The sequence below is a fragment of the Gottschalkia purinilytica genome (genome assembly GCF_001190785.1).
GTDB lineage: Bacteria > Bacillota > Clostridia > Tissierellales > Gottschalkiaceae > Gottschalkia_A > Gottschalkia_A purinilytica.
In genome coordinates this window covers 1-57,671 of the sequence record NZ_LGSS01000006.1, presented here as the reverse complement: position 1 = coordinate 57,671, position 57,671 = coordinate 1, and the positions used below count along the sequence as shown (strand labels likewise).

Here is a 57,671-nt window from a genome sequence, read left to right as displayed (position 1 = left end):
TTTGCCTAAATAAACGTCATTGTTTTCTTTCTTCCCTATAACTCTTTCAGAATTAGACTTAACACCTATCCAAAAATCTCTTAATGGAAATTGATCCGAAATATATTTTTCAAAGTTAGAAGTAAATTTCCCATTAAAAAGTTGTTCAAAGGAAAACCGATGTAACTGCTCAAGTACCCTATTCTCTGATTCTGAAAATTTCTTACTTGGAATAAATATATTTAACATAATCATAGTTCCTATAAATGCAATTAGCAGTATTCCTATATTGTATTTATATATTTTGCTGTATTTATTCAAACTTGACACCCCATTTCTTATTTAGTATAAATCCATTATTAAAATCTAAAGTACAGAAATGGATTATAACTTTCATTTACTAAATAAGCTGTAGAAAGAAAAGCTAAAAAAGTATAAGCTGATGGTATTGCTATAGTTCCTATTCTATTTAATTTATTCTTTAAATACATTATTAATCTATTAGGTATTGGTGTTGAGCAAATAGCTAATATTATAAATAGTACAATATTTGTATATAGGTAATAAATAGCTGTATTGTCGTATAGTCCTTTAGTACCTATTCCAAACATAGTTTTTATATAATTAGCTCCTTGAAATATACTTTCAAATTCAAATATTACCCATCCAACAACTACAACTAATAAGGTATATATATGCCCTATAAATTTAGGTGTATTTTTTAACCATTTTATTAAAAATACTTTTTCTATAGTTACAAAAAAGCCAAAATAAAGCCCCCATAAAATAAAGTTCCAATTTGCTCCATGCCAAAAACCTGTCAAAAACCAAACTACAAATAAGTTTCTGTATTGTTTGAGTTTACCAACTCTATTACCACCTAAAGGTATGTATACATACTCTCTAAACCAAGATCCTAGTGAAATATGCCATCTACGCCAAAACTCTGTAACAGTTTTTGATACATATGGATAATTAAAGTTTTTCATTAGATCAAATCCAAACATTTTTCCTAATCCTATGGCCATATCTGAATATCCACTAAAATCAAAATATATTTGAAATGTGAATGCTATTATACCTAACCACGAAGCTAATACTGTAAGTTCGTTTGTAGGAGTAGCTTTTATGGTTGTCCATAAAAGTCCTATATTATTTGCTAATAATACTTTTTTTGAAAGACCAGTAATAAACTTCTCTGCACCTTCTCCAAACATGTCAAAACTTTCTTTTCTATTATCCAATTGTTTAGATATATCTCCGTATTGAACAATTGGTCCAGCAACCAATTGCGGGAACATAGTCACATAAGTGCCAAAAGATATTATGTTCTTTTGAACTGGAACCTTTTTCAGATAAACATCTATAACATACGACATTGTTTGAAAAGTATAAAAAGATATACCTACAGGCAATGGTAGTCTTTTTACAGTTAAATGCAAATCAAATAAACTATTAATATTATCAATTACAAATCCATAATATTTAAAAAAGCAAAGTATGGCTAAATTTATAACAATAGAATTTATAAAAACTGATTTACATATGTTCTTTCTATCTCTATATTTTTCTATTAATAGTCCATTTATATAGTCAAATACTGTAGAAAATAGCATTATAGTTATATATAATGGTTCTCCCCAAGCATAAAATATTAAGCTGACTATAAACAAAACCAAATTTCTAGCAGGTTTAGGTGAAATATAGTACATAAAAAGCGTTATTGGTAAAAACATAAAAATAAAAATTAAACTACTAAAAACCAACTATCATCCCTCCTAAGTCAATTCCTAACGCTTTTTCATATACTATTTAATAGACTCATCAAAGGCATTTTCTGCTTTTTCTGCATCCTTAGAGATAGCAAGGAATATATAGTTTCCATTTGTTTTTAAAACGTGTTTTTCTATTAAAAAATATTCATCTGGTAAGTAATCTTTAAAGCTAGATTCTTGTTTCTTAATTCTTTCTTCAATTTTTTCTTTTATTTTATCTACATCATTTGAATCTTTAGCTTTAATTATAGCTATTTCATCTGCTTTAAGATTGGATTTAGGAGAATAAACTGTAAATTCTTCTACATCTTCTGGCTTGATTCCATAAAGTTTTTCTAATTTATTTCCATCTTCTTTTTTCATGTTAGAAGTATCTATGCTTTCAACTACCTTTTTACTTATTTCTTTAACAGAAACATTTTTAGTCTCTTTGCTCTTTGTTGAACATCCTGACAATGCCCCCGCTATTAAAATAGTAGCTAATGTTCCTGCCATAAATTTTTTAATTCTGCTTTTTTTAAGTCTTATCATTTGTTATCCTTCCTTTCTTCTTTATACTAATTTATATTATTTTTAACATAATCCAACCATATTTTATAAAACTTACTTTTAGGATGTATTCCATCAGGTTCATAAAAGTCATTTATATTGTTTTCTATTACAGGTAACAAATTTATATAATTTAAATTTTCTTCTTGTGCTAATTCTTTAATAACATTATTAAATTGATCCATTCTATTTCTAGAGTAATTAGAATTCTTTTTTAGCACCTTATTATCTACTGGAAGCATGGATTGTAAATATATATTACTATTTGGCAATCTCTCTTTTATTAAAGTTACTAGTTCTCTATAGCCCTTTTTAAATTGTTCTGTACTGATACCTGACTCTATATCATTCATTCCAAAAAGCATATATATGTTTCTAGGTTTCTTACTTATTAAGCTATCAATGTGTGATTTTGCTTTCACAGCTGTTAATCCTTTTATACCTAAAACATTTTTATCATTAAGTACCTCATAAAACGATATACTCTCTGTTATAGAATCTCCCATGAAAACATCATTTTTGAAAAATTCTTTATTAGGTATGTTAATATCTTGAATATTTTGACCATTCTTATTATCATCATTTTCTGATACTTCACTATTTTTATCATCTTGTTCATGTAATTCTGTATCCTCTTCTTTGAAAGAATCTGTTTCATTATCAGACACTTCCCATTTTAATTGTGGTTCTTCCTCTAAATCTTCGCTCACGAGATTATTATCTTTAGAATTGGACTCTGTAGGGGTTTCTACTTTATCATTTTTATTTCCTGTGGAATGGCTCATTACTGACGATATTCCATATGATAACATTAAAGCCAATACTATCATTGATGTTATAAATCTTTTAGGATTTATTTTTATTTTTTTCTTTGATTTCTTTTTCCTCATTCTATGATACATCCCTTATTTTATTTTTTTACTGTAAAATGTCTTCTTCTTTTAAAAAACGACAATATTTTCTGACCAAGTAAAATTATAATACATATGTTATAAAAAATAGTTAAAAAATGGTGTCTAATTTATTTCATTTTTATGTATGAATACGCTCGTTTACTTACTTATTTACAGAATTCGTATATGAAGTCTTGTAATCATTTAATATATTTATCAATTTTTTAAATGACTTTATTCAACTTACAACATATTTTGATTTTACATTATATTTTTATACAATTTAATGTTGTGAATAATACATAATTGACAATATATTCACTAGATACTACAATATTTAAAAATAATAACATGTTTCTAGAATAATAGTGGGGGTTAGTATGTACGAAGAAAAGAAAAATAAGATTTCTCCTTTATCAGTGAATGTTTGGAAAGTAACATCGATCATAGGATTTAATATAGCATTAGTTGTACTATCTTTAGTTATAGTTTTATTTCCATCAAAAGGTGTCTTTGATACTATAAAAACTTTATTAATTGTATTTTTATTTATTCTATTAGTCTACTACATTATTAGACTAACTTTATTATCTAAAATGTGGTATAGGAATTGGAACTTTTACTTAAATGACAATGTAGTAATATTAGAATATGGGATTATATATAAAAATAAAGTAACTATACCTATAAACAGAATACAATATGTTGATATACACCAAGGACCTATACTAAAGTTTTATAAAGTTAGAACTATGTCTATACATACAGCAGGTGGTAAAAATGAAATTCCATATCTTCCTGATAGTGAATGTATCGACTTTCAATCTACTCTAATAAAAGAAGTAGAAAGGAGCCGTGAAGAATTTGGAATATAAGAAACAACATATATACTTTTTATTTTCAAAGTTAATAAGTTCCTTAGAAAGTGCTTTTTGTTTGTTTGCCATATGTATTGCTATAACTAAAAATTCTTATTTAAAAGAATATATTATATCTTTTTATTTTATATTAGGTACATTTTTAATTACATTAACATATTCAATCTTACAATGGCATAGAAACATCTATGCTATTTCAGATAATTATATATATACTAAGAGTGGCATATTGAATATTAATGAAAGAAGAATACCTTTTGCAAAAATTCAAACTATAGATATATCTTCTTCTTATTTTCAAAGACTGTATAATATTTGTAGTATTCAAATAGAAACTCCTGGTTCTTCAGATGAATGCGAGGTTCAAATGATTTTAGATTATAATACTGCAAATAATATTAGAGAAATCATACTAAAAAATAATGATAATAAAATTACTTCTACTAAAAATATTACTACTAAAGATAATAAAGATATAGATTCTGATATGAATGTAGTTGAGTCAGAAAGTATTTGTGATAAAAATATAAAAAGTATATATACTTTTAAGCCTAGCTACATGATTATAAAATCTTTAACAAGTTTTAAATGGTTGGTAGTTTTACCTTTTGGGTTAACTTTTTATTCTTTTTTTGATGATTATATGCCTAAAAAGTCCATAAGTAAATTAATTAGCGATACTGGTTTAGTTTTAAATAAGATATTCAATAGAAATAACTTAGATGACATGCGTGATTTATTTCTCATTTTCTTTATAATGTCGGTTATTTTTTCTATCATTAATACTATAGTAAAATATCATAATTTTAGTTTATCTAGAAAAAATAATAATATAAAAATCAGTTATGGATTATCTAATAAAAAGGAAATATCAATTCCTGTAAATAGAATATCAAGCATAAAAATAACAGAAAGTATATTTAAAAAGCTATTTGGATTTGCTGAAATATCTATTGAAAGCATAGGCTATGGAAATGAAGATGGTGAAGAAAGTATACTATGTCCATTTATAAAAGCTAATGAGATTAATTCATTAATTTCTGATTTATTACCAGAAGTTAGTTTGAATTACAATTTTAAAAAAGTATCTAATAGGTCGTTATATTATTATGTATTAGAGAGCATAACCTTACCTACTTTCTTTTTTATAGCTATGTTCTTCTATAAAAAATATTATGGGTATATTTTTATGATACTACCAATATTTATGCTAATATTAGGCTTTTATAGATATAAAAATGCAGGTATATCTTATTATGATAATATTCTTATAATCAGTTTAAGAAAATTTTCTTTATGTACTATAATAATTCCAAAGTCAAAAATTCAGTCTATAGAAAGTAGACAGAATCCTATTCAAAAAATAAACGATATATATACTCTAAATATTAACATTCAAGGAGAATTTGTTCATGATAACTATAAGGTAAAAGGCTTTAGTAGTGATATAATCTCTAATTTCGCTAATTGGTTTACAAATAAAAAGTTGAATACTAATTAATTAGTATTCAACTTTTGCTTTATAATAAACTTCTATTAAATGCTCTTTTAAAAATATTATCTACACTTTTCTTCTATCAGTTTTGCTATATTGTTAGCAATCTCTGTTATTTGTTCTATGTTCTCTCCCTCTAGCATAACGCGAATAAGTGGTTCTGTTCCTGAAGCTCTTATTAATACTCTTCCTTTTCCATTCAGTATTTCCTCTGCTTTATTTATCTCAGATATTATTTCGTTATCTTCTTGATATATATCCTTTTTGTCGTTTGTAACTTTAGCGTTTACTAATACTTGAGGTAATTCTTTCATTATATTTTTCAACTCTGATAATTTTTTACCTTCATCTTTTAAAGTAGATACAAGTGATAAAGCTGTTATAAGACCATCACCTGTTGTATTATAATCAAGTAGTATTATATGACCTGATTGTTCTCCACCTAGTTTATATCCGCCTTCTAACATACTTTCAAGAACGTATCTATCGCCAACTTTTGTTTTTATAGTTGATATTTTTTCGTTATTACATGCAATATCAAGTCCCATATTACTCATTACAGTTACAACTAATGTGTCTTTATCTAATTTGCCTTTTTCTTTTAGATGCTTTGCAAGTATTGTCATTATAAAATCTCCGTTTATTTCTTCTCCATTTTCATCTACTGCAAGACATCTATCTGCATCTCCATCAAATCCAAGACCAATATCACACTTATTATCTACTGTAAATTTTTTAAGTTCTTCAAGATGAGTTGAGCCACAATTTTTATTTATATTTTTTCCATTAGGATTATTATGAATCACATATACTTCTGCTCCAAGTCTTTTAAATATTTCTGGGGCACAGTAATATGATGCTCCTTCTGCACAATCCATAGCCACTTTGAGACCTTTAAAATTAATATCTACTATACTATTTAAGTATTCTATATAATCCTCTGCTGCGTCATCTTTTAATTCTCTAATTCCTATATCGTCTCCTGTTGGTGATGGTATATTTTCTACTCCATCATCTAGTATATATTTCTCTATTTCTTCCTCAATTTCATCAGCTAATTTGTATCCGTCTTTATTAAAAAATTTTATTCCATTATATTCAACTGGATTATGTGAAGCAGAAATAACAATTCCTGCATCAGCATTATATTTTCTTGTTAAATATGATACTGCTGGTGTTGGTACAACTCCTATTGATACAACATTTGCTCCTACAGAACATATTCCAGCAACTAATGCAGCTTCTAACATATCTCCTGATATTCTAGTGTCTTTTCCTACTATTATTTTTGCTTCCTTTTTATCTCTTGTTAATACATAAGCTCCCGCTTTTCCTATTTTATAAGCTAACTCGCAAGTTAGTTCTTTATTCGCAATTCCTCTTACTCCATCTGTTCCGAATAGTCTTCCCACTAATTAACGCCTCCTCTTAAAGTTTGTAAAAAACAATATCTCTCATATAATATCATAGTAAAGTATATTTTTACAACGAATTTTACATTATATTCCAACAGTTTTAAAACCATTTCCATTCACTTCTTGTACTGTATTTATAGTCATAAAAGCCTTAGGATCTACTCTACTTACTATAGTTTTTAATTTAACTATTTCTGTAGGTGAAACTATACAATAAATCATTCTTTTCGTTGATTTAGTATATCCTCCTTGTCCTTCTAAAAGAGTTACACCTCTATTCATCTTTATCATTATTTCATCTGCAAGCTCTCTTGACTTATCTGATACTATAAATACATTTTTCTTGATATTAAATTTAGCTTGTATTTTATCTACTATTTGATAGGATATAAACATTGAAATTATAGTGTACATGGCAGGCTTTAATCCAAATAAAATAGATGAAATAGTTATTATAGTAGTATTGAATCCCATAAGCCCTACTCCAATGTTTATATTATAGTATCTTTTAATTATAGCACATACTACGTCTACTCCACTTTGTAGTACTTTATTTCTATATAATATAACCATACCTACTCCATTGAAGACTCCTCCAAATATACACCCAAGTAATACATCATTAAGTCCTATAAGACTTCCTATATTTTTAGTTAAGTGTAACAATAATGAATTAGTTATTATAGATATAGATGTATATAATAATACTTTTTTATCTAATTTTTTCATTCCAAGAATAAGAAGAGGAACATTAAGAATAAGGGCTGTAAGTGAGGTAGGCATTGTAAACATATAATAAAATAGAATTGATATACCACTTACTCCACCACTTAACATTTTATTGGGTATAAAGAATCCATTAATAGCGATAGAGCATAGTAAATTTCCAATTATAACGAAAGGTATTTTTTTAAATACTTCAATTAGTAACTCTTTGATCTTATTATGATCACCTGTAGTTTCCACCTTTAAAACCTCTCTTTTAAATATTTTTTATTAGAAAATCAAGTTTTTACACACTGATTATATAGTTATCTAATATATATTTCAATTCCCATAATTAAATGTTTATAGCTTTATAAAAGTATGGTTACTTGTTAATATATTTTATGAGTTAATAGGTTTCTTTTGTACTACTTTCATCTATATTCCTTTAATTTTTAAAACTCTTAATAAATCCTATTTATCACTTTAAATATAAATATTTTTTTAAAGTGAAGCTAAAATATATAAAAATTTCAATAATCATTTATTTACATAAGTAAAATTAAAGAAAAAATATAGTAAAATGAAACTTATGAATAGGGAAAATTCATTTAAGCAGAAAAGCTAGCCTACATAGGCTAGCTTTTTCATAAAAAATATTATTCATTTTTTCTTAAAGTTATAGGTAAACTATTAGGATTTATTTGAAGTATTTCTAATCCTTCAATTTGAGATGGAGTTATTTTAATTATATGATCTCCTTCTGAAAGCCCATTTAGATCTACACTCAACTTCAAATCTGATGTAGAAATTTTATTTACCAATTTTTCTTTTCCTCTTATACTAACTATAACTTTAGGTGGTAAATTATCTTTGACAATGTTTAATCCTTCTGCTAAATTTAGAAAGCTAATCTGGCTCATATCATAATCTATATCTCTAGTTATAGTTCTTTCTAATTCAATTTTTACAGCTACTTTATTTCCTCCTACAGTGTTTACTCCGTTAGGTAAAATTACTCTTGAAGAAAATTCTTTATTAGCACTTAGATTAGTTATATCTATTGGCTCAATTTGTAAAGCATTTACATTTTTAATATCCTCGTTAAGCCCTTTTATTCCTATAACAGATGGAACTACCTGCATCTTAGATATAGTATATCCATTAGGCAAAGTCCCCCTTGTCTTAGGAACTACAGGTACTTTTTTAGTCCTAAGTACAGGTAAAGATACCTCTGTAAATCTAGGTTCTATATCTACTTTTTTTACTTGTTTTCCCTTCGAATCAACTGCTATTAAAGGTACTCTTAAGTTCTTACTAGACCTTATATCATTTATATTAACATTTGCAATAACTTTTGAAACTGAATTAACATAACTTCTTGCACCTTTAACAGTTACTGTTTCAGGACTCAATTGACCATCTTCTATACTATATCCTTCTGATGAAGTTCCTGTGGTTTTAATGCTCACTCTTTTTTCTTTAGATACTATACTATCAATTTTAAATGAAACTTGTCTAGGTCTTACGTCCTCTATATCTAATTTCAAAGGAACTTTAACATCTATATAAACTTTGCTTACTCCTTCTGAATATCCTAGTAAGTCTGCTTTTGCTATTATATCGTTAGGATCTAAGTTATTTATATCATTTCTTCTTCCTTTAACTTTAACACTAACCCTCACATCTCTAGGCTCTATTAGAACTAGCCCTGAATTTTTTAATGTGTGTTCGTTTATTATATCAACTTTTATATTATTTAACTCTTTAGTAACTCTAGGATTTACTTCACTAATAACATAAGACCAAAGTACAATGGCAATAAATATTGATAGCACTTTTATAGTTAAATTACTATCTTTAGCTTTGCTCATTTTTATTCCTCCATTTAAACAATAATCCTTGTTTCTGGGAATTAGGTTTATATATGTTAACTAATATATCCTTAAGTGTATTCATGTCTATATACCTAGTTAGATTTCCATTTTCCGCTACAGATATAACTCCTGTTTCTTCTGATACAATTATTGCTATACAGTCAGATCTCTCAGTTATTCCTAAAGCGGCTCTATGTCTTGTTCCTAATTCTTTACTTAGATACATATTTTCAGTAAGTGGTAGAAAACATCCTGCTGCTTTTATATTATCTTCTTTTATAAGTACAGCGCCATCATGTAGTGGAGTATTTGGTATAAATATGTTTATGAGTAGTCCACTTGACACTTTACCATTTATTCTCGTCCCTGTTTCTGCTACTTCACTCAATCCTGTATCTTTTTCTATTATCATTAATGCTCCTATTTTTTGTCTTGCTAATGAAGCAGTAGCTTCTACAATTTCATCTGATATAGAATTTATATCCTCATCTTTAATTTCTGCAATAGACTTAGTAAAGAATCTAGTTCTACCTATATATTCTAATGCTCTTCTTAATTCAGGTTGAAATACTATTAGAAGAGCTATAACTCCTACAGTCATTGTTTTTTCAAGTATCCAATAAACAGTATATAATTGTAATATATCACTTATTTTAGTAGCTACTAATAACACTAAAATGCCTTTTAGTAGCTGTTCTGCTCTAGTTTCTCTTATAAGCATAAATAACTTATAAAAGACTAAAGCAACTATAATAATATCTATAATATCTCTTAATCTTATGTTTATAAAAAGTTCTTTTAAAAAGTCCAAATTATACACCCCTATGTAAAATTTACATTTTACTCATATTCTTATATATGTTTATTGCTTATAATTTGATTATATAATAAATACAAGATATTTAAAATATCTATTCAGTTTTATATTAATTAGTTTTGATCCTTTTAATTAAAATTAAACCAGAGAAAGTACTTAATATATCTCTGGTTTAACTTATTTATATCTTAGTATCTTTATCGTCAATATAATCATTAATAGATTCTGGTATTATTGTATCTTCATGTAAAATTTGTGATTCTTTCATGTATTTATCCAATTTATTCTGATTTGTTTTCCATAAATATATTAAATAAGGAATAAATAAGAGTCCATATATAGGTATTTTTGACATAAGAATAAAGTCAAATATTCCATGAAGAATAGCTGGCATATAAAGTGACTTTCTTAAATATTTTTCCTTTAATCTATCATCATTACAAAATTTTGATAAAGAAATATAGTAACCCATAGTAACTGCAAATATTGTATGTGCTGGAACAGATAATATTCCTCTATATAGCCCTACATAAGGATTGTAACTAAATCTAAATACTACGTATACAATATTTTCTATAGTTGCAAATCCAAGAGCTGAAAAAACACAATATATTATTCCATCTAATCTTTCATTAAAGTTTCTATTTTTATAGATATATTTCATTATTACAAGCCTTTTAAAGTATTCTTCAGTTAGTCCTGCTACAATAAATGATACATATAATACTCCCAATAATCCTGGAAATATATTGAGCAATGAAAGTGATCTTTCTACAAATAAAGTTGGTATAACTGAAAGTGCTCCAAAAATAAAAGTATTAAAAAGAACTGATATAGGTTCTTTCTCATATTTATCACTTAAATATGTTGCTAAAGCTATAGAAATAGCAGGCACAATAGCTATTATAAATAGTCTTAAAATCAATACCTTCAGTCCTTTCATAGTTTTACTTATATTATTTGAATTTATCCAATTAATAATACTAATATATAAAACAAAAAAACTGTACCATTTACTAGTACAGTCTTTTTATACTAATTTTTCATATTATCACTTAAAATACAAGAAATTTCATTTGATATTTTTGAAGTTTCTTGTATTTTTTCTTTTAACATAGAAAGTTTTTCAGATAATCCTTTGTCTTTTACCCTACCATTTTCACTAGAGTTTAAAAGCAATACTATGCTATTTATGTGGTCAAAGTTATTTTCGTTATTTTTATCTATTTCACTTAAATCCCTCAACATATTTTTCATAGCAGATAAATCTTCCATATACATTATCCTTTCAATCTTTTTTATCCTATGTATATATTCTTCTACTTTATAAAAAAAGTATTCATCTAATTTTACTTGAATTGTCTTCTATTATACATTTTTTTGTAAAAAACTTGAAAGTTCATATATAGCATCTTCTTCATCTTCACCACTAGCTACAAGAGTTATTTGATCACCTTGAATAGCACCTAAGCTCATAATTCCTAATATACTTTTTGCTTCATACTCGTTATTTTCCTTTACTATTTTTATATCGGATAAATATCTTGATGCTTTCTTTACAAACAAACTAGCCGCTCTAGCATGTAACCCCTCATCTCTATTCAATGTAATTCTAACTTTTTTCATGATTTCCCTCCTTCCCGTTGGAAAACGTTTTCTTTAAGATCACAAGAATCACTTCATCCATCCTCTAAACTATATTTACCTTAATACTTTTTATCCTCGAATTTATACGAACCGCAATGAAAAAACAACATCATTTTAAGTTTTAGTTAAAATATTAACTAAATTGCTTACAGAAAATATGTTTTTATAAGATAATCGTTGTTACATTAAAATAAAATTTATTTAGTTCTTTATCTTTAGTTATAACAAGCTTTTTTAAAGAAATCTCTTAAGATGAAATTTAAGTTAATATTGTTCTTTATAACACACCAAAATTGTTAAAGTAATAATAACAGTCTATATATAGATTATAGTTATACATGATTATAATTTCAACATTTTAATTCAAAATAAATGTAAAAAATTCGTTAACTAACTTCTGCTTTCTATACTTATCACTATATCATTCACATTATCAACTATTTCCTAAGTTTTACATATATATCCATTTACGATTTGAAATATCATTATTTAAATAATCTCTTTTACTATCTTTATAGTAAAAATAAGTTATATGTACATAAAAAATTCAACTAATAAATAATCCTCTCTGAATTATTATTCTAGAGAGGATTATTTATTAGTTGAAATATAATTTATATTTAGATATGTTTAATTAAAAAACTCTAAATTTATCGTTTTTAACTCCACAGATTGGACATTTTTCTACCATGTCGCCATATGATGTATATCCACAAATTTCACAAACATGAATATTTGTAAAATCAGCATCTTTTCCATTATCAACATGTTCCTTAGCTTCTAAGTACAATTTCTCATGTGTTTTTTCTGCTTCTATTGCATGTTTCATTGATGCTAAAGCTTGTTTTTCTCCTTGTAATTCTGCTACTGCTATGAATGCAGGATACATTTGATCAACTTCATATCTTTCTCCTTCTGCAGCTGCTAGTAAATTTTCTGATGTGCTTCCTACACCAAATCCTGCTCCTGAAGCTACTAAGAAGTCACCTTTAACATCTCTTAATGCGCTAAAATGACTTTTAGCATGAATTTCTTCTGCATATGAAATTGCATTAAATAAAGTTGAAACTGTTTCAAATCCTTCTTTTTTAGCTTTATCTCCCCAAGCTTTATATCTCATATGAGCTTGGCTCTCTCCTCCAAAAGCTGATCTTAAATTTTGTGCTGTCATATCGTTCATTTTAAGTCCCCCTAACCATTATTTTTTACATTTTCTTATTCTTTACATATTTAATTATATATTTATATATAAAAAAATCAACTATTACACTAAAAGTTATCCTCTTTTAGCCTCTTTTGATTATATACCCAATACATATATCTTAAATCAAGTATTTTTTAATAATTAAAATTTTCTTATTAGACTAAATAATTTTTCATTTAAATATATTTTCTATTTATTAGTATATCTTATCACCTTTAATGTTTAAATGCGTAATATAAATATTGTGGTATCAAATTAATTAATTTTAAGGAGGTTATTTTATGTATAGAGATAGGTCTGATTGTCCAATACCTAAAGAACCTAAATGTTTAAAGCCTGTAGCTTGTAAATATAAACTAGCTCATGCATATGTTCCTTATCAATCTCTAGACAAAATCTTTTGTCCTGAAGAAGCTCTTAAAAAAGGAACTCTATTTCCTGAATTATACATGCCTTATAAGCGAAAAAAAGGATGTAGGCGATAGTAAAGTCAAAAATATCTTAGGAGGTGTATATTATGAATCGTGAAAGAAAAGCAATGTTAAAACAACTCATGGAGTTAGACTTTGTTCTAGTAGAGACCGCTTTATATCTAAATACTCATCCCCATGATGAAGAAGCTTTGAGACTTCATAATACTTTTTCAAAAAAATCTAAAGATCTAACGTGTATATATGAATCTAAATACGGTCCTTTAACATTCAAAGGCATGAGTAGATATCCTTGGCAATATATAGATGATCCTTGGCCATGGGAAATTAATTTTTAGTAGTTATTATTAAATTTATGGTAAATTTAATCTTATTTTATAGTAAGGAGGTTTATGTATGTGGATTTATGAGAAAAAATTAGAATATCCAGTTAGAGTTGATACCTGTAATCCAAAGTTAGCTCAACTAATATTAGAACAGTTTGGTGGAGCAGATGGTGAATTATCTGCCGGTATAAGATATCTTTCTCAAAGATGGGCTATGCCTACACCCCAGGTAGTGGTAACTAGTTTCTAATATTTATATACATAAATAGTTTTAATCATTAATATTTTATCAATACCTTTAATATATTGTAATATGGATCTATATGATATTCTCTATAATATAATCGTAAGAATAATAAAAAAAGAAAGATCAGAAAAGAAAAAAGAAGAGAAACAACAAGAAAAGGACCAGTAGGTCCTTAATTTTATTTATAATATATTTATATAAATTTCTAATAATTCTTTTTATTTTTCACTTATCTTTATAAGTCTCATTATAGCATCTTTTTTGTTTAATATACCTAACATATTAAGAGTTAAAAATAAGGCCTTTAAAACTCAAAATAAAAGGTCGTTTTTCTTAAGTTTTCAAAAAATAAAAAAATGATAATTTCTTTTAATAGCAATATCCTTAAAAGTTTATATGTAATTTTTTATATTATAATTATGATTAAAAATTATTAAATATTTCAACTATTTTATCTTTCTGACTATGTTCTTCTACTCTAAACATTGCTATACCTTTTTCATTCCAAACGCAAGGTAGGTTAAATCCTGACATATTTACAGTACCTTTTTTAGCCTGCTCTACTGATTTTTTGGCTTCATCTGACAGATTATTTAGATCATACTCATATATTTCTATAAGTTCTCCATCAACTTTAAATTTGTAACCATTTTTCGCATTAACCATATCGAATGCTACTACTTCATTACTTCCTATTTCAAATCCAGCTTTCTTAAACTCATCTTTTAGTTGATCTAGTAGATTGCCTTTATCTTCTTGTACTTGATTTACCTCTTGTTTTTCTTCTTTAATATCCTTAGTAGTATTTGTGTTTTTACTACATCCAGATACTCCTATTATTAAGATTACTGAAAACATAACTATTATTAATTTTTTCATATTATACCTCCTAAAATTTACATTTTTTATATTATATCACATTCTATATAGCTATCTCCTTATCAAAAATAAAAAAAGACTAGAGAGTTAACTCTAGCCTAGCTAATAACTATATTTAGCTTTATAATTCATTATTATAATTAGTTATAATTAATTCATCAAATTTTTTAGGTTTAGAAGTATTATTATTTATAGTATATAGTACCTTATGTTCTATAAAATTAAATCCTTTAAATAATTCTCTTATATACTCATCATCATTTATGGTTAGTAAAAATTTACCCTTGCATTTTTTACAACATTCAGAAAGTAATTTATATTTATCATCAGTAAATTTCCCTACAGGATAACCAGAAGTGTTTCTATAAGGTGGATCTAAAAAGAAAAATGTAGTATTTTTATCGTATATTTTAAATATTTCTTCAAAACTTTTATTTTCTATAGTTACTTTTTGTAATCTTTTATGAGCTCCCATAAAAACTTCATCCACCTTATCCAATCTTAAACTATTAGGTCTAGTTTTACGCGTTCCAAAGCTTTGAGTGACCATCTCTCCTCCAAATCCAGCCTTTACTAAATAGTAAAATATATGTGCTTTTTCTATATCATCGTTATAATTATTTTGTTTATATTTCTTTTTATATTCTTCAAAAGTTTCTCTACTTATTAAAGTATAATCAAAGCTTTTTATAAGCTTTTCTGGCTTATACTTAATTGAATTCCATAAGTTCATTAAATTACTATCAAGATCGTTTAATATCTCAACTTTGGATGGTTTCTTTCCAAATAAAAGCCAACCTGCTCCTCCGAATACTTCCGTATAACAAATATGCTCTGGAATCAATTCTATTAATTTTTTTACCATTCTTGATTTTCCTCCTAACCAAGTAATAGGACTTTTCATTTATGTCATCTCCTTTTAACGAACGTATGTTCGTTGAAATAGTAAAAAATAAAAGGATAGACTTATATCTATCCTTCTTAAATCTAAAAATTATTAAAATAGTTTTCTTTTAAACAATAGCATATTACTATTTTTTCTTCTCTAAATTTAAAGCTGATGCTACCCCATCCGCATAAGCTCTTGCGACATCTTCTATAAAAGATGGGTTCTTTAATAAATTAGAATCACTCACATTATCTATAAATAACGTTTCTGCTAGTATGGCACTTGCTTTTGTTTCTCTTAGAACTGCCAAGTTCTTTGTTTTCATACCTCTATTTCTTATATTATATTTATTTAGAACCTCTGTAACTTTATTATGAAATGTCTCTCTTATACTTTTAGTCGCTTGACCAACCGTGAGATAAGTATAATCCTCGTAACCATAAGCATTTCCGTCAAAAGCGTTACAATGTACAGAAAAAAATAAATCTGCATTTTTATTATTTGATATTTTACTTCTATCTTGTAAACTCAAGTCTTTATCCGTATATCTCGTAACTAATGTATTTACCTTATAATAGTTATTTAAATACCAATCTGTTTTTAAAGCTATAGATAAAGCCACATCTTTTTCCTGTAACCCGTTTCCTACTGCCCCCGGGTCTTTTCCTCCATGTCCCGGATCTATAACTACTAGTTTCATAAATTATCCTCCTTATATAAGTTTACTTTTCTAATGAAAAATCTTTTTCTTTATTTCTCTAACATCTTCTTTTACATCTTCAACTATGTTGAACTTCTCTGATAGTTCCTTTATTATCTCTTGATAATTATTTTCTCTATTGCTATTTTCTCTTAGTACATAAAATAACATAAATACGAATAATACTGCCCATATACCTTGGCTTAAGGCTATTTTTATAATTTCTTGTTCCATATTACACCTCACTATTTTTTGAAATAAAAAAAGACCTTCAATGGTCCCATTCTATCTTTTAAATATTATTTTATTAGTTTTCTTCAATTTGTTCTGCCATATGTTCAGCAACAGGTACTTGATAAACTTCTGGTACATCTTCAATAGTTCTTCTTTCTGCTCTAATAAGTAAAGCATAAACAGGTATCATATATTCTTTAACTTTCATTTTATTTGGCACCTCCTTCTAAGGCTTTAACTCTAACTTTTACATTTTCTAATTCCTCATATAAATTCGCAACTATTTCATATATATCTGCTTGTAAGTCTATTTTTTTTTCTTCTTCTTCTTCCTTAATCTGTCCTATTGATTTTTCATTATAAATAGTTACGCTCATTACTCGAAAGCACCTCCATATCCATAAATTATACTTCTCTCAGTTGATGTCCCTTTTTCAACTATCATTCTTATACCTATCCCCCATTTTTCAGCTGTTTTTACTGTGTTGGTAAAATTATGATGTCTACTTATAAGAACTTGATTAGTTATATCCTCCCAAGCAGGATTATTATCAAACATATTATTACAAGCATAAACTTTAGGTATTGCTCCTTGAGCTATACTCCATTTAGGAGTTATTATAATTTTACTCACTTTAGCGTCTGTTGGTATTATTGTTTTATGTTCTATTTTATTTATGACTCTAGTAAAAGTGTAATTTCTTACAGATGTTGCCCCCTGTTCATCTGTAGCTTCTATTCTTATAGTATGTTTAGCTGTATCTAGTTTAAGCCAGTCTATTTTATTAATTTTATATGTGTATGACTCTCCATCATTTGCTATTATTTGTTGTTTTAACTTACCATCTAAAAATACTTTAGCTGTAACTTTATTTTTTTCTACGTCAGTAATATTAAAAATTATACTAAAAGATTCTAGTTTTTCTCCTAGATCTCTATCTGTACCATTTATTTTAGGAGGTGAATTCACTCTTTTAAATGTATACCTTCTATATGCAACTCCACCTTTACCATCGTTTACTTCTATTTCTATAGTGTTTGTAGAATTCAAAGGTAAACTAAATAACTGTTCTGTAGTTATATCTATAGTTAAAGTTTGATTTTTAGGAGCGTTATTTATTATTTTTAAGGTAGTATTATTTAATCTTTCTATAATTTTAACTTCATCATTGTCAATATCATTTATATTATATGAGATGGAAAATCCTAAATTTTTATCTCCTAAATTACTGTCTTTACCAGAGATAGTTGGTAAGTTATTAGCTAATCCCTTTTTTACATACCAGTAACCATCCGTATGAACCCCATTAGCTGGATATGCTCCATCTTCGGCTACTACGTTAGATTGTATTAATCTGTTTTTTTGTGGAATTTCCCTGGTACTTTCCTCGCAGGTAGCTATTGTTTTTTCAGAAAATTCATATCCATTATAATTCCTGTTATTATAGCTTAACCTTTTAAGTTGTATAACCGATCCACTTCTAGAAATATTATAATAAATAGACCCTTGTTTTGTAGGTTCGTAGTATAAATGTCCTACACCGTTCTCTTCTGCCGCTATCCATATGCTTTTTTTATCTAGCATTACAAATCCTTCTTTTTCAGTAAATCGCCAATCAGTTGATATACTAGCTGCACTATACCTAGAAAACTCTGACTCAGAATCCTTTATCTCCTTATAATTAACATATATTTTTTCTGTAATCTTAACTACATCATACTTATCATAATAATACTTAGCCACTAAATCACCAACCTTTTATTTACTTCATCATAATATCCATCTAATAGTTCATCCTCTTTTATTTCCTCAAAATTAACTACAAATATATTATGAGTGAAGTTATTCAGTGTAGCATTTTTAAGTATTGCAAGTTCTATTGCTAGCATTAATATATCATCAGCATTTTTCTTTACTGTTTCAGTTGTTCGTCCTGCTCCAGCTAGGTCGTTCAGTTCTTCCCTTGTAACAAATACTAAGCTATCATTAATTACTGCTGTTACATTTTCAGCATTTCCAACTATAGTTATTAACTCAATTATGAATTCTACAGGACTTATTTCATGACTTGGAAGAAAGTCAGCATACTCTCCAGCATTTGCTACACAATAAAGTATTTCTCCTTTGTCAGGATCTTCTGCAAATAGTCCTATCTCTCTTACATAAAAACCTTCTTCTATATCCTTATTTGATATAATGGTCGTTACTTTTGAAGTTCCATCACCTATAACCTTTAATTTGTTTATATCATAAATTTTTTTACGGTTTATTAATTCTTTTAAATCATCAAGCCGTTTCCCATCTGTTAAAAGGCCATCACCTATACCTACTTTTGTAAATTTAAGTGGTAATCCTATTTGAACTTTAGATTGTAAATCTATTCCTTCTTTAGTTAAAACTAATCTATTAAACTTGGCCATCATCTCACCTCCGACACGGAAATCTTATTTAATTGTCTATTAGCTATACCTATATTTAAATTAGTTGAAATACTTATATCATCAATAACGTCTGGTTTCAAAACAATCTTTTTTCTTTTTCTCATCATAATACCTATATTCAGATTCATTTTGTTTTCTCTTTTAACAACTATACTTTCAAGCCAAGATCTTTTATTCTTTACGGAATCTACTGCTTCTATAATTTTCTTAAATGTAAGTCCACTTTCTATGACATCAGTTGTAAATATCTTAAACATATATGAATCTCCATTGTATTGAAACCATTCTTCCACCCAAGATTCATTAAATACTACAGATACTAATTCTTCTACTGCTGCTGGAGTCCCTTTATACATATGCCATTTTAAAGAATTTTTTACAAGTGCTCTTTTTTTATCTAAAGATAATGTATTATCATAAAAATCAACATGCATCTGCCAAGCTAGTTCATCTATTATAGGCTCATCTAATTCATCTATTCGTGCATAAATAAAAACTAGCTTAGTTTCTTCAGCTAGTTTTTTAAAGTGTGGATTTAAAGCTCTACATAATGCTATTGTAAACGGATCTTTTTGCATATATGAAGTTTGAAGGGATAAAAGGTCTACATCATTTAAGTTCATTATTCTACCCCTCCATATGTTACATTTATAACTAAAGGTTTTGCCACTTGTTCTTCAGTTAAAGTTGTATATACTGGTGATGTTATTATAACCCTTGTTACTGCTGTAAGTGTCTTATCTTGTTTCATATATGTTGCTGCATCCTGTATTTTATATCTTAATACATCTGGATTTAGCTCTCTTCCTAATCGTTCTTGTTGCCAATTTATATAATCTCTTATAGCTCCATCTTGGTAATTAAGTTCTTGACCTTCTATGGCTTTTCTATATTTTGTTTCATCAGCTATATGGTCCTTATCAAGATAATATTTAACCTGAATATCATATTTTGCTTCAGTAGCTCCAACTACTTCTACAAAATCTGTTAATGGCCTTTTATTTCTTGCATTTACTGCATTATCTATCTTTTGTAAAACTTCTTCACCTGGTATCTCCCCATCTTTTTGTAAGGCTATTATTCTAACTACCCCTGGTCTAGGAGAAACAACTGAAATATCAGATATAGTACTATCAGCAGAACGTGCAAAATATTCATACGCTCCACCTGGTCCAGCTGTACTAAATGATTCAGCAGCAAGCCTTATTCGTTCACGATAACTTTCATCATCTTCAATATCTGCTCCACCAGTTGTAATGCTCATGTTATACCCTTCTTTAATATATGGTATAGGATCTACTATATTTTTTATTTGCCCAGGAGTAAATCCATTATGTTTTTTTCCTGGTTCTGTTGCTTCTACTATAGTATCAACCGTTTCAATTCCTGGTTGTACGTATATATCTTCTTTTACTTCAAAATATAACGTACCATCTGGAGTAACCCTAGTTCCTTTTTTAATTGTAATAATATTATTTTGAGGTGCTGAAAGTACAAATTTATAACTAGCAAAAGCCTTCTGTGACTGTAGTCTTTTTGTATTTGTTAATTCTCCTAGTGCATCCTGAATATCTCCTCTTGCATACCTTAAAAGATTTTGTCTAGCACTATCATTTATATCATTTCTTAGTCCTATTATAAATTGTGCCAACTGATATAAAAAGATTCTTCTTTCATCACTAGGATAAAGAGTTTCCCCTAGTTCCTCCTCAACATCAGCTATCATCTGGGTTAATATTTCTTTTGCATTAATTTCAATAAAGTTTATATCAGTCAATGTCTACCACCACCTTTATTATAGGGTCCTCATTATCAGTTAATACACTAACGCGTTGTACTGTAACCCTAGGTTCATATTCTTCTATAAGCTCATAAGTTTCAGAAATAACTAAAGGTATTTGCTCCGACATAGGTTTATCTATATAATCAGTATTTCTTCCCATTATCCTGTCATACGCAACTTCATACATAAACGTGTTTAGTAAGTTTGATACATTTTGTAATATTCTTTCTGTTCCTTTAGCTTTCCAGTTTATACTTTGATTGCTATAAAGAGTATACATTATAATCACCCAAATATTTCTTTTTCTAGTTCATCTAGTTTAGAACTGTTTTTACCACTAGATTTACTACTAGTTTTTTTAGATTTACTATCTGATTTTTTAGATTTTCCTTTTTTATTGCTAGTCTTTTTACTTTTCTTAGTCTTTGAATCTGTTTTAGCTTTTTTAGCATTTTTATTCTCTCTTTTTTTCTCTTTCTTACTATCAACTCCAGTTCCTGTTGTCTCTTCCTTCTTAGCTCCATATCGTACAAACTCTTTAAATTGTAATTCTACCTTAGCTCTAACATAATTTCCCTTACTATCTAAAACAACATCTGACACACTAACATTTACAAGTAAGTACTTGTTGTTAGAAATGGGACTATTGCCTAATATAAACATATGTGGTCTGGCCATATTTCTAATATTCATCCAGTCCTCGATTTCTTTTCCTATACTAAGCCCTGATTGTCTTACAAATGGTATTGTAAAACTAAATTCGTCTAATCCAGGTCCCTTTATATAAGTAGATGGTTTCTGTCCGTCTACTTCCTGCTCTTCTATATTTAAAGCTCCTGTTCTGCTTATTTCATCTAAAGTGTATATTCTTTTTTGACTTACAGAAAAAACTTTTGTTGCAAATGAAGCTATCAATTAATCACCTCAATTCTGCTATAATAGCACCATCTGTTATATTACCTGACCAAAACGTAACTAAAACAATATTACCAACATGCAATTCTCCAACATGTTCAGCTATTTTTATTTCATAGGTTACTTCTCTATCAAGTTCAGGAAACTCTACTCTGGCTATTCTATTTATATTATCTATAGTGGATACACGCCCTTGCCTTGTCATTAATATTCCTCCAAAATCTTTCTAACATTAAGTAGTGATTTTCCCTGTGTTAAATAGTAAGTAATACTATCTATAATGTAGTTGCCATTGAAACTACCCATGTCTTTTATCTCAACTATACTACCTGCTGATACTGATGTATCAAGCTTTATATAGAACCTACCTTGAAATTCTTTTTTATTTGCATTTCTTAATAAATTTTTGGAATATCTTTCAGCTTCACCTAAATTTGATACTCTAATGTTAGGTTTCAAAGTAGGTCCATATATGTTTAAATCATCATATCTATATTCAATTACTTCATGTTCTTTTAAGTGCCTAATTAAACATGACGAGTAAGTTTTATTATTTACTGTTTTAAAGTTATAAGGTCCTATTAAGATATTTTCAGTTATAGTTAAAGCTGGAGACATATTCTCCAGCTTTCTTTCATCATATATAACTAGTTTTTCATCTGTTACCTTTAAGCAATATCCTTCTAAAATACATCTTTCATTTAAAAACTCTAAATTTACCTTTTCAACTTGATCCACACGATCATAAAGCCAGTCTTCTACTCCATATGTTTCTAAAGTAAAACCTATATCTCTTGCTATATCATAAGCTAATTTTTTAAATCTAATATTTTCCCATGATCTAGTTTTTTTAGTCTTAGCATCTAAAGGGGTTGATAATGCATTTATTCTAAATTTACTATTTTCTATATATAATTCATCTATAAACATAACCCCTGAATCAAATCCATCTTTTCTTATTATTATTTCATCATTTTTCTGTGGATTCCATTGTCTCCAATACTTTTTAGAATCACCTAGTAGTATTTCTACACTATCTGCTTTTCCTCCAGCATTGTCTACTAAGTTTGCTATTATAATATCTACTTCATTTGTTATATCTGTATCTTTATATATCAACTGCATTATTCATCATTCCTTTTCCAAGGGGGCAATGTACTCTTAGATTCTTCTTCTATTACAGGAATTTTTAATTTTACTCCTGTATCAAATATAATAACTTTTATATATTTAGGATTTTCATTCATTATTTCAGTGGAATATCCTTCATCATCGTAAAAATCTAGCGATATAGTATCCCAGGTATCTCCGTTAATTGTTTCATAGTCATAGTAATCATCATAGTTATTCAAAGTATTTACCCCTCTCCGAAACTAAATCTATCTTTATCATTAATAAGCTTTTCAAAGTAATCTTTGAATTCTTCATAGTTTGATTTAATGTAGTCTTTAACCTCTTGAGTAGTTCCACTAGGAATTTGTGGATTATAATTAATGTTTATCTCTCTATATCTTTGGTTACTATTATCTTTTTCTCTTGATTGTTGTATCTCTTGTTTAGAGATAATTCTAGGTTGCTTTGCTGTTAATCTAGGTGCTTCTTGCTTTAAATCTAAACCATTAATGGCTTGTTGTTGTAACAAAGGTACTTTTTGCAATTTACTATCCGTTATAGATTGACTAGTTTCCTTAGGATATACTCCTAAAATTCTAGCTGTTTGTTCAAGAAGTGCTACACTTCTAGGATTATTTTTCTTTAAAGGAATTGCCATTTCTGGTCCAGCTTCACCGAATATAGATGCTTGATTAGCTATACCACCTTTAGCAAACGTAGGGACATTTGGGATATTGATTCCAAATTTTTGGCCACCTACGCCAGGAACCCAATCAGGTACTGTAAAGTTAATTCCGTTTACGGCATTTATAACAGTATTTATTCCCCCTATAATCCAGTTTATAACTCCTTTAAATACACCTAGCACGCCATTAAATATACTAGTAAAAAATCCACCTATTCCTTGAAAGAAAGGTAATACATAGTTTTGCCACACGCTAACTAATGTTTTTGATATAGCATCCCAGTTGGTCCATAGATAGTATAATGCTGCTACTATAGCTACAATAGCTATTATTATTAATCCCATTGGAGACATTAAGAAAGTTATTGCACTAGCTATTCCACTTCCAATTGTGCTTACTACACTCATAATTCCAGTCCCTACAAAGCTTAATGCACTAGATATTCCTGTACCTACTGCACTCATTAGCTTAGGAGCTCCTGTAACAACAAAACTAGTAGCTTTAGAAATACCTGTTCCTGCTAAACTAGCTATTTTTCCTATACCTGAACCTACAAAACTAACAGCTTTAGTTACTCCTGTACCTGCTGTACTCATTACTTTTGTAAGACCTGAACCAACAGGACTCATAATTTTAGGTATAGACTGACCGAACTTTAATATGTGATCTTTTCCATACATTGATAAGACTTTTACTGTGTCATACGTATCCTTGGCATTTTTTCCAAAATCAATTAATCCAGTTACTCCTTTATTTATGGTATTTACAGTTTTAAAAGCTAAAAATGCACCACCAATTAATTTTATTGCACTTACTATTTGTGGTCCATTGTCTATAACAAACTTTCCAAATTCTATTATCTTAGGTATTATTTCATCTAGCTTATCCATTCCTTTTGATACGAATTCAGCTACTTTCTTTTGTATCTTTTCAAAAGTTCCATTTTCTTGCATCTTAGAAATAGTTTCCGATAGCTTTTCAACTTTCTTTTTTGCTATATCAAAAGCACTATTATCTATTATTTCACCTGTTTCAGATATTCCAGCAATTTGAGCTAAACCATTTTTCATTATACCTGATATAGTAGATGTTAAACCTTTAAACGTTTTAGACTGTATTTCCATACTTCCTTCATATCTATCTTTCATAAGACTAAATAAGGCTAAATTAAAGGCTCTTTGGTTTGTTATTTGTCCCTTATTGTTTACTACCTCAATTCCTTTCAGCTTTTCTCCAGCCTGTTTAACTATCATTTCTTTGGTAATACCAAATTCTTTAAGTCTTTCAAGTTCTCCAGTCTGAGCATCTGCAATAGCTTCTACGGCCTGATCTATATCCTTTCCCATAGCTGCTGCCATATCACCTGTTATTCCCATAACCTTTTTGGCTTCTAATCCATATGACTGTAGCTTTACAGTCGCTTGAACTATCTCATCTGTTTCATATGGTGTTTTATTTGCAAAGTCTACTGCCCATTTAAAAATTTCTCCTGCCTTCTTTTGATCTTTCATCACAACATTTAATGTATTTTTATATTGCTCTAGGCTTGATGCCTGTTCAAGCATTGTTTTAGCTCCTATTGCTCCTCCTAGTGCAGCTCCTGTAACAGCAACTTTTTTTATAACACCACTTATATTAGACATTCTTTCACTTAACTTTTGTGTAGCCAAAGCAGCTCTATTATTAGCACTACTTATTACACTTGAAGTCTTATTAGCATACTTTGCAGATACATCAAAAGCACTTTTTAAACTTGGACTTAGTTTTCCACCAATAATAACGTTAGTTTTAAATTCTCTAGACATTAATAATTCACGCCCTTTATGGACTTTTCATACTCTTTATTCTTTCTTTCAACTTCATTTGCTAAGTCCTCATAATATTCTATTAAGTCTGCTAAAGGCATCTGTAAGCAATCTTTTCTGCTATTTGAAGTTTCCAAAGTTATCTGTGCTACTATTGTTCTTATATATTGTCTTGATGGGAATCCTCCACATCTTCTAAGAAAAAATTTCTTATAATACCTGTCGCTTTAATATAATCTTTAGCTCCTAATCTTTTCATATCTTGATAGTCTAATCCTGAAGCTTCTGCGAATATATGTGCATGTAGTATAGAATCTACTTCTTGAACTGTAGAAACGTATCCTATTTTAGCCATCTCCTTTACTGCATTTTCTATTGATTCTCCTGTCAAATTATCTAAATCATATTGTATTGAATTTGTTTTTTCTCCATTTATATTAATTGCTTTTGAAAGTTTTAATTCTTGCATTTTATATCCTCCTTAAAGTTTAAAATAAAAAACAAGCATCTCTATCTTATAGAAATGCTTGAACATCTTGCATAACATTCTTTCCGTTTATAGCAAATATGTTATTGAATTTGTCTATGTTAAGAATTTCTTTACCATTTGTTATTCTCTTATAGGTAAATACTTCATACTCGAACGATCCATCCTGTGGTGAACCTGGTTCTAGTTTACCCTCTTCTAGTTTTTTAGGAGTACATTTCATAAATGCTTTATGAGAATCAACTCCTACTTTTATATCATTTGTGTCAAATACATCTGTTATCCATCTTACTTCAATACTTTGAGCTGAAGCTAACAGTCCTAGTTTTTCTCCAGATACTCTTATGTTTATTTCTAAAGACATTGATCCTGGTTGAAAAAATGTTGGATAGTCAATTTCCCCCATTATCCCAGCACCCTTAATAGTATCTGTTAGCATTTCAATACTAGGTAACTGTACTGATGTGGTATCGTCAATTTTAACAGGTGTATTATTTTCTCTAGCATAAATAGAATAGTTAACTACTTTATTTCCTAATTTAGGCATTACTCTTCACCTCCTGCAAAAGTTTCAAATCCCTCAGTTGTATACTGAACTCTATTAGTTAAAGACTTTCCAGGTGGTGTATTTGTAACTTGTGTATCAAATACAAAGTTGCCATTTATAAGGTCATTTGTTGGGTTATTATCAGGTATGAATTCTATATTTCCATATAGAATCTTTCCTTCTGATTTTAGTGAGTTAAGTCTTAACTGTTCTGTGTTTAATATATCATCAATATCATTTCTAGCTATAGGAGTATCTACCAACTCTGCATTTCTAAGCTGAAAATCATTAGTTAAATATATATTGGTTCTTATGTTTACATCAAATACTTCTTCTGGTTTACTTGTAACTCCATATTCATAATTTCCCATATGAGGACCCCACAATACCCATTTACCACCCCAGAAGATAGCTGTTGTTATCCCTACTTCATTTAGTTTATTACCTTGTTCAGCATTAATTTTAATTTCTCTTTTTCCTAAAATTAATCCTGAAGCATCTATTTGCTTATTTGAAGGAGTCTCATAAGGTATTCCATCATTTGTATAGTCTGTTTGTTGCATTCTTACTATTGCTAGTATAGATAGCCATATCTCTCTATCTTCTATTTTTACTTTTGGAAAACAAGGCTTGTTTCTAATTGAATTATATTGTTGATCTTGCTTCCACTTTATAGCATCATCTAGAGTTTTTAAGCTTGGTTCTATATCAGTAACACAAATGGCGTCCCAATGTCCCCCTATTTTATGACAAGCCGATTCAAGACTCCTAGCTACTTTAGGTTTATGATTCCAACCTGGAGCACTAAGTATAGCTGGTACTATATTCAATTCATCATATATGGTCTGTACACATGATATTCCTGTTCTAGTCTCTGTTTCAAAGTTATATGCTCCGATAATATCATCATCAGTAACTAATGTTGCATCCACTTTTGTATAGCTAACTTCAAAAGGTGATTCTAGTTTATCCTCTATGCTTATAATTTCAATCTTACCATCTATTGTATATTTTAGTTTATAGTCAACATTTCTCTCTTTTCCTTCTATCTTTACAGTTTCTATTACTGCATATTCTTCTATATATCCCTTGCCATTTATAAGTGTAATTGAAGCCTTTTCACTTGTTTTCTTTCTATGTTTGCTAGGATCTAATACATTTATAACTACAATAGGTCCTATAGGCTTTACCTTGTTCTTAAAATGTGCATAAGCAACAGCTGATAAAGTGAAATCATCAAAATTGTCTGAAGTCATACATCCTAAAAAGTTAGTTGCCTCATCATAATTTTTTATTAGTATTGGTTTATTAACCATATCTGAACTATTATGCACTCTTTGTACAGGAGCAGTTCCTATATATACAGGAATTCCTCCCTTTGAATATAGTATCTTTTCTCTACTAGGAATTATCTCTCCATATGCACCATGTCTATAGTTCATATTTCCACCACCTTTATAAATATTTTTGTTCTAAATCTAAGTAATTTAATGATGCTGTTGAAACTTGGAATGTAATCCATCCATGCCAGTAAGGATATGTTTGTTCCTCATACATTCCCCATTTTATAGGTCTTTCTACTGCTCCAATTTTCTCGATACTGGATAAGTTAGATAGTTCAATTCTGATTCTTGATATTATATTAAGTAAGTCTTTATATCCTTTAAAGTTAGGTATTGTTTCCTCTGAACTTAATCCTGGATCATATGTTACAATACCAATTCTAATATTTAGATTAGAACTTTCTCCTAAATCTTCTCCACCATCAGACATAACTATTAAAGCTGGTACATCATATCCATAGTTATCTAAATAATTCTTAGGAGGTATCCAACCTATATACACTGCTGGATTTACCAACTTGTAGTCTTCATCAAGTAATCCATTATTGTTTGGTAATTCTAACTTGAATTTACTACAAATTTCTTTTTCTAAAAACTCTTTAATGTTTTCTAATATTTTATTTTCAGTCATTACTTACCACCTTTGGCTGTTAGTTTTCCTAATCTCCAATCTATTTCATGATTAACTCTTTCTTTTAATTTGTCGTGAGCTGCCTTTTTAATTTTCTTCATAGTTTTTTTATTTGAAATCATTTGTGGTACTGATAATGTTCTTAAAACTATAATTGAATTTCTATTTCGATTCTTTCTTCTCCAAATATTTGTTGCACCATTAATATTTTGTACAAATGCTTTTGGTTGTGTATTTATAACTTTCTGTCCTGATTGTTTTACTTTTACCTTTACATTCTTAGCTCTTTTATTATATTTTTTAGGACTATGAGGAAATTTAGAAAGGGAGATAGTTCCCCCTTTTGATTCAATACGAGCATATAATTTTGATTTACTAGCTTTATACTTTCTTATGGTTTTTTTTACATCTGTAGATTTTATGGCATATTCATTTCTTACTTCTCTATCCATTTTTGTTGCTGTATGAGTTAATGTTCTATTTAAAGCTGAAGCAGTTGCTCCTGGTATTTGTTTTGGAACATCTCTAAGTCTAAAAGCTATTTTTTTTAACTCTTTAGTATCAATATATAATTTTCCCATATATTCACCTTAGTTAATTTGAATTTAATTTTAATATAATCTCATATAATCCTTTATCTTTTCTTATATCAAAGACAACACAAGGTCTATTATCAAATAACTGTACATCTCCTGGTTTAGGCGTTTTAATTAAATCTTCTTCTTTTATAAAATAAAGGATATCTCCTACATGTATTCCATCATATTCTTTTTTAGATCTATCTTGTAGTTTGTCACTATCAACTATAATTTCTACTTGACTACGTCCAATAGTGTGTATTTCAGAAAATTCATTTAAATTAAAAAAGACATCATTGATGTCCTTACTTAACTGTTCTTTGAAATTCATAACAACTCCATTCCCTTCTATTCCTCATCTTCCTCACTATCTGCTTTCTTAGCTTTTCTTTTGGGACTCTCCTTTTCTTCTTCTAGTATTGAAATTAATCCTTCTTTTGCAAGTCTTTCAGCTTCTTCTTTTTTCATACCAGTTATTACTTCTCCCTCGCCATAAAACTCGCCACTATGCTTTATAGTACCTTTTATAATAACTATATCCACTTATACATCACTCCTATAATACATTTAGTACAGCCCATCCGTCTACATCTGCTGGAATAGGTAAAGGTCTTGAACTAACTCTTATATTTTTTATATCGTTATTTTCATCATCCCAAACTTTTGGAACTCTAGTGGCTTCATATGTCACGTGTTGGCCTTGTTCTATCTGTGTTACTGCTCCATAAGCCATTCTATTAACTCCTCTTGTTGCAACTAATACTTTACCTGAAGGAATTATAGGTTGTTCATTACCTTCATCATCTTCGAACCACTCGTCATAGGAATAGAGCTCCATTCCTAACATATTTATATATCCTATAAATGTTACTGCTCCATCTTTTATTGAAGGCTCCATAGTTCCTATCATAATATTTCTTTTATCAAAGTACTCTTGTACTTTTTCATTTGCTAAAAATGCATCTGATGCATCACTACTTAATACAACTATATTTGGAGCTACTCCAGTTTTTTGTATTATTTGTCTTCTAGCACTTTTTAAATCTTGTATAGGATCAGATGCTGGATCATTCCACTTATCGGTTCCAGTAAGTGTTATATTATTAGTAAAGTTATAGTCTACTTCTTGCTCTATCCCTTCACCTTTCATTATCAGTTTTCCATTAAACATTACTTCTCTACAAGACCATTCTTCTCTCCTTACAATAGAGTCATCTAATTCATCTATATCTTTTGCTAAAAGTTCTACTGCTCTTTCATCAGGACTTTTAGGACTATATATATTTTCTCCTAGTCCTCTTTTAGTTACATCATCTACAGTTAATAGTCTTTCTGGAGCTACTTTTGGAACTTTGTATGTTTTAGTTACAAATCCTTGTCTCTTTAAAACTTTTCCTCCAACCCTTGGTGAAACATATGGAGCCATTTCCCTTTTTCCTTTTTTGAAATCTACATCTATTTGTTCTGATACAGAAGTTTCAATATTGGGAAAGAATGTATCCTTTAAAAAAGAAAATGGTCTTTTACTTTGCTCTATTGCTTCGAGCATCGTTCTAGTATTGTATATATTCATCTTATTACCTCCTATTTAACATGTATGTTTAACTTTCTAAGTTTATCTTCATGTATATCTACCGTATCTGATCCACCAAATATTAAAGAACTTTTATCAAATATTCCTGTAAAATATCCTGTAGAAACTACATCTTTTACTTCTGTCTCTACATCATCAGCTAAAACGCAGTAAGGTTCTTGACTTCCATCTGTTTTAGTAGAATCCAGTATTACACATAAATTATTTTCTTTTATCTTGCCTAGAACTGTTCCTCTTAGTAGTAATCCTTGACCTTTTTGTATTTTTATTTCCTTTGGTAAAGCTGATATCCTTGTGTCTACTATAAGTCCATCTGGCTTAAATTCATCTAATATATCTGTTGCCATAATATTACCTCCTATCTTCTATTTCTTATTTTTTTAAGTGCATTTTTAAGGGAGTTTGTAACCTCTTCTTCCTTTTTTTCTTCTGTTTCTTCTTCTGAAGGTTCTATTTCTTCTAGCTCTTCAGTATCTTCTTCAACTTCATCTAGATATTTTTTACCTGAGTTTTTCTGAGATTTAACTATATTCATTGCTAATTTTTCGGCTGAAATTACATTTTCAAACTTAGCTTTTCTTACTAAATTTTCAAAGCCTTTAGGAGCTATATTCTCTATTTCTTTTATTCTTTCCCTTTCATCCTTTACTCCCTTTTCGTATACCTGATTATATATATCTGGATACTTTTCCTGTAAGTCTTTTAAATCCAATATCTTTTCCTCCTTTTTATTATTTTTTATATCAAAGTGTATATTCTTTACACACTTATGAGCGTTTTTATTCTCTTTATCCACACTTATAGGTGTTATTTGTGGAATGTTTTTATAGTTAGAAATATCAAATTTAAGCTTATTTACTATCATAAATTTTGAATTTCCCTTATTTTCAATATCTAAATCCACTGTTAAAGATATTATTTCATCAGCAAAACCATGCTCTACAGCTTCACTAGCTGTCAACCAAGTTTCATCTGACATCATTTGTGATAATTCCTCTTTGGTCTTTTTTGTTTTAGCTTCATATCCTACTAAAATAGATTCTTTTATTTTATCTAAAACCTCTGTAAATTCTTTAAAATCCTTCGTGTTATAATATCCCATTAGACCTACTAAAGGATCATGTATCATCATCATAGAGTTTTCAGGCATAAATATTTTATCTCCTGCCATTGCAACTATAGTAGCTGCACTTGCAGCCATTCCATCTATATAAATATTTATCTTTGCATTATTTGCTCTTAATAAACTAGCTATAGTAGTTGCAGCGAATACATCTCCACCCATAGAATTTATTCGTACATCTATTTCAGATACATTTCCCAAATTCTTTAAATCCTCCGCAAATTGCTTAGGAGTTACTTCATCTCCCCACCAAGAAACTTCAGATATATCTCCATATAGTAGAAGTTCTCCTTTATCTTCTGTTATGTTTTTAATCTTCCAAAACTTCATCTTCTAATAGTCCTCCTTTCATCATTAATTCTTCTTCTCTAGCTCTTTGTCTTATATTCTTATAGAAATCTTCCCCAGTAAGCTCCATAGTTTCTTTTGTTCTCGTACTAAATCCATTAGAAACTCTTTTTTCTGCTGCTAGAACTTCCTTATAAGGATCTATCTGTCCTTGACTAGGACCGTTCCATTGTGCTCCTGAATAAGCCTTTCTAACCATTGGATCTGTAAAAAATCCTGGTGCTAAAACTCTTTCTTTCGCTACAGCTTCACATAGCCATTCTTCATAAACTGGCTGACAAAAGTCCTTTGCTAACCAAGCTCTTCTCATTCTAAACATCTTCCAAGCTTCTAAAAGTGCTGCTCTACTTGCTGAATAGGAAGAAGTAAAATGTTTTACTAGTAATTCGTAAGGAATTTCTAATGCTACTCCTATTTGTCTACATATTGAAGTTATGAAACCATCAAAGGCAGTATTTGGTCTACCTGGATTAGTAGCATTAGCCTTCTGTCCTTCTCCAAGTTCGATTATTGCACCAGGAGCTAGTTCATAGTTTATATCTTCTTCACTTTCTTCTACTACACTTTGATCTTTACTTATCATTTCTCCAAACATGGGTTCATCTATATCTACACTTCCTGGATTTTCAATAAAGACTGTAAACATCCCACTAATAACTGCTGCCATAAGTTCAGCTTCTGTATATCTAGAAAGTTGCTTTAAACATTCTATAACTGGTGCTAAAATAGGTATTCCTCTTCTTTGTTCTATCCTTTCACTTTCCATCAGGTGTATCATATTTAATCTTCCTGATTTTCTACCAAACTTTTCTATACGTTTCCACTCTTTTTTACCAAATGTCCTTTCTAAGGGATGTTTGTTTAATAAATGATAGGCCATTACTTCACCAAAGTCTCCAACTTCTACCCCGTTTATTATTAATTTAGTTGGATCCTTTTTATCTGGATCACATACTCTATCAGCTTCTATAAGCATTATTCTTAAATCATAAGGCATATCTTTTCTTTTTATCATTGGCAATAATGCAAAACACTCGCCATTCATAAGTTGGGACAAAAAAGCTAGTTGCTGAAGTTCATAAAAATCATTCATTCTTTGGGTGTCACAATTCAAACTTTCAGCCCATAGTGAAAATTCTCTTTCAACATTCCCTTCCCATTCTGCTGCTTCATCTTCTGTAAGTCCTAAGTATTTATAATCGATCTGAGACTTTAACTTAAGTCCTGCACCTACTACATTAGTCCGTAAAGTCTTGATTGCTCCTGTAGCTATTGGTGCTCCCATATATAAATCTCTAGATCTTTCTCTTAACTTTTCAAGATTATCGTCTATATCTTCTTTTGTACTCCCACCAGAACTATTCCAACCCCTAAGACTCTTTTTAGTTGTACTTGCACCATGATGACTATATCCTGTATTTATAAAGTTCATTCGTTTTCTGGCTATCGTTCTTTTCAAAGCAATTCTAGGAGCAACTACCCCTATTGCTTTATCCAAAAAATTCACACTTATCACCTCCTAGAAATCTCTAGGTATTATTCCTACTATTCTTCTTTTACTTGTTTTTTTACCTTGATCTTGTAGTTCTAAAGCCTTTAATCTATTTTCCCAGTAGTCTATTTGTTTTCTTATTTCACTTATATTTGCTCTTGTAAGTTGTCTTGAACCAATACTGTAACTTTGACCTGTAGTAACTGCTAGCTCTGCATTTAACCATGCTTCTAAATGTTCTCTAACTCTTTCTTTAGTTATAATTGACACTACAACACCTACTTTCCTTACAATAAAAAATAACTACCTATAGTAGTTATATTCCTTTTGAAACTATTCTTTTTTTCTTTCTCTTCTTAACTGTACTTGTAGATTTTTGAGTTACTGTATCTACTTGACCTTTCATCTTTCTTAATTCCTCAAAGTTTGGGTTTAGTATTTGCATAGCAGCAGTAGCATAGTTTCTTAAGTCAAGACCTTCATTTCTCTTATACTTTTGTATCCATCTAAAACTTGCTACACCTCTTTGATATTTTAGTACTCTTTTTTCTGAACATAGACTTTTAAAGTAATCTAAGCTATATCCTCTATCTTCTTCAAAAGGGAAATGACAGTATCCTGGTCCTTCCTCATCAAGATTCAATCTTGCATATATACTCTCTTTTCCAGTATCAACACCTAAAGGAAACAAGTAAACTTTTTCTCTGTTATTTCTTGAAGGTTTACCTATTAGTGGTTTTCCTGTTCCACCTTGGCCTTTTATAGCAAATATCCTTCGATTTTCTTTGCCTTTAACAAATCTATATACTTCAGTAGTAAAGTGACCACCACTATCTATACAAGTGCACATGACTTTTATAGGAGTTCCATCACTATAATAAAACTCACTATCTAAATATTTATCTAGTTCATTCCAAATATGAGATTGTTCCAAATCTCCATATAGCTTTTTATACTGTATTCCCCAGCTTTCTTTACCATAACCCCAGCCTACAACTTCTATTTCAAGTCTGTCGTCTTGAACGTCAACTCCAGCTGTAAGTAAGAGTACATCATCAGTAACTTGACAATTATAAGTTTCTCTACGTTTGAAGAGTACTTCATAATCTGCCCCTTCTCCTTCGTTGTCTTCCCACTCTTCTCCTAAATAAGTATTAACCCATGTCTTAAGTTCTTCTTTGTCTTTTTTAGCATCTTTAAAGGCGTCTATGATGCTTTCCCAACGTTCCCAAGGTGAAGCTAAAGCATTTAAGTGAAAACCTCTTTTCTTTTTACTTAGATTCTTTTGATCCTCTAACTGTGAAATCCATTTACCTGGCTGAGCCTTCCATTCATACTCTGTTAATTCTTCCTTACAAAACTTACACTCCATAGTAACATTCTCAAACTTTATCCTGGACCATTCATAAGGCTGAAATTTACCACATACTGGACATCTAATACACCATTGCTCTTGTGTAGTATCTTCATATTCTTTAGCTATTCTTGATATTCCTTTGATAGTAGGAGTAGATACAAAGACTTTCTTTCTATTCCAAAACGTTGCTGTTCTTTTTTCAGCAAGTGCTAAAGGATCTCCTTCATCTCCTGCTGTAGTAGGGAAACGATCTACTTCATCTGCTAAAAGTATTCTTATAGGCCTTGAACTTAAGCCAGTTGGTGAATTAGCTCCTACCATCGCTATATATCCACCTGGGAATCCTTTCTCTAGTATAGTATTGTCTGCATCTCTTGTTTTTGATTCTTTTACTTTACATCTAAGACTTGGAGTATCTCTTAACATAGGTGCAAGTCTTTTTTTTGACCATGTTTTGGCTAATCCTTCAGTTGGCATTACCATCATTATTGGAGCTGGGTCATAATCTATATGATAAGCTATTATATTATTTATTATTTCAGTTTTTCCCACTTGTGCTGATGATTTTATTACTACTATTTCTGTATCTGGATAACTAACTGCATCCATAATTTCTCGTTGGTATGGTGTCCTATCTGTACTCCATTTCCCACTTTCTGCTGAACTTTCTGCTGATAATATTCTATAGTTATCGGCCCACTCAGATATTGTTAATTTAGGTGGTGGTGCTATTACTTTAGATATTCTTTCAAATAACTTAAGAGTCTTTATTTTTATTTTTTTCAACTACATCACCACTTGTATCTTCTTCTAATTCAAAGTCTATATACTTCTCGTTATAAAAAAGTATAGGGTCATAATCAGCTAATTCAGAAAGTGCTAATAAACATTCATTGTTTATTATGTCTTGTACTTCTGTTAAGTTGCTTCTAGATACTAGCATAGGAGCTAATTTAGGAGCTAACCCTAATATTTTACTTCTAAAGTTTGCTAACATATCAGTCATTACTTTTTCTACGTCTTCTGCATAGTGTAGCTCACCTTTCATTACTTTAACTTGTAATTCTGTTTTTTCTCTTTTTACTATTTCATGCAATGCTCTTTCTGTATCTAAATCTAAGTTATCATTTTTTACTTCTTTAATATCATTGTTTGCTTTCAAGTGAACTATATAGTTTTTTATACTTTGTGCTAGATCGTAGCGACCTTTCTTTACTCTTACTATTATTCCTTCTTGTGCAAGATCTCTTATTCTTCTATCAGTAACAGAAAGTAGATTTGCTAATACGCTAGATGCAACCGTAACGGATTTTATGTCCTCAACTTTTTCTGATGTAACATTTTTACTCATATCCACACCCTTTCTCTGCAATATTGGCAAAGGAAACGGCTATAATTTTTTTTTCATAACTGTGCACAATTTGGGCTCGCCAGTACCCGCGGCCTTTCCTTTTCCTCCAGAAGGACCCATTCACTTTTTAATTTTCAAAAAATGTTTTTAAAAATTTATTTTTACAGATGGCTTATATACTAAGTTATAAAATAGACTTCTTATTTTATTTTTTATTTTCTTTTTACATTTTCTACTTATTTATTTTTCTTTTCTTCTTCTTATGAGTTATACAAAAATGATAGAATGTTAAACTAACATTATTTTTTGTCTTCTTCTATATATACGTTTTTTTAGCACATCAGTTTTACATCTATGGAAAACGTCAAACTAATTAAATAAAAAAAATAGACTTCCGTTTTATTTAAAAGTCTAGCTTTTGAATATAATTATTTATAACTGTTTCCATAATTCCTATATACCTTCGTGTCTGTTCTGGAGTAGTATGATTTAAAGCTTCCATTGGTATAGTTATATCTCCATTAGATAACTCATATAATCTTCTAGCAAATGTCTTTCTTAATGAATGTGGCGAAATTCTTATACCGAATGTTTCTCCTGCTTTTCTTAAAATATTATATGCTTGTTGTCTAGATATAGGTTTATTAGTTCCTTCTCTTGATAAGAATATATATTCATAACCTGGTCTACCTCTTATGTATATTTCTAACATCTTCTTTAACTTCTTATTTATATCTATTCTTCTTGGCTTGTTTGTCTTACCTTCATTTACGATAATACAATCCTTTACCTTTCCTCTTTCATCTCTTACATCTCTTATTCTTAACTCTAGTTCATCTTGTATTCTAAGTCCCGTATATATTCCTATATATAGTAATATACTATCTCTTATATTTTTAGTTTCTAAATATTCAGCTATATCTTTTAGTATTTCTAAATCTAATATAGGATCTGTTTTCATATGCCCCACCTAATTTCTAAGTGATTTTATTAGTTTACTTAAGCTTCTATTCTTATTTTGTAATGTGTTATTATAATCAAATAATGCTTTTGCAATTTTACCTATACTGCTATCTTTTGTATTCTTTACAATGTTACTTATGTCCTTGCCTATAAATTTTCTATTTTGAATTGTATGTCCTTTGTTATTTATTATATTAGCTACTTCTGCAACATTTTGTACTTTTATATATTCTTTACATATACTTTCTTCAAAGCTAGTATGTTGCATCTTTAAAGCTTCTTCTATTTTAGTTTTTATAAAGCTTAAGTCATATATGGCTTTTAATAATTTATCTTCCGTTAATTTTGTTAATTTCAACTAATCCCTCCTATCTATCTTTTTATTTACACTTCCTAATTGCTTTAAGCATCTAGGTAATAAGCAATAGATTTTATCATCTATTCTTTTTATCCAATGACAATTATTACATTTAATATTAGTCTTCATCTCTGTTCACTTCCTTCAAAAAAATAAAAAGAAGCCAATTAGCTTTAATTGACTTCTTTCTATACTAATATATTAACATGTTTTTTATAAAAAAATCGGTATTAAAACGGAAGTAAAACGGCTGTTCCTCTCTAAGTAAGAACTATCTTAATTTAAGACTTCTATATCTCCATATAATCCTATTGCTAACTTTGATATAGCCTGTTTCCTTACTTGTCTACACCATCTTTCATTGTAACTTAGTTCATACGCTATGATATACCATTGCTTTCCTTCAAAATACCTCTTGGTTATTATTTTATTTTCAAGCTCATTTAATGCATTTATGGCATTATCTAACCTTCTAAGCTTACTATCTATTATTTCTATCCTCTTTTTTAATAAATCTTTATGTTCTATTTTTCTTATAGCAATATTTTCAGTACTTCTGTTAATTTCATTGGTACAGCTTGTTTTTTCATTTTCATATGAAAGTGATCTTAATCCATCTTCAATCTCTATCTCTTTTATCTCAGCTTCCATGTTTTCTATACTGGCCTTAAACATAGTATAATTATATAATAATGATTCTACAGATTTGTAATAGTTATCTCTCTCCATCTCTTTTACACCCCTTTAAAATACAAAAGACACTTTAAGTTAAACCTAAAGGTTTAACTTAAAGTGTCCGCTGGTATGTCCAGTAGGACTTATTTAGTTTTATAATTTAATAATAAGTTAAAACAACTTAATTACATTCGATAATTCAGAGTCAAAGAAATCTTTAGGTAAATTACATAAAGATATTATATCTTCTTGCAACATGTCAATCTCTCCTAAAATATCTTGCTTTGTAATAGAATTATTTTCTAATAATAACTCTGTTGCATCTTTAAATAAACTTGGCTCTTCTATCTTTATCATTCCATCTAAAGGTTCTTTTTTACGCCAACCTTTAGCACTTATTCTTTTTTGAAAGTAAGTATATTTATCTTCAGATATGATCTCCAAATCTAAACACTTTCTTACTATTGCTTGTATGGAAATTCCCCATTTTTCTTTTAAATATATGAAAGTTTCTAAACTTATTGCTAGCCCTTGTATCTCTCTTATAAATACGTTACTAGGATATAGGAATTCTGAAGCAAAATAATCTGCATCTCTTTCTATAGATGGGCTAGCTTGTTCTTCTATCCCAACCTTGCGATGTAATATTAAATGTCCAAGTTCATGGGCATTATCATATCTATTTCTTACCGCAGATTGTTTATTTGAACTAGTAATTATATATGGTATAGAGTTTATCCATTGAGAGAAACCATCTGTTTTATCTTGATTTATTTTAATTGATGATAATATAAAACCATTTTTTTGAAGAGTGTAAGCTAAGTCTGATATAGGTTTATCTCCTAAGCCCCAATGTTCTCTAAGTAACTTTGAAATTTTCATTATTTCATCTCTATCATAATTACACTTTGCATCTTCTACTATATCTTCTAGTTTAGGTATGTTCAGTTTAGGCAGCTGTATATATTTTAAATAAAAATCAACAATCTCGGAATCCATTAATTTTATCATATACTCTAACTGAGACTTCGTTTTTTTAGGAATTGCATTACTTCTAAAATATGTAATGCTACTTTCTTTTTCTTTAAAGTTTTTCTCTTTAAAGAAGTACCTTATTGGAAACTTCAAAACTCTAGGTAGTTTAGCCACTATACTTGATGATGGTAATGTCTTAGACATTTCATACTTTGATACTGCCTGTCTTGTTACCCCCAGACCGTCAGCTAATTCCGTTTGTGATAAACCTCTATAAATTCTAGCTTCTTTTATTCTATCTCCTACTATGACTTTTTCTACTTCATTTTTCATATATAATTCTGCTATATCTATAACATCATCCATAATTTTTCACCTTTTTCTATTTAATCTTCTCCTTACTTTCTTTGACTACTTTCATATAATCTTTCAGAGTATCTTTATTATCATTATTTTCAGCATCTTCGTTAATTTCAATACCTTGATTTTCTAATAAATCTTTTGGTGCCTCTAATTCTAATAAAATGCTCTTAATTTGTTTGTCAAAGAATATGATATTTACATTTTCTAATGAACTTTCTTCGTTGAAATAGTAAGTAATAATCCCATAATATTCTATGTTTTCTTCACATTCTTTTAAAGTTTTTTCACAATTATCAGTGAAATCAAATAACGATAGCTGCGAATCTAAAGCTTTGTTTTTAACCACAAAGTCTTTCATATAACCTGAAGGATCTGATATGATTTCTCTAGTTGATTTACAATACTTTGTCGTCAACGTTACATTCTTTTTAGTTAATCTTGGCAACGTTGTTGATCCAGCTTTAAACGTATCAGTATTAAAGCCAATTTTAGCACCTTCATCCATGTTCTTAACAAAGCTATCATCTATCTTTTTACTCCTCATATGTCCTACAGCACCTTGATGTGTTTTGATATCTCCCTTTCCGTCCAACATTGGCTTTATAGCTTTAAATTCTTTATATCCTTTCTGAATTGTATCGATTATGTATTCAAAAGATTGATAATCTATAACTTTCTCTATTTCTTCACGATGTATTTCTAAAAACTTACTATTCATTGCTTCACCCCTGTAATGATATATTAGTTAATATAGTATACTTTTTCTAATATTTTGTCAACTATAGGGGTTATTTTTAATTAAATTCATTTGCATACTAATATACTTTAGATCTATTCTGTATCGTACTTTCTAAATGTAGTTGGCCTTTACTATTCTTTATCTCTATCTTAAAATAATCTAGATTGCCTTTTTGCTCTGCTAATGTCAATACTCCATCCATACACTCTATTATCTTATTTCTAAGCTTCTCCTTTTTATTTTCCATACTATTCCTCCTAGTTATTTTCTTCTATATCCCTTCTATTATGCTAACCACATCTTTTAAAACTTCTTCAACTCTTCTATTTGATAAATTATCTATATTATTCATTTCTTATATGTTCCTTTTCTGCTCCAGTTGTTTTCAACCTCATTTTTGTATTTCTCACATACCTCAATTCCTTTTTCTATGATCTCTATTTTATTTATTTCAGTAGATTCTACTAATTTATCTATATTTTCATTTAATTCATTACGAAAATTGCTCATATTATCCCTCCATTATCGAGTCTAATTATTTTTTATATTCTATCCCCGTAAGCTCTTTAAAATAAGGTAACTCTTCTATCCACTCACAAAACTCTTGCCATTGTAGCAATCTGTGGTTCTTTCTCTGTCTGTAAATATTTAACAGCTGCTGATAATTAGTATTTATAGTCCTCTTCTGTATAAAGCTTTCTAGTAATAATATTTTAGCTCTTCTTAAATAATCATCGTCAGGTGACTTTTTATAGATATATCTTAAGTCATTGATTTCATCTATTGTAATCTGTAAAACATCTAGTAACTTAGAATCTTCAATATCTTTTAATTCAAAATCCTCTATCGTTAATTCTCTTTCAAATAATTTATTCATAGTAGAACATGAAATCTTTTCAACATTTCTATACGTATCGAATTCCTGCCAAAAATAACGTGGAGCTTCTAAGTCAAACCATACTTGAATTAATCTTAAATGTTTACAATGCTCTGTTCCTGCTTTAGCCAACTTTTTCGATAATTCTGCATCTGCATTTCCTATGCTAAATTTAAATAGCCCTGGCTGGAATTCATATGTAATGCTATCTGACTTACCCCAGCTTTCTTTAGGATTCCTCATTCCTCTTATGGCATGTTCAAACCCATATACATCTGTATTAGTTGTTTTCATTGTTTTACCCCTTTCATGTTTAATACTTAAGCTTGTATATTAAATAACTCTTTTACTTTCATACTTTCACTCTATTACCATAGTTTATAATTAACCTATTAGTTCTTTTTCTTTTGTTTTGTTTTCAACTCTGGTTGTAATATCAAAGTTATTTCCATCCTCAATCCCTGTATGATAAGCTTCAGAAAAACCTTTTAATCTTGATGTTATATTTACAGACCCTGTAAAGTTTATATTTTCATATGAATTTTTAAGCTCGATGTCTTTAGCTAGTATAATTCCCCATTCTTGATTTTTAGCTTTCTGCTCTTCAAATTTATTTCTTAATCCTTCAATAAATCCTAACGCATAATCATTCGTTAATCCTCTTGTACTATAGCCCTGTTTTCTATATCTATAAGCTAATCTCTTACAGGTACTTTCTACGCTATCTATGGCATAGCTTAAAACTATTTCTGCTATTTTTACATCTTCTTCTTTTCCTAAAAGAACTATTCCGTTTGTATATCTTGTGTTGTAGTAGTTATAACATCTAAAATTATCAGCTATTAAATTTGCAAGCTGCCCTTTCCATTTAGCCGATCTGAAAGTTATATCCGTTTTCTGTGTAATAACTTTAGAATTACTATCATCAAACTGTTCCACTTCTTTTAATGAAAGTTTATGCTTTACCAAAAGCTCTTGGGCTTTTAATAGAGCTGTCTCTGATTCATTTTCATTTGAACTGTTACTTAAGTTTAGTAACTTCTTTATTTTAGATATTATGTCTTTCAAGTCTCCGTTCCTCACTTTCTATAATTCATTTAATTAGAATCTTTCTCCAATATTCATAAGTATCTAAGTTACATATTTTTTTTAAATGCTTAACTTTCTACAATACAACAATAATTAATTTCACCCAATTTATACCCTTTTAGTTATAAGCATTAGGGTGATAAAATTTGAAAAATTGTACAAAGTGTCCAGCAGATTACAAATTACTAAAGGGCTTTAGATCTCACGGCCAAAAAGTATATAAACATAAGAAAAAAAGACTTTATATAACTAGAGATATCGGTTCGGGTAACGGACGTTCTCATAAGGGTGGTGCTTGGAAAATGGCTATTAAACCAGAGTATTTACTAAGTAAAAAAACTCGTCTAGGTACATACAATGAGGATTTATCCATCAGAATTGGAGATTAATTAATCTCCAATTCTGATGTTTTTTAGTTATCTATAGGTATAAACTTCATAAAACTTGGTATATACGCCATTCCAAATGTTCCAGTAGGGCCGTTTCTTTGTTTCTCAAGTATTATGTCTGTTAATGTATTTTTTCTTTTATTCATTTCTTCTATTAGCTCCCTAGTATATATCTCTTTTTCAATGAGTTCAGATATTTCTCTATTGTTTAATTTGTGAATAAATATGATATTATCGCTATCTTGTTCTATAGCTCCTGACTCTCTCAAATCTGCCAGCGTTGGTCTGTTTCCTTCTGCATTTCTGTTTAATTGACTAAGCATTATAATTGGTATCTTAAATTCAAGAGTCATTAACTTTAAATCTCTAGTTATACTTGATACTTCTTGCTCTCTATTACTGTATTTACCTACTGATTTAAGAAGTTGTAAGTAGTCTATAATAACTAAATCAGGCTTATATTTTCTTATCTTAGTTCTTATGTGTTGTGTATTTTTGCTCGTTTTATCTAAAATAAAGTTATCCCAACAAAACCTTTGAGCTACTGATATAGTTTTTTTCCATCCATCTTCATTCAAGTTACCTCGCCTTAAGTCGTTTCCATCTAATTTAGAATATGCTGCTATTATCCTTTGACATAATTGTATATCTGACATTTCTAAACTAGTAAACATCACTTTTCTTTTATTATTTGCTATGTTAAGTCCTATTTGCATTGCTATTGCAGTTTTACCTACTCCTGGTCTAGCTGCAATAGTTGTTAATTCTTCTTCATGTAGTCCTGCCGTTGCTGTATCAAGTTTTGTTATTCCAGTATGATAAGATTTATCATCTTTATTTTCTGATCTTTTCTCTAAAACTGTTATAGTGTCTAGCATAGCTTCTCTGAGAGTTATTACCTCTTCATTTGTTATATTTTTTATTTCATCTATTTCCTGCATAGCATCATTTTTTATAATATCAATGTCAACATCATTATCCTTTGCCATATTTATTATTTTCTTTGCCTTATCTATCAGCCTTCTTCTATTAGCTTTATCTTTAAGTAGCTTGATATTACTTTCTATGTATCTAGTGGTTGCCACTAACTCAGCTAAGTCAATTATATAAGTTATATCTAGGTTAGTCTTTTCTTGTAATTCAAAGTAATTTACTTCTTTATTCTGATTTATTAAGCTTTTAATAGAAGCTAATACCTTTTTGTTACTTTCATCTATGAAATCATCTTCATCAAGATAGTGTATATATTCATGAGTTCCTTTATCTAATAAGAAACTTCCTAAAACTTCTCTTTCAATCCTTAAGACTTCAATCATTCTTAAAACCTCCTATCAGTTCCTCTCCAATTTAAATCCTCTTTTGTTTTTTCAGATTCATTTTTATTACCATATTCTTTTTTAAGGTAGTTTTGTATTGCAACATCTCTATTTTGGAATTTTTCAAATCCTCTTTGAATAAACTCTTCTATGGTCCATTTGTGCGTAAACCAATACTTGTCATCAAGAACTATTTCAGAATAGTTGTTTATTGTTTCCTTAACTTCCTCTATGGAATAATCTTTTAATATGCCCTTAATCTTTGTTTCCATTTTCTTTGTTAACTTTCTATGAGTTATAATTTTTTTACTATTCCAATACTCATATATATAATTAATATTCTTTTCATTCTTTACATTCTTGTTTGTGTTCTTTTGTTGTTCGTCTGAATGTTCATTTTCATGTTTTTTAGAATCTCCTATGTCTGTATTTTCTGTGTTTTCCTTATGTTCATTTTGCTGTTCTTGATTTTGTTCACTATGATGTTCATTTTTTTGATTTTTTTCAAAAAAACGTTGATAATTAGACCAATTTTTAACAGTTATAATAGAGTATTTGGAAGTAGGAAAATAATCTATCATATCAGCTTCTTTGAATAATAAAATAGTTCTATATACACTAAGAGCTTTCTTCTCATCCCTAAATAAAGTTCTAGCCCACTTCTCCCTTCCAAATATACATTGTCCTGGATAGAGTTTAACTATCTTCTTATTAATAACAGGTTCACAATAATCATGTGTAACAGACAGCAAAATGTGTATCCATATATGAAGCATTTCAGAGTCTTTATATACAAAATGATCTTTTAATTGTCTATGAAGTTTTATCCAACCTTCCAATATTACACCCCTTTAAGAATAGTTGTTAAACCTACTTTTGGACTTAACAACTACATTTCAATATGATATAATTAATGTACGATTATTTTTGAAGTGAGTTATTTCAGATCACCATTATCTGAGGTAACTCTTTTTTTATCTCTAATATCTTTTATAACAAAGTCTCTAGCTTTACCTACATAGTAAGCTTTAACTATCCAGCCAGTTGATGTTTTCATAATTTCCCTCCTTACTTAACATACTTTTTATACTTTAACTTTTGATATATCTTTTTTTCTAATTTAGATAGATCCAATTCAAATTCTTCTGCCATTTTTATAAAATGTAGTTTTAGAGCTGGAAATATATCAGCTATTTGTTCCTCACATTTCATTACAGTTTCCCAGTCTAATACAGTTAATTCTGTTCTATCTTTCTTGTTTTTTAAAATCTTTTTTAGTTCTTGAGAATATTTTATTAATTCTGTTGACTCTTCTATTAAGCTATCTAGTACTACAATTGCATTATCATCCACATTGTTTAACACTGGCACATTAAAAAATTCACTTTTATTTTGAAAAAAGTATTCAGCCATTAATCTTGGACTTTTTAATTTTTTAGCTATTTCTAAAGCTATATCATCAGGTATAGGTGCTTTACAGTTTTCATATTTACTATACATTGGTTGTGAAACTCCTATGTTTAATGCTATATCTTCTTGAGATAGTCCTAGATCCTCTCTTACTTCCTTTACCAAAGTAGCAAAACACATACTTAAACCTCCTCGTGTAGTTATAAATTTCCATTTTATTAGAATTCTTTTGAATAAAGATTTATAGTCTTATAATTTTAAAATTGATATACTTAAACTAGTTAATAGTTATCTCTAATCTCTATCTCACACATTTAAATTAGATCAATTATATTCATATCTCTTTTGGTGTCTATTAAGACACCCCTTTCCTTTTTGTCACATCTATGATACTTTTTCATCTTGTGAAACTTCTAAGCTCACTTTGTTTTCTTCTTTCTCTTTTGTAACTATTCTCTTTATTATGTTGTAAAGAGTATCATATAAAATGTCCTCTTCAGCATCCATACTATTTCCCCCTTTTTATAGACGATTTTCTAGTTTTACCGAATTTTAGCATTATATAGTTAAAAAAATAATTTAAAGTTAATTAAATACATTCTAATGTCATTACATAATTTATTTTTTTCTCTCCATAATGGCGGTTTAAAAAAAATTCTTTAGTCTTCTGGAAATGTTTTTATTCCTTTAAATAAGTATTGAAGGTCCTCAAGATCTTCGTCTTTGCCATTTTCAGTTTTAAGCTCTTTATGCTGTTCTTGAGATTCAAGTTTTATCATATTACACAAACTATTTTCTTCTATGATTGCTTTAGCCTCATCTGAGGCAATCATACCTTATTCAATATTAAGTTGATTTTTTTCTAAAACTTTTGCTATCTCAAGTGCAGTATTATTAATCTTACTTCTTTTAGCCACTACTTCACCTATTATTGTTTTGTAGTGTTCTTCAGGAATAATATTTTTTTATTCATTCTCTCCCCCCTTAGAATATCTTTACTCAATCATTTATTAGTTTCCTTTTGGGACATTTCTGCTTAAAAATATATCATCACTTTCTGTATTTAATATCTCCTTTATTTTTAAAGCAACTAAAAAAGATGGGTTTTTATCACCACGTTCTATATTAGTATAAGTAGTTCTTGCTATTCCAATTTTTTTAGCAATCTCTGATTGAGTTAACTTTTTCTTTTCTCTTGCCTTTTTTAAATTTAATCTCAAACTATCTCTCCTCTCTGTTTCGTTTGGAAACTTTGTAATTTCATTATAGTCCCCTTCAGAAACATTGTCAACTACTTTTTTAAACTATTTTATGTTTTTGTTTCTTTTAGGGATATTTATATCAAATAGTTTATTTTAGAAACATTTTAGTATAGAATTATTTACATATGAGGTGATTAATGTGAGTTTTTCAAAAAGATTAAAACAATTAAGAAAAGAACATCAGCTTACTCAAGAAGAATTAGCTCAAAAAATTTCTAAAAATCGTTCAACTATAGCTGGATATGAAACAGAAAGAAAAGAACCTGACCACGAAACATTAATATTATTAGCTGATTTTTTTGAGGTACCTCTTGACTATCTACTTGGTAGAACTGATATAAGAAATATTCAAAAACAAACCCTTAAAGAAAAGTATCCAGAAATTCACGATGTTGAGGAAGCTATGAAAATAATACTATCTCAACCTGGATTAATGTTAAAAGGAGAGCTATTAACTGATGAATCTAAAATCATACTAGCTAATGCTATACAAATGGGATTAAGAACTGCTGAGGAAATTAGTAAGAAGAAAAATAAAAGAAATAATATTTAGTCACATTATAAAATTACTCCTAAGAAAAAAATAAGTAGTAAATTAACTTGGGAGTTTATTCAATTATTTGATAGATGGAAAATAAGAAAAAATAATAAAGATTAGCTTTAAAAGGGGGATAAAGTTGGGGGGAACTAAAAACTTTTTTAAAGAAAAGAAAGAATGGTCTATTGTAAAAGACAATATACTAAATTGGTATTTAACTCCTTATTTATCGAAAATAATAAATACAAGAAAACCAGTTTATATTATAGATTGTTTTGCTGGCAAAGGAAAATTTGATTCTGGAGAAGTTGGTTCTCCACTTATTATAGCTGAACAAATTAACTCTAATCTTAACAAAAAATCTAGTACTGACATAAAGCTATTATGTATTGAAAAAAATAAAAACTATTATAACGCATTGGAACAAAATCTAATGCCTTTCAAAAAATTTTGTTATGGCTTCAATGGTACGTTCGAAGATGGTTTTGATTCAATTCTGAAAAGTATCAACAATAAAAATGTTTTTTTCTATATTGATCCTTATGGAATAAAAAGTTTAAATTTTGACATTTTTAATAAAATTAAAAAAAGTAATTGTCACTCATATGAAGTTTTAATGAATTTTAACACATTTGGTTTTTTAAGAGAAGGCTGTAGAATTCTAAACTATAAATATGACTCTAAATTTGAATCGGAAGTAGACTCTATGTACGAATTAAACAACAGTATTGAAGAGTGTTATCTTAGTGATATAGCTAATGGTACATATTGGAAGGATATTCTTTATCAATATAATAATAAAAAAATTACTATGCTAGAAGCAGAGGAGCTTTTTATTGATAATTATTTAAAAACTCTAGAAAGAAAAAATATCTTTAAATATACTTTAAGTATACAAATAAAATTAAAACAAAAAAACATGTTAAAATATAGGTTAGTGTTTGGCACAAATCATATTGATGGTTTATTTTTAATGTGCGATAATATGAATCAAAAACTGAATTATATGATTGAAAAAGAAAATTTAGGACAAATGTCATTATTCTCTAACCAGTGTGGAAATGAATGTTTAGATATAAACAATAAGGCAAGAAATAAAATTATAGATATACTAAAGCAAAATAAACCTAATTTTATAGATTTAGAAGAATTATATTATAAGCTTATCAAAGTATTTGAAATTAACTACAAAATATCCAATTATAAAAAAATATTAACAGAATTAGAAAAAGATAATTTAATTTTAGTAGAAAGAGATCCTGAGCATACTAAATCTGGTAGAAAGTCTAGAAGTTTCGATATAAAAAAACACAAAATAAAAATTGCATCAGTATACTAAATATTATAAGATGTAATTAAGAACATAAGTTCTTTTTTCTTTAGATATGTCTTATAATTTTTTAAAAAAAGTGGAGGATTTCTAAAAAATGGAGTATATACAAAGAAAAACATTACTATATAAAACAGAAGTTGAATATGGGGATTACACATTAAATCACATACAAGGCTGCTCTCACGGATGTCTATATCCATGTTATGCTTATATGATGGCAAGACGTTTCGGAAGAGCTAAAAGTATAGAAGAATGGATGGAACCTAAGCTAGTATCTAATGCTATAGAACTTCTCAAAAAAGAAATTCCTAAATATAAAGATAAAATAAATTCTGTTCATTTATGTTTTACAACTGATCCTTTTATGTATGGATATGATGAGATATGCAATAGTAGCATTGAGATTATAAAGTTACTAAATACCAATGACATACCTTGTACGGCTCTAACAAAAGGAATTCTGCCTAAAGAATTAGATTGTACGGATAAAATTAACTCATATGGGATAACACTTATATCTCTTAATGAGAGTTATAGAAAAAAAAATGAAATGAATTCAGCTCCATATCTAGAAAGAGTTAATAGTCTTAAATATCTTCATGATAAGGGTTTTAATACTTGGGTTAGCATAGAGCCTTATCCAACGCCTAATATCTTAGAACAAAACTTTGATGATATTTTAAACGCTATATGTTTTGTAGATAAAATTATTTTTGGCAGATTAAACTATAATAAAAAAGTTAGTGAATATAAAAATTATCAAGATTTTTATAATAACTTAGTTGAAAAAGTCATTGAATATTGTGAAAAAACGAATAAAAAATATCATATCAAAGATGGAACTTATAAAAAATAAGCTTATAATGCTACTAGAATAATAACGCTTACTAAAGAGAGTAAATTTAAAGAATAGTATTTTTTATTTATTCTCTTTTTCAGCATAAGAAGAAATATTTCAAAAAGTAATATTAGGTACAAAATTAAAGTACCCTTTTAAAGTATATATCTTTATTGTGTATTTATATAATTTATTAAATTTAAAGTAGGTGGTACTATGATAAAAAACATCGTTGACGGTCTTATAGAACTTAGTGGTACCAGAAACCCTTTTGAAATATGCAACTTCTTAGGTATTCAAGTTCTTATTCATGACCTTGGTTCTCAGATTCTAGGTTTCTTTCAAAAGACTAAAGATGGAACTGAAATTTTACATATAAATAGTCGTCTTGATGACATTAAAAGAAAATATATTTGTTCACATGAATTAGGACATGCGATATTAGAACCAGATCTTAACATTAGCTTTTTTATTGAAAATCCTCTAGTGGTAAAAAGTAAGCATGAAATAAAAGCTGATAAGTTTGCAGCAGAGCTTTTGATACATGATAACTTATTAGAAAGTTATGAAGGTTTTACTTTGGAACAAATAGCTATAGCTGAAAATATAAATAAAGAATTATTAAATTTAAAATTTAATATTAAGTAGGAAATTCTACGTTCTGTCTATGTAGAATATTTTTTATATGTACTACGGAAAAATTTGTTACTTTAGCTAATATTTTGTACAAATGTGAGGTGTAAATATTGTGGGTTTTAGATTTAGGAAAAGTTTTAAAATTGCTCCTGGAGTAAAGATCAATATAGGTAAAAAAAGTACTAGTTTAAGCCTTGGAGGAAAAGGAGCTAGATATACTATAAGCTCAACTGGTAGAAAAACTACTACTGTAGGTATTCCTGGTACTGGTATTTCTTACTCTCAATCTTCTTCTAGTAAATCTCGTTCCAATATAGAAAAACAAAGACTAAGAGAAAATGAACATAAATTAAAAGAGCTAGAAAGAGAAATGGTACTCTTAGAAGCTGAGTATGAAGTTGAAGAATATAATGAACACATAAATCTTATAACATCTATACATAAAGATTATATTGAGTTTTGGGATTGGAAATCTATAAACAGTAAACCTATTCCATTTGAACCAGGAACAAAAGGACCTAATGAATTAGAAGCTATAAAAAAGCTTGAAATATACAAATCAAATCTTCTGGCTAAAATATTTAAATTTATTGAAAAAAGAAAAATAGAAGAGCTTAAGTCGGATATTGTATCTGCCAAAGAAAAAGATAACGAACTATTAAGTTCTTGGGAACATCTAAATAAATTATCTAGCTCAATTCTATCTAAGGACTTAGATTCTTATCTTGCAGTCCTAGATGAAGTTAACCCTTTATATAATCTTTTAGATTATATTGATTATTTTGAGTTTTACGCTATAGATGAATATACTATGATAGTTGATTTTAATATTATAATAGATGATGTTGTTCCACAGCAATCAAAGTCATTAACTAAAACAGGTAAATTATCAGTTAGAAATTTAACTAAAACTAATTATTATAGCTTGGTTCAAGATCATGTGTGTAGCTGTGTTATATGTATAGCTAGGCATTTATTTGCTTTATTGCCTCTTGAAACTGTTATCATAAATACTCAATATGAAATATTAAATACAGAAACAGGTCATGAAGAATCTTCAACCATTTTATCAGTTAAAATTGATAAAGATAAATTAAATAGCTTAAATTTAGATCTAATAGATCCTTCTGATTCTATAAATAACTTTGAACATAATATGAAGTTTTTAAAAACAAAAGGTTTTCAGCCTATAGACAAAATATCGCTGTAGTTATAAAGGAGGTCTTTTTTATTGTTTGAACTTTATTCTGAAAAGCTAAGAAGATTAGAAAATCCTAATGTATATGATTTATATGAATACGAACCAATTCCTAAGAAGTTCAGGAATCAAGTAATTCATCTATTCGATAAAATAAGTAAGATTTGTTCCGATGAATTCTCCGATGAATTTTATTCACAAAGTATATTTTTTGAAAAATTGAACAAATTGTTTTGTGAAGAAAAAGGTATCTTAACATTAGGAGACTATGATGACATTACTAATTTCCAAAACTACATTTTGTCTGCATCTACCCTCGATGTTTTAGACTTAATTGATCTTTCAGTTAAATATATTGAACTAATTTTTTATAAATATAATTGGGAAGGACTTCATTTACTTCCTATAGATACTTTAAACAAAAGATTTAAAACTAATAACTTGGGATATGAGATTATAAATTGTGAATTAATAAAAAAAGACACACAATATACACACGAAGAAATTATAAAGCCATGTTTAAAACTTATATACGACGAAAGTTTTAAAGGTGTAGAAGATGAATTTTTCAAAGCTCATGAGCATTTTATTAATGGTGACTATAAAGACTCAATCACATCAGCTAATAAAGCTTTTGAAAGTACACTTAAGACCTTATGTGATTTAAAAAGATATGATTATAACAAAGATAAAGACACTGTGTATACATTATTAAATATTTTATCTGATAATGGCTTTGTACCAACATATCTTAAAAGACACTTTTCTACATTACTTAAAACCTTGTCATCTGGACTTCCTACTTTAAGAAACAAACGAGGTGGTCATGGTCAGGGTTCTGAAAAAATTATAGTGCCAGAATACTACGCTAAATATGCAATAAATCTAGCTGCTACAAATATATCTTTTTTAATTAATATATATAAAGATTCAAAGTAAATACATTCTTACTCTTACTTAAAGTATAGATGAAATATATAAAATTTATATGTTTATATAAGAATAATTAATTGGAGGATATGCTATGGAAGTAAAAGAGAAGGAAAATAATAGTCCAAAACTTTCTATTAAAGATATATTATCTTTTGTTATAGTTCCTAAGAGACAAGCCGCGATATTATTATTTGGTTTAGTTCTAATTATATTTAAATTTTTATCTAAAAAAGACTTTAATATTATAATGGATCTAATCATAAGTATAATACCTGATATTCCGTTATTTAAACTAAAGGAAGCTTTTCTTTCACTTAATAAGTTCGTCATATTCTCTCATTTTATATTATGTACATTTTTTGTAGTTCTTTTGATTGTTGAAAGCTTTTGTTTCTGCAGACATATTTGTCTTAGTGAAGCATTTCCTAATTATTACAACATAAAGAACAAAACTTTATTATTAACTACATCCACTTTTAATTATTTTCTAATGTTTTTAGAAATAAATATACTATTTATTTCATCAAATGACCTTTTTGAATCAATTATTAACGATAAGATATATTATTTATTTTTATCAAGTATATTTATTCATTCACTCATGTATCTTTTTAAGCTATATTCCTTTATAATTGAAAAAACAACATGTAGCGAAAAAAATCTTTTTTAAAGAACATTTGTTCTTGAAATAGATACTTACACTGATATAATATATATAATGAATAATATTCCAGATATGAATTAATCAGACATTGAGTTATAACTTAAAAGTTACTAAAATTAGTACTTAAAGACTATTTAGTAACTTTTATTTTAATCATTTATCGAACATATGTTTTGTAATTATTGAATTTACTTGCTAATACATATATAAAGAACTACAAAAATTGAGGTGGTTTACTTGAAAAAAGTCGCTATATACATCCGTGTTTCTTCCCAAGAACAAGTTGAAAACTTTTCTATAGATGCTCAGAAGGATAAACTGATAAGTTATTGCAAAGCTAAAAGTTGGAATATTTACGATATCTTTATTGATGGTGGTTTTTCAGGTGCTAATTTAGATCGCCCTGCTATTCAAAAACTATTGTCACAATTGAAAGATATTGATATTGTTCTTGTATATAAGCTTGATAGACTTTCTAGAAGTCAAAAAGATACTCTATATCTTATAGAAGAAGAATTCTTGAAAAATAATGTAGACTTTGTATCTTTAAGTGAAAGTTTTGATACCACTACCCCATTTGGAAAGGCTATGATAGGCATACTATCTGTTTTTGCACAACTTGAAAGAGAAACCATCAAAGAAAGAGCTCGCCTAGGAAAAGAAAAAAGAGCTAAGGAAGGACTTTATCGTGGTGGAGCTAATGTTCCACATGGATATAATTATATAGAAGAAACAGAAGAATTAGTTATAGATGAATATGAATCTATCCATGTAAAAAAAATATTTGAACTATATACTGAAAAAGGATATGGATATCACAGAATTGCTACTACGCTAAATAAAATGGGATATAAGAAAAGAAATGGCGTAGAGTGGCAAGTTAATGCTATAAGAAGAATATTGAAAAATCCTGTTTATAAAGGGTTTATAGAATATAAAGGAAACGCTTATCCTGGGTTACATGAACCTATAATACCTGAAGAACTTTTTGATAAAACACAAGATCTAATTCATAAACGTGGTAAAGACTATGTAGTCACTTCTAAATATTTATTGACTTCTCTTATACGATGTGGACATTGTAATGCAAGGATGAGGGGTTCATGGGTAAGTCAAAGAAAAGGCAGTCCAAAAGTCTACTATTATCTATGTTACTCTGTAGCTGGAACTCCTGCATACATGATAAAAGACCCTGACTGTCCTGGTAGAAATATTCCTATTGCTATAGTAGATAACTATGTTGTAGATCAAATAAGAAAGAAACAATTTGAAAAAGAAAAACTTAAAGAAAAATACTATGAACGTAAAAAAATAAATACTAATACTATAGATACAAGTATACTTGATAAAAAAGTAAAAGAAGTTGATAAACAAATAGATAAAATGATGGAATTATATCAGTTTGGTAATATCCCTGCACAAGAAATATCAAAACGAATAGAAAATTTATATAATGACAAAAACCAGCTTTTAAAAACTATAGAACATCTTAAAAAAGAAATATCAGTAAATGACGATATAGATTTCAAGGATATGATAAAATACTTAAATGATTTTGAAACTATTTGGGAAAATGCCACATTTGAAGAAAAAAGACAAATAATTAAACTATTAATCAAAGAAGTTATAGTTAAGGATAGAAATAATATTGAAGTTATTTTTAAAAATTACTGTACATAGCTATTTTATGCTAATTAGAAGTAATTATATTTTTATTAGAAACTTGTTACTACGGCCCAGGCTAAGGCAACTTTAAATGACATAGGAACTGAAGAATGTGTTCCACGATGTTATCAGTGATATACTTTTAATTTCTTTGAAATTCAATAATTAAGCTACTACAAAAGTGTGGTAACTTAATTTTATTTATTCAATTTTCTATTTCATTTTTTGCAATTTAGGATATATTCTTTTTTTTCTATAATCTTTCTTAAAATAAAGAATAGGAAAGTAATTGCTGCACCTACAAAAATAAATATTCCACTAACACTACCAGGTTCTCGAACATCCACAAAAATGCTAGAAAGACAAATAATAAAACCTATCCACTCCATCAAGCGAAATAATTTCTTTTGTTTCATTAAATTCATTCTCCCTTATTTTTCGTTATCTTCATAATTCGGTATATATTAAAATATTCCTGTATTTTAATCAATGTGTTTGCTAAATAAAAAAAAGGAGTAAATAATCGATCCTTGATACTCCATGAATTGATATTACTTAGTATACTTATTGTATTAAGAGCAAAAAACAACGCCCTTAAAACTCAAAATATGAGGTCGGTTTTGTGTAAGAAAATAAAAAAGACCAAATTAATTTTGGTCTTTATGTTAATTATGTGATGTAGTTGTTTTTTATGTATTATCGAGTATCGTTCAATAGATACCAAAACTTGAAACATTAGTAAATCATCTTCTCCTGCGATCCAATTCACACCTTAGCTAGTATTAGTTAGTAGATACTAAACTTGTACTTAGAGTGTCTATTTTCCAATATATAAAAATATTAAGACATCAACAAATTTAATTCACTAAGATGTCCAAGCGGTAACACAATGCTTGGAATTAACCCTTGCCGAGTAGTCAATACTCTCAGCCTTAAGACGTTGAATCGCCTTTAGTATTTATCTACTACTTTTCACATGCACCATTAATATTTTAACTTATTAGATAGTAAAAATCAATCATACTCTTAAAAACTTTTTTTGTAATAGTATTCACTTTCTTTAATATCATCTATATATTTTGTACTTATAGCTATATTTCTAGCAGCATTATAATCTGCATTAACTTCTTTCTCAAACATTTTGCATTTTTCATTTTTACATGTAAATATGTCTTGTTTACTTCTTTGCCCTTCTTCGTAATGACCACAGACACTACATGTTTGAGATGTACGATAAGGATCTACATACTTAACTTTTATACCATATCTTTCTGCTTTATATTTTATAAATTGTTGCAATTGATAATAACTCCAATTCTTAATAATTTTATCGCTTAAGGCATTTTCACTTAGTAATTCTAAGTTTATTTGACCAGCCTTATTATCTATTGCAAACTTTACAATAGATTTACTAAGAAAATGGTTATAAGTTCTAACAAAATTCGATTCCTTCTCCGATAGTCTATCTAATGCTTTTAATTTTTTACTTCTACCTTTACCACCCTTAACACTTGTCAAGTTTATTTGCAGGTTTCTTCTTTTTTTCATCTGAGTTTTGACTCTTAAAAAATCATCAATATCTCCTATGCTTTTTTTCACATATGCAATGTCATTAAGAGCTACATAAGCGGGAACTGCTATTCCCAAATCAACTCCAACTACTCTTCCTTCTATGAATTCTATCTTATTAGTATAGGGAAAATCTATTGCCAAATTAAGTATTAAATGATTATTTTTATTAAATTCTAAACTACTATCACATACTTTATATTCTCCATCTATAACTTTATTTAAAATATGCCTAAGTTCAATGGTTTTAGATATTTTACCTAATATTGCTTTAAATTCTATGCCTTGTATCCATTTGATTTTTATATTGCTCCCATCATATCTAAATCTTAAGTCTCTCCCACGAACTAGTAAGGGATGGTTCCTTTTGTAGTTTCTAACGCTTCTATTTCCAGACATTAAATCTTTCATATCTGTATTAAAGTCTAACTTAACTTTTCTACTAACTAGAGATTTCATGTCACTGTGTTGAAAAGGCACTTTTGATAATGCATTATATAAATCATCTACATACATTCTTTTAAATGTATCGTCAACATTACTTCTGTTATTTGAGATCTCCTCTAGTTCTTCCTTTAATTTTGATAAGCTTGCATTTAAGGTATCTAACTCGTTAATTAAATTATTTAATTTTTCTTCATTAACTTTTTTCTTAGATTCTTCCTTTGTAATATTATTCTCTATTTTACTTATTTGCTTTTCGATAGTTTTAATATTTTTTTCAGTTTTTTGCTCCAAACCTGACTCACTCATTTTCAAAAATAAATGAGTCGCTAAATAACTCATACCTATGTTTAAAGCTTTATATTGATTGTATTGCTCATCTTTAATCCATTTATATTGTCTATTTCTAGTTTCTTCATCGCCCATAATTGTAAGCTTTATTTTTCTAACAGTTATCACGTTATCACCTTCTTATTTAATCTTAAAGCTAATCCTTGCTTAGTGGCTATTATCCTCAGTTTTTATCCTACTTTTTAAATCCTAGGCTCACCATACTCTCTATACATAGCACTTCGACTAATTAGCCATACTTTACCACTTTTTCTATACTCATTTTCTTTAAATTTATTACTTTTTCCATTTTCTATGTTGAAAAATACTTTTCTTAACGTGGAATCACTTAACCCCCATAACTCGCAAGCTTCCTGTGCTGTTATCATTTCATTTTGTGCTATATACCTCCAAGCATCAACCCTTAATGCTGGAGGTAGCGTTAATCTTATAGATATATCTTCTGAAGTTACTTTTCCTTTAAAATATAACTCTGCCAGTGCTTCTACAGGGTTGTTATGTTGCCCATGTACTATTTTATATAAAGTTTCTTTATCCAATTAAACACCTCC

Annotated in this window: 76 protein-coding genes (1 of these 76 running past the window's edge); 13 read left to right on the top strand and 63 right to left on the bottom strand. The window is 28.4% G+C overall.

From position 1 onward, the window contains the following. The 4 genes in view from CLPU_RS07835 to CLPU_RS07820 are tightly spaced (at most 42 nt apart) and all read right to left on the bottom strand, a layout consistent with a single transcriptional unit that may run on beyond the window. Window positions 1-300, bottom strand: partial view of a DHHW family protein gene (locus CLPU_RS07835; protein ID WP_050355108.1) — the beginning only. The gene continues 837 nt to the left of window position 1, outside the view; only the first 300 of its 1,137 coding nucleotides appear in the window; the start codon lies at window positions 298-300; its stop codon lies off the left edge, out of view. A gap of 38 nt (window positions 301-338) precedes the next feature. Further along, the gene (locus CLPU_RS07830) at window positions 339-1,745 is read right to left on the bottom strand and encodes an MBOAT family O-acyltransferase (protein ID WP_050355107.1); all 1,407 of its coding nucleotides are present in this window, start codon (window positions 1,743-1,745) and stop codon (window positions 339-341) included. A 42-nt stretch (window positions 1,746-1,787) separates the two neighbouring features. Then, window positions 1,788-2,285, bottom strand: coding sequence for a DUF4358 domain-containing protein (locus tag CLPU_RS07825; protein ID WP_050355106.1), 498 nt, complete (start codon window positions 2,283-2,285; stop codon window positions 1,788-1,790). A gap of 26 nt (window positions 2,286-2,311) precedes the next feature. Beyond that, window positions 2,312-3,193 carry a GDSL-type esterase/lipase family protein gene (locus CLPU_RS07820; RefSeq protein WP_050355105.1) on the bottom strand — a complete coding sequence of 294 codons (882 nt, stop codon included), beginning with the start codon at window positions 3,191-3,193 and terminating at the stop codon, window positions 2,312-2,314. Window positions 3,194-3,576: 383 nt separating this feature from the next. On the opposite strand from CLPU_RS07820, the gene CLPU_RS07815 reads away from it, so the two are divergent. Both CLPU_RS07815 and CLPU_RS07810 read left to right on the top strand, forming a co-directional pair. Next, window positions 3,577-4,071 (top strand): PH domain-containing protein, encoded by a 495-nt coding sequence (locus CLPU_RS07815; protein WP_050355104.1) that lies wholly within the window; start codon window positions 3,577-3,579, stop codon window positions 4,069-4,071. Beyond that, on the top strand, window positions 4,061-5,575 hold the full coding sequence (locus CLPU_RS07810) for a PH domain-containing protein (protein WP_050355103.1): 1,515 nt from the start codon (window positions 4,061-4,063) through the stop codon (window positions 5,573-5,575). Before CLPU_RS07815 ends, CLPU_RS07810 begins: the two co-directional genes overlap by 11 nt. A gap of 56 nt (window positions 5,576-5,631) precedes the next feature. Here CLPU_RS07810 and glmM read toward each other — a convergent pair whose 3' ends face one another. The 8 genes from glmM to CLPU_RS07770 all read right to left on the bottom strand — a co-directional run bounded on the left by glmM (window position 5,632) and on the right by CLPU_RS07770 (window position 13,210). Then, window positions 5,632-6,981 (bottom strand): phosphoglucosamine mutase, encoded by a 1,350-nt coding sequence (gene glmM / locus CLPU_RS07805; RefSeq protein ID WP_050355102.1) that lies wholly within the window; start codon window positions 6,979-6,981, stop codon window positions 5,632-5,634. An 87-nt stretch (window positions 6,982-7,068) separates the two neighbouring features. After that, the gene (locus CLPU_RS07800; RefSeq protein WP_050355101.1) at window positions 7,069-7,950 is read right to left on the bottom strand and encodes a YitT family protein; all 882 of its coding nucleotides are present in this window, start codon (window positions 7,948-7,950) and stop codon (window positions 7,069-7,071) included. A gap of 398 nt (window positions 7,951-8,348) precedes the next feature. After that, window positions 8,349-9,563, bottom strand: a complete 1,215-nt coding sequence (locus tag CLPU_RS07795) for a CdaR family protein (protein ID WP_050355100.1) — start codon at window positions 9,561-9,563, stop codon at window positions 8,349-8,351. Further along, window positions 9,550-10,377, bottom strand: a complete 828-nt coding sequence (gene cdaA / locus CLPU_RS07790; RefSeq protein WP_082154139.1) for a diadenylate cyclase CdaA — start codon at window positions 10,375-10,377, stop codon at window positions 9,550-9,552. Before cdaA ends, CLPU_RS07795 begins: the two co-directional genes overlap by 14 nt. Before the next feature lie 187 nt (window positions 10,378-10,564). Beyond that, window positions 10,565-11,308, bottom strand: a complete 744-nt coding sequence (locus tag CLPU_RS07785; protein WP_235436138.1) for a PrsW family intramembrane metalloprotease — start codon at window positions 11,306-11,308, stop codon at window positions 10,565-10,567. Between the two features lie 110 nt (window positions 11,309-11,418). Then, entirely contained in the window at window positions 11,419-11,658 is a 240-nt protein-coding gene (locus tag CLPU_RS07780; protein WP_050355097.1) for a hypothetical protein, read from the bottom strand. 93 nt (window positions 11,659-11,751) lie between these two features. Further along, window positions 11,752-12,009 carry an HPr family phosphocarrier protein gene (locus CLPU_RS07775; protein WP_050355096.1) on the bottom strand — a complete coding sequence of 86 codons (258 nt, stop codon included), beginning with the start codon at window positions 12,007-12,009 and terminating at the stop codon, window positions 11,752-11,754. A gap of 655 nt (window positions 12,010-12,664) precedes the next feature. Then, window positions 12,665-13,210 carry a rubrerythrin family protein gene (locus CLPU_RS07770; RefSeq protein WP_050355095.1) on the bottom strand — a complete coding sequence of 182 codons (546 nt, stop codon included), beginning with the start codon at window positions 13,208-13,210 and terminating at the stop codon, window positions 12,665-12,667. Between the two features lie 305 nt (window positions 13,211-13,515). Here CLPU_RS07770 and CLPU_RS07765 point away from each other — a divergent pair, with 305 nt between their 5' ends. From CLPU_RS07765 to CLPU_RS07755, 3 genes are read left to right on the top strand one after another with little or no spacing between them, the layout of a single operon-like run. Further along, window positions 13,516-13,719: a spore coat associated protein CotJA gene (locus CLPU_RS07765; protein WP_050355094.1), complete on the top strand. Its 204-nt coding sequence runs from the start codon at window positions 13,516-13,518 to the stop codon at window positions 13,717-13,719. 32 nt (window positions 13,720-13,751) lie between these two features. Then, entirely contained in the window at window positions 13,752-14,003 is a 252-nt protein-coding gene (locus CLPU_RS07760; protein WP_050355093.1) for a spore coat protein CotJB, read from the top strand. 58 nt (window positions 14,004-14,061) lie between these two features. Continuing rightward, complete coding sequence (locus CLPU_RS07755) at window positions 14,062-14,241, top strand: manganese catalase family protein (protein WP_050355092.1); 180 nt, start codon at window positions 14,062-14,064, stop codon at window positions 14,239-14,241. A gap of 420 nt (window positions 14,242-14,661) precedes the next feature. Here the strand turns inward: CLPU_RS07755 and CLPU_RS07750 are convergent, their stop codons facing one another. The 41 genes from CLPU_RS07750 to CLPU_RS07580 all read right to left on the bottom strand — a co-directional run bounded on the left by CLPU_RS07750 (window position 14,662) and on the right by CLPU_RS07580 (window position 42,553). Continuing rightward, window positions 14,662-15,117: a hypothetical protein gene (locus CLPU_RS07750; RefSeq protein WP_050355091.1), complete on the bottom strand. Its 456-nt coding sequence runs from the start codon at window positions 15,115-15,117 to the stop codon at window positions 14,662-14,664. 121 nt (window positions 15,118-15,238) lie between these two features. After that, on the bottom strand, window positions 15,239-16,021 hold the full coding sequence (locus CLPU_RS07745; RefSeq protein ID WP_050355090.1) for a DNA adenine methylase: 783 nt from the start codon (window positions 16,019-16,021) through the stop codon (window positions 15,239-15,241). 127 nt (window positions 16,022-16,148) lie between these two features. Next, window positions 16,149-16,706 carry an N-acetylmuramoyl-L-alanine amidase family protein gene (locus tag CLPU_RS07740; RefSeq protein ID WP_050355089.1) on the bottom strand — a complete coding sequence of 186 codons (558 nt, stop codon included), beginning with the start codon at window positions 16,704-16,706 and terminating at the stop codon, window positions 16,149-16,151. A gap of 30 nt (window positions 16,707-16,736) precedes the next feature. Then, window positions 16,737-16,940, bottom strand: a complete 204-nt coding sequence (locus CLPU_RS07735) for a BhlA/UviB family holin-like peptide (RefSeq protein ID WP_050355088.1) — start codon at window positions 16,938-16,940, stop codon at window positions 16,737-16,739. A 73-nt stretch (window positions 16,941-17,013) separates the two neighbouring features. Next, complete coding sequence (locus tag CLPU_RS18005; protein WP_268760460.1) at window positions 17,014-17,148, bottom strand: CD1375 family protein; 135 nt, start codon at window positions 17,146-17,148, stop codon at window positions 17,014-17,016. 1 nt (window position 17,149) lies between these two features. Further along, entirely contained in the window at window positions 17,150-17,317 is a 168-nt protein-coding gene (locus tag CLPU_RS17225; protein WP_157857714.1) for a hypothetical protein, read from the bottom strand. Continuing rightward, window positions 17,317-18,684, bottom strand: a complete 1,368-nt coding sequence (locus CLPU_RS07730) for a hypothetical protein (RefSeq protein WP_050355087.1) — start codon at window positions 18,682-18,684, stop codon at window positions 17,317-17,319. Before CLPU_RS07730 ends, CLPU_RS17225 begins: the two co-directional genes overlap by 1 nt. Next, window positions 18,684-19,361 carry a phage tail-collar fiber domain-containing protein gene (locus tag CLPU_RS07725; protein WP_050355086.1) on the bottom strand — a complete coding sequence of 226 codons (678 nt, stop codon included), beginning with the start codon at window positions 19,359-19,361 and terminating at the stop codon, window positions 18,684-18,686. Before CLPU_RS07725 ends, CLPU_RS07730 begins: the two co-directional genes overlap by 1 nt. Further along, a complete protein-coding gene (locus CLPU_RS07720; protein WP_050355085.1) occupies window positions 19,361-20,005 on the bottom strand; it encodes a phage tail protein I in 645 nt (214 codons plus the stop codon). The genes CLPU_RS07725 and CLPU_RS07720 overlap by 1 nt, the downstream gene beginning before the upstream one ends. Continuing rightward, the gene (locus CLPU_RS07715) at window positions 20,005-21,159 is read right to left on the bottom strand and encodes a baseplate assembly protein (protein WP_050355084.1); all 1,155 of its coding nucleotides are present in this window, start codon (window positions 21,157-21,159) and stop codon (window positions 20,005-20,007) included. Before CLPU_RS07715 ends, CLPU_RS07720 begins: the two co-directional genes overlap by 1 nt. After that, window positions 21,152-21,445 (bottom strand): GPW/gp25 family protein, encoded by a 294-nt coding sequence (locus CLPU_RS07710; protein ID WP_200898529.1) that lies wholly within the window; start codon window positions 21,443-21,445, stop codon window positions 21,152-21,154. The genes CLPU_RS07715 and CLPU_RS07710 overlap by 8 nt, the downstream gene beginning before the upstream one ends. Before the next feature lie 5 nt (window positions 21,446-21,450). Beyond that, on the bottom strand, window positions 21,451-22,080 hold the full coding sequence (locus CLPU_RS07705) for a phage tail protein (RefSeq protein ID WP_050355083.1): 630 nt from the start codon (window positions 22,078-22,080) through the stop codon (window positions 21,451-21,453). A gap of 4 nt (window positions 22,081-22,084) precedes the next feature. Next, the gene (locus tag CLPU_RS07700) at window positions 22,085-22,285 is read right to left on the bottom strand and encodes a hypothetical protein (RefSeq protein WP_050355082.1); all 201 of its coding nucleotides are present in this window, start codon (window positions 22,283-22,285) and stop codon (window positions 22,085-22,087) included. Further along, window positions 22,285-23,205, bottom strand: a complete 921-nt coding sequence (locus CLPU_RS07695) for a phage late control D family protein (protein WP_050355081.1) — start codon at window positions 23,203-23,205, stop codon at window positions 22,285-22,287. The genes CLPU_RS07700 and CLPU_RS07695 overlap by 1 nt, the downstream gene beginning before the upstream one ends. Beyond that, the gene (locus CLPU_RS07690) at window positions 23,205-23,432 is read right to left on the bottom strand and encodes a tail protein X (protein ID WP_050355080.1); all 228 of its coding nucleotides are present in this window, start codon (window positions 23,430-23,432) and stop codon (window positions 23,205-23,207) included. Before CLPU_RS07690 ends, CLPU_RS07695 begins: the two co-directional genes overlap by 1 nt. Before the next feature lie 5 nt (window positions 23,433-23,437). Further along, window positions 23,438-25,684 (bottom strand): tape measure protein, encoded by a 2,247-nt coding sequence (locus tag CLPU_RS07685; protein WP_050355079.1) that lies wholly within the window; start codon window positions 25,682-25,684, stop codon window positions 23,438-23,440. Continuing rightward, entirely contained in the window at window positions 25,684-25,821 is a 138-nt protein-coding gene (locus tag CLPU_RS17220; RefSeq protein WP_157857713.1) for a hypothetical protein, read from the bottom strand. The genes CLPU_RS07685 and CLPU_RS17220 overlap by 1 nt, the downstream gene beginning before the upstream one ends. A gap of 23 nt (window positions 25,822-25,844) precedes the next feature. After that, entirely contained in the window at window positions 25,845-26,153 is a 309-nt protein-coding gene (locus CLPU_RS07680; RefSeq protein WP_050355078.1) for a hypothetical protein, read from the bottom strand. Between the two features lie 46 nt (window positions 26,154-26,199). Next, on the bottom strand, window positions 26,200-26,718 hold the full coding sequence (locus CLPU_RS07675; protein ID WP_050355077.1) for a phage major tail tube protein: 519 nt from the start codon (window positions 26,716-26,718) through the stop codon (window positions 26,200-26,202). After that, the gene (locus CLPU_RS07670) at window positions 26,718-28,160 is read right to left on the bottom strand and encodes a phage tail sheath family protein (protein ID WP_050355076.1); all 1,443 of its coding nucleotides are present in this window, start codon (window positions 28,158-28,160) and stop codon (window positions 26,718-26,720) included. Before CLPU_RS07670 ends, CLPU_RS07675 begins: the two co-directional genes overlap by 1 nt. A 13-nt stretch (window positions 28,161-28,173) precedes the next feature. Further along, on the bottom strand, window positions 28,174-28,692 hold the full coding sequence (locus CLPU_RS07665) for a hypothetical protein (RefSeq protein ID WP_050355075.1): 519 nt from the start codon (window positions 28,690-28,692) through the stop codon (window positions 28,174-28,176). Beyond that, a complete protein-coding gene (locus tag CLPU_RS07660; protein WP_050355074.1) occupies window positions 28,692-29,273 on the bottom strand; it encodes a phage tail protein in 582 nt (193 codons plus the stop codon). Before CLPU_RS07660 ends, CLPU_RS07665 begins: the two co-directional genes overlap by 1 nt. 13 nt (window positions 29,274-29,286) lie before the next feature. After that, window positions 29,287-29,601: a hypothetical protein gene (locus tag CLPU_RS07655; protein WP_050355073.1), complete on the bottom strand. Its 315-nt coding sequence runs from the start codon at window positions 29,599-29,601 to the stop codon at window positions 29,287-29,289. Window positions 29,602-29,618: 17 nt separating this feature from the next. Beyond that, a complete protein-coding gene (locus CLPU_RS07650; protein ID WP_050355072.1) occupies window positions 29,619-29,813 on the bottom strand; it encodes a DUF7210 family protein in 195 nt (64 codons plus the stop codon). Between the two features lie 13 nt (window positions 29,814-29,826). Beyond that, window positions 29,827-30,843, bottom strand: coding sequence for a major capsid protein (locus CLPU_RS07645; protein ID WP_050355071.1), 1,017 nt, complete (start codon window positions 30,841-30,843; stop codon window positions 29,827-29,829). 11 nt (window positions 30,844-30,854) lie between these two features. Then, entirely contained in the window at window positions 30,855-31,211 is a 357-nt protein-coding gene (locus CLPU_RS07640; RefSeq protein WP_050355070.1) for a head decoration protein, read from the bottom strand. Between the two features lie 11 nt (window positions 31,212-31,222). Next, window positions 31,223-32,317 carry a head maturation protease, ClpP-related gene (locus CLPU_RS07635; protein ID WP_050355069.1) on the bottom strand — a complete coding sequence of 365 codons (1,095 nt, stop codon included), beginning with the start codon at window positions 32,315-32,317 and terminating at the stop codon, window positions 31,223-31,225. Then, window positions 32,298-33,842: a phage portal protein gene (locus CLPU_RS07630; protein WP_050355068.1), complete on the bottom strand. Its 1,545-nt coding sequence runs from the start codon at window positions 33,840-33,842 to the stop codon at window positions 32,298-32,300. Before CLPU_RS07630 ends, CLPU_RS07635 begins: the two co-directional genes overlap by 20 nt. 12 nt (window positions 33,843-33,854) lie before the next feature. Further along, the gene (locus CLPU_RS07625) at window positions 33,855-34,097 is read right to left on the bottom strand and encodes a DUF6148 family protein (protein ID WP_082154137.1); all 243 of its coding nucleotides are present in this window, start codon (window positions 34,095-34,097) and stop codon (window positions 33,855-33,857) included. Between the two features lie 46 nt (window positions 34,098-34,143). After that, entirely contained in the window at window positions 34,144-35,970 is a 1,827-nt protein-coding gene (locus CLPU_RS07620) for a phage terminase large subunit family protein (protein WP_200898528.1), read from the bottom strand. Beyond that, window positions 35,942-36,535, bottom strand: a complete 594-nt coding sequence (locus CLPU_RS17445) for a hypothetical protein (protein ID WP_050355067.1) — start codon at window positions 36,533-36,535, stop codon at window positions 35,942-35,944. Before CLPU_RS17445 ends, CLPU_RS07620 begins: the two co-directional genes overlap by 29 nt. A 403-nt stretch (window positions 36,536-36,938) precedes the next feature. Continuing rightward, window positions 36,939-37,496, bottom strand: a complete 558-nt coding sequence (locus CLPU_RS07610; RefSeq protein WP_050355066.1) for a tyrosine-type recombinase/integrase — start codon at window positions 37,494-37,496, stop codon at window positions 36,939-36,941. A 9-nt stretch (window positions 37,497-37,505) separates the two neighbouring features. Next, on the bottom strand, window positions 37,506-37,856 hold the full coding sequence (locus CLPU_RS07605) for a hypothetical protein (protein ID WP_050355065.1): 351 nt from the start codon (window positions 37,854-37,856) through the stop codon (window positions 37,506-37,508). Further along, on the bottom strand, window positions 37,857-37,985 hold the full coding sequence (locus CLPU_RS18000; RefSeq protein ID WP_268760459.1) for a hypothetical protein: 129 nt from the start codon (window positions 37,983-37,985) through the stop codon (window positions 37,857-37,859). Between the two features lie 147 nt (window positions 37,986-38,132). After that, window positions 38,133-38,585 carry a hypothetical protein gene (locus tag CLPU_RS07600; protein ID WP_050355064.1) on the bottom strand — a complete coding sequence of 151 codons (453 nt, stop codon included), beginning with the start codon at window positions 38,583-38,585 and terminating at the stop codon, window positions 38,133-38,135. Window positions 38,586-38,702: 117 nt separating this feature from the next. After that, a complete protein-coding gene (locus CLPU_RS07595) occupies window positions 38,703-39,872 on the bottom strand; it encodes a helix-turn-helix domain-containing protein (RefSeq protein ID WP_050355063.1) in 1,170 nt (389 codons plus the stop codon). Between the two features lie 16 nt (window positions 39,873-39,888). Then, window positions 39,889-40,587 (bottom strand): hypothetical protein, encoded by a 699-nt coding sequence (locus tag CLPU_RS07590; RefSeq protein WP_050355062.1) that lies wholly within the window; start codon window positions 40,585-40,587, stop codon window positions 39,889-39,891. 97 nt (window positions 40,588-40,684) lie between these two features. Beyond that, window positions 40,685-40,855 (bottom strand): hypothetical protein, encoded by a 171-nt coding sequence (locus CLPU_RS17215; RefSeq protein ID WP_157857712.1) that lies wholly within the window; start codon window positions 40,853-40,855, stop codon window positions 40,685-40,687. A 101-nt stretch (window positions 40,856-40,956) separates the two neighbouring features. Next, entirely contained in the window at window positions 40,957-41,118 is a 162-nt protein-coding gene (locus CLPU_RS17210) for a hypothetical protein (protein ID WP_157857711.1), read from the bottom strand. A 25-nt stretch (window positions 41,119-41,143) separates the two neighbouring features. Continuing rightward, a complete protein-coding gene (locus tag CLPU_RS07585) occupies window positions 41,144-41,779 on the bottom strand; it encodes a hypothetical protein (RefSeq protein ID WP_050355061.1) in 636 nt (211 codons plus the stop codon). A gap of 90 nt (window positions 41,780-41,869) precedes the next feature. Beyond that, entirely contained in the window at window positions 41,870-42,553 is a 684-nt protein-coding gene (locus CLPU_RS07580; RefSeq protein ID WP_082154149.1) for a DUF7168 domain-containing protein, read from the bottom strand. Window positions 42,554-42,720: 167 nt separating this feature from the next. On the opposite strand from CLPU_RS07580, the gene CLPU_RS07575 reads away from it, so the two are divergent. Further along, the gene (locus CLPU_RS07575) at window positions 42,721-42,963 is read left to right on the top strand and encodes a toxin C-terminal domain-containing protein (RefSeq protein ID WP_050355059.1); all 243 of its coding nucleotides are present in this window, start codon (window positions 42,721-42,723) and stop codon (window positions 42,961-42,963) included. A gap of 23 nt (window positions 42,964-42,986) precedes the next feature. Here the strand turns inward: CLPU_RS07575 and CLPU_RS07570 are convergent, their stop codons facing one another. The 6 genes from CLPU_RS07570 to CLPU_RS07555 all read right to left on the bottom strand — a co-directional run bounded on the left by CLPU_RS07570 (window position 42,987) and on the right by CLPU_RS07555 (window position 46,909). Beyond that, entirely contained in the window at window positions 42,987-44,279 is a 1,293-nt protein-coding gene (locus CLPU_RS07570) for a replicative DNA helicase (protein WP_050355058.1), read from the bottom strand. Between the two features lie 2 nt (window positions 44,280-44,281). Next, complete coding sequence (locus tag CLPU_RS07565; RefSeq protein WP_050355057.1) at window positions 44,282-45,118, bottom strand: hypothetical protein; 837 nt, start codon at window positions 45,116-45,118, stop codon at window positions 44,282-44,284. A 229-nt stretch (window positions 45,119-45,347) separates the two neighbouring features. Then, window positions 45,348-45,869 (bottom strand): helix-turn-helix domain-containing protein, encoded by a 522-nt coding sequence (locus CLPU_RS07560; protein WP_050355056.1) that lies wholly within the window; start codon window positions 45,867-45,869, stop codon window positions 45,348-45,350. 204 nt (window positions 45,870-46,073) lie between these two features. Beyond that, window positions 46,074-46,196, bottom strand: coding sequence for a hypothetical protein (locus tag CLPU_RS17995; RefSeq protein ID WP_268760458.1), 123 nt, complete (start codon window positions 46,194-46,196; stop codon window positions 46,074-46,076). Window positions 46,197-46,348: 152 nt separating this feature from the next. Then, the gene (locus CLPU_RS17205) at window positions 46,349-46,522 is read right to left on the bottom strand and encodes a hypothetical protein (protein WP_157857710.1); all 174 of its coding nucleotides are present in this window, start codon (window positions 46,520-46,522) and stop codon (window positions 46,349-46,351) included. 177 nt (window positions 46,523-46,699) lie between these two features. Next, window positions 46,700-46,909 (bottom strand): helix-turn-helix transcriptional regulator, encoded by a 210-nt coding sequence (locus CLPU_RS07555; RefSeq protein WP_050355055.1) that lies wholly within the window; start codon window positions 46,907-46,909, stop codon window positions 46,700-46,702. 181 nt (window positions 46,910-47,090) lie between these two features. Here CLPU_RS07555 and CLPU_RS07550 point away from each other — a divergent pair, with 181 nt between their 5' ends. The 6 genes from CLPU_RS07550 to CLPU_RS07525 all read left to right on the top strand — a co-directional run bounded on the left by CLPU_RS07550 (window position 47,091) and on the right by CLPU_RS07525 (window position 52,433). Then, entirely contained in the window at window positions 47,091-47,504 is a 414-nt protein-coding gene (locus tag CLPU_RS07550; RefSeq protein WP_050355054.1) for a helix-turn-helix domain-containing protein, read from the top strand. A gap of 124 nt (window positions 47,505-47,628) precedes the next feature. After that, window positions 47,629-48,828, top strand: a complete 1,200-nt coding sequence (gene tcmP, locus CLPU_RS07545; protein WP_050355053.1) for a three-Cys-motif partner protein TcmP — start codon at window positions 47,629-47,631, stop codon at window positions 48,826-48,828. 88 nt (window positions 48,829-48,916) lie between these two features. Further along, complete coding sequence (locus CLPU_RS07540; protein WP_050355052.1) at window positions 48,917-49,678, top strand: radical SAM protein; 762 nt, start codon at window positions 48,917-48,919, stop codon at window positions 49,676-49,678. A gap of 198 nt (window positions 49,679-49,876) precedes the next feature. Further along, window positions 49,877-50,308 carry an ImmA/IrrE family metallo-endopeptidase gene (locus tag CLPU_RS07535; protein WP_050355051.1) on the top strand — a complete coding sequence of 144 codons (432 nt, stop codon included), beginning with the start codon at window positions 49,877-49,879 and terminating at the stop codon, window positions 50,306-50,308. A gap of 100 nt (window positions 50,309-50,408) precedes the next feature. Then, window positions 50,409-51,506: a DUF4236 domain-containing protein gene (locus CLPU_RS07530; protein ID WP_050355050.1), complete on the top strand. Its 1,098-nt coding sequence runs from the start codon at window positions 50,409-50,411 to the stop codon at window positions 51,504-51,506. A 21-nt stretch (window positions 51,507-51,527) separates the two neighbouring features. After that, window positions 51,528-52,433 carry an abortive infection family protein gene (locus CLPU_RS07525; protein ID WP_050355049.1) on the top strand — a complete coding sequence of 302 codons (906 nt, stop codon included), beginning with the start codon at window positions 51,528-51,530 and terminating at the stop codon, window positions 52,431-52,433. A 45-nt stretch (window positions 52,434-52,478) separates the two neighbouring features. Here the strand turns inward: CLPU_RS07525 and CLPU_RS17100 are convergent, their stop codons facing one another. Then, window positions 52,479-52,757 (bottom strand): hypothetical protein, encoded by a 279-nt coding sequence (locus CLPU_RS17100; RefSeq protein WP_131701613.1) that lies wholly within the window; start codon window positions 52,755-52,757, stop codon window positions 52,479-52,481. Between the two features lie 571 nt (window positions 52,758-53,328). On the opposite strand from CLPU_RS17100, the gene CLPU_RS07515 reads away from it, so the two are divergent. Then, window positions 53,329-54,771 (top strand): recombinase family protein, encoded by a 1,443-nt coding sequence (locus CLPU_RS07515; protein ID WP_050355047.1) that lies wholly within the window; start codon window positions 53,329-53,331, stop codon window positions 54,769-54,771. A 203-nt stretch (window positions 54,772-54,974) separates the two neighbouring features. On the opposite strand, the gene CLPU_RS07510 is transcribed toward CLPU_RS07515, so the two are convergent. From CLPU_RS07510 to CLPU_RS17645, 3 genes are all read right to left on the bottom strand, one after another. Further along, window positions 54,975-55,172 (bottom strand): hypothetical protein, encoded by a 198-nt coding sequence (locus CLPU_RS07510; protein WP_050355046.1) that lies wholly within the window; start codon window positions 55,170-55,172, stop codon window positions 54,975-54,977. Between the two features lie 610 nt (window positions 55,173-55,782). Continuing rightward, window positions 55,783-57,228: an RNA-guided endonuclease TnpB family protein gene (locus tag CLPU_RS07505; protein WP_050355045.1), complete on the bottom strand. Its 1,446-nt coding sequence runs from the start codon at window positions 57,226-57,228 to the stop codon at window positions 55,783-55,785. 74 nt (window positions 57,229-57,302) lie between these two features. Beyond that, on the bottom strand, window positions 57,303-57,659 hold the full coding sequence (locus CLPU_RS17645) for a helix-turn-helix domain-containing protein (RefSeq protein WP_082154133.1): 357 nt from the start codon (window positions 57,657-57,659) through the stop codon (window positions 57,303-57,305). Window positions 57,660-57,671: the final 12 nt, after the last annotated feature.

Coding starts and splice junctions, on each gene's coding strand:
- CLPU_RS07735 (WP_050355088.1), bottom strand. CDS start 16,940: ATGGAACAAGAAATTATAAAAATAGCCTTAAGCCAAGGTATATGGGCA.
- CLPU_RS07745 (WP_050355090.1), bottom strand. CDS start 16,021: ATGAAAAGTCCTATTACTTGGTTAGGAGGAAAATCAAGAATGGTAAAA.
- CLPU_RS17995 (WP_268760458.1), bottom strand. CDS start 46,196: ATGGATGCTGAAGAGGACATTTTATATGATACTCTTTACAACATAATA.
- CLPU_RS07535 (WP_050355051.1), top strand. CDS start 49,877: ATGATAAAAAACATCGTTGACGGTCTTATAGAACTTAGTGGTACCAGA.
- CLPU_RS07595 (WP_050355063.1), bottom strand. CDS start 39,872: ATGGATGATGTTATAGATATAGCAGAATTATATATGAAAAATGAAGTA.
- CLPU_RS17210 (WP_157857711.1), bottom strand. CDS start 41,118: ATGAGCAATTTTCGTAATGAATTAAATGAAAATATAGATAAATTAGTA.
- CLPU_RS17100 (WP_131701613.1), bottom strand. CDS start 52,757: ATGACGAACTTATTAAGTGAAAGAAAAGCTTCCTTTAGTTTAAATAAC.
- CLPU_RS07820 (WP_050355105.1), bottom strand. CDS start 3,193: ATGAGGAAAAAGAAATCAAAGAAAAAAATAAAAATAAATCCTAAAAGA.
- CLPU_RS07710 (WP_200898529.1), bottom strand. CDS start 21,445: ATGTATACTCTTTATAGCAATCAAAGTATAAACTGGAAAGCTAAAGGA.
- CLPU_RS07755 (WP_050355092.1), top strand. CDS start 14,062: ATGTGGATTTATGAGAAAAAATTAGAATATCCAGTTAGAGTTGATACC.
- CLPU_RS07725 (WP_050355086.1), bottom strand. CDS start 19,361: ATGGCCAAGTTTAATAGATTAGTTTTAACTAAAGAAGGAATAGATTTA.
- CLPU_RS07600 (WP_050355064.1), bottom strand. CDS start 38,585: ATGGAGAGAGATAACTATTACAAATCTGTAGAATCATTATTATATAAT.
- CLPU_RS07660 (WP_050355074.1), bottom strand. CDS start 29,273: ATGGGAAAATTATATATTGATACTAAAGAGTTAAAAAAAATAGCTTTT.
- CLPU_RS07665 (WP_050355075.1), bottom strand. CDS start 28,692: ATGACTGAAAATAAAATATTAGAAAACATTAAAGAGTTTTTAGAAAAA.
- CLPU_RS17225 (WP_157857714.1), bottom strand. CDS start 17,317: ATGAGCGTAACTATTTATAATGAAAAATCAATAGGACAGATTAAGGAA.
- CLPU_RS07815 (WP_050355104.1), top strand. CDS start 3,577: ATGTACGAAGAAAAGAAAAATAAGATTTCTCCTTTATCAGTGAATGTT.
- CLPU_RS07645 (WP_050355071.1), bottom strand. CDS start 30,843: ATGAATATATACAATACTAGAACGATGCTCGAAGCAATAGAGCAAAGT.
- CLPU_RS17205 (WP_157857710.1), bottom strand. CDS start 46,522: ATGATTGCCTCAGATGAGGCTAAAGCAATCATAGAAGAAAATAGTTTG.
- CLPU_RS07795 (WP_050355100.1), bottom strand. CDS start 9,563: ATGAGCAAAGCTAAAGATAGTAATTTAACTATAAAAGTGCTATCAATA.
- CLPU_RS07680 (WP_050355078.1), bottom strand. CDS start 26,153: ATGCAAGAATTAAAACTTTCAAAAGCAATTAATATAAATGGAGAAAAA.
- CLPU_RS18000 (WP_268760459.1), bottom strand. CDS start 37,985: ATGAAGACTAATATTAAATGTAATAATTGTCATTGGATAAAAAGAATA.
- CLPU_RS07635 (WP_050355069.1), bottom strand. CDS start 32,317: ATGAAGTTTTGGAAGATTAAAAACATAACAGAAGATAAAGGAGAACTT.
- CLPU_RS07510 (WP_050355046.1), bottom strand. CDS start 55,172: ATGAAACAAAAGAAATTATTTCGCTTGATGGAGTGGATAGGTTTTATT.
- CLPU_RS07670 (WP_050355076.1), bottom strand. CDS start 28,160: ATGAACTATAGACATGGTGCATATGGAGAGATAATTCCTAGTAGAGAA.
- CLPU_RS07780 (WP_050355097.1), bottom strand. CDS start 11,658: ATGGAAGATTTATCTGCTATGAAAAATATGTTGAGGGATTTAAGTGAA.
- CLPU_RS07685 (WP_050355079.1), bottom strand. CDS start 25,684: ATGTCTAGAGAATTTAAAACTAACGTTATTATTGGTGGAAAACTAAGT.
- CLPU_RS07695 (WP_050355081.1), bottom strand. CDS start 23,205: ATGCAGTTGATATATAAAGATACAGATATAACAAATGAAGTAGATATT.
- CLPU_RS07655 (WP_050355073.1), bottom strand. CDS start 29,601: ATGAATTTCAAAGAACAGTTAAGTAAGGACATCAATGATGTCTTTTTT.
- CLPU_RS07750 (WP_050355091.1), bottom strand. CDS start 15,117: ATGAAAAAATTAATAATAGTTATGTTTTCAGTAATCTTAATAATAGGA.
- CLPU_RS07640 (WP_050355070.1), bottom strand. CDS start 31,211: ATGGCAACAGATATATTAGATGAATTTAAGCCAGATGGACTTATAGTA.
- CLPU_RS07760 (WP_050355093.1), top strand. CDS start 13,752: ATGAATCGTGAAAGAAAAGCAATGTTAAAACAACTCATGGAGTTAGAC.
- CLPU_RS07825 (WP_050355106.1), bottom strand. CDS start 2,285: ATGATAAGACTTAAAAAAAGCAGAATTAAAAAATTTATGGCAGGAACA.
- CLPU_RS17215 (WP_157857712.1), bottom strand. CDS start 40,855: ATGGAAAATAAAAAGGAGAAGCTTAGAAATAAGATAATAGAGTGTATG.
- CLPU_RS07720 (WP_050355085.1), bottom strand. CDS start 20,005: ATGAACTTAAATGATGTAGACCTTTTATCCCTTCAAACTTCATATATG.
- CLPU_RS07775 (WP_050355096.1), bottom strand. CDS start 12,009: ATGAAAAAAGTTAGAATTACATTGAATAGAGATGAGGGGTTACATGCT.
- CLPU_RS07560 (WP_050355056.1), bottom strand. CDS start 45,869: ATGTGTTTTGCTACTTTGGTAAAGGAAGTAAGAGAGGATCTAGGACTA.
- CLPU_RS07590 (WP_050355062.1), bottom strand. CDS start 40,587: ATGAATAGTAAGTTTTTAGAAATACATCGTGAAGAAATAGAGAAAGTT.
- CLPU_RS07740 (WP_050355089.1), bottom strand. CDS start 16,706: ATGAAACTAGTAGTTATAGATCCGGGACATGGAGGAAAAGACCCGGGG.
- CLPU_RS07570 (WP_050355058.1), bottom strand. CDS start 44,279: ATGATTGAAGTCTTAAGGATTGAAAGAGAAGTTTTAGGAAGTTTCTTA.
- CLPU_RS07770 (WP_050355095.1), bottom strand. CDS start 13,210: ATGAACGATATGACAGCACAAAATTTAAGATCAGCTTTTGGAGGAGAG.
- CLPU_RS07540 (WP_050355052.1), top strand. CDS start 48,917: ATGGAGTATATACAAAGAAAAACATTACTATATAAAACAGAAGTTGAA.
- CLPU_RS17445 (WP_050355067.1), bottom strand. CDS start 36,535: ATGAGTAAAAATGTTACATCAGAAAAAGTTGAGGACATAAAATCCGTT.
- CLPU_RS07700 (WP_050355082.1), bottom strand. CDS start 22,285: ATGACAAGGCAAGGGCGTGTATCCACTATAGATAATATAAATAGAATA.
- CLPU_RS07610 (WP_050355066.1), bottom strand. CDS start 37,496: ATGAAAACAGATCCTATATTAGATTTAGAAATACTAAAAGATATAGCT.
- CLPU_RS18005 (WP_268760460.1), bottom strand. CDS start 17,148: ATGAAAGTTAAAGAATATATGATACCTGTTTATGCTTTACTTATTAGA.
- CLPU_RS07585 (WP_050355061.1), bottom strand. CDS start 41,779: ATGAAAACAACTAATACAGATGTATATGGGTTTGAACATGCCATAAGA.
- CLPU_RS07675 (WP_050355077.1), bottom strand. CDS start 26,718: ATGCCTAAATTAGGAAATAAAGTAGTTAACTATTCTATTTATGCTAGA.
- CLPU_RS07765 (WP_050355094.1), top strand. CDS start 13,516: ATGTATAGAGATAGGTCTGATTGTCCAATACCTAAAGAACCTAAATGT.